The following is a 57,671-nucleotide window of genomic DNA, read 5'->3' on the forward strand; positions in this document are numbered from 1 at the left end:
GCGATCCGGCGGACCTCGGCCATGCGGTGGGTGATGTAGACGACCGCGCACCCTCGGGCTGTCGCCTGCCTGACCTGCTCGAACAGCATCTCCGTCTGGTCCGCGCCCAGCGGCGCCGTCGGTTCGTCCAGTATCAGCACCTTCGGCTCCAGCGCGACCGCCTTGGCCACCTCCAGCAGCTGCTTCTGGGCCACCCCGAGCGCGTCCACCCGGTCGTGCAGCCGCACGGTCGAGCCGACGGTGCGCAGGAGATCGGCCATCCACGCCCGGGTGCTCCCACCCGCGGACATCCGTCCCGCCGGCACCGCCACCCGGATGTTCTCGGCCACCGTCATGTCCGGCAGGACGGCCGGGTGCTGGTGCACGATCGCGATGCCCATCCGGGTGGCGGCATCGGCGGTCAGGGCGGGCACCTGCTCGCCGCGCACGGTTATGCCGCCGTGGTCGGGCTGCACCGAACCCGAGGCCACCCCCATCAGCGTGGACTTGCCCGCGCCGTTCTCGCCCAGCAGCGCGTGCACGCGCCCGGGGAGCGCATCGAGCGAGACGTCGGTGAGCGCGCGTACCGCTCCGTAGCTCTTGGAGACCCCGGTCAGGCTCAGGGCCGGGGTGGTGGTCCGGGTCGTCGCCGGCATGTCCGCTCCTCGCTGTCGGTCAGCAACCAGCTGTCGGATTACTTGAGTGCGGCGATCTGGTCGGCCGCGCTGAGGCTGCTGGACACGAAGGCGTCCATGGGCAGCGCTGCGTCGCAGGTGACCGGATGCGGCATCCCGGAGATCGAGTCCTCGAACGCGCTCTGCGGGTACACGGTCGACTGCGGGATCACGCCGCCACTGGCCCGCGCCACCGCGACGTCGACGGCCAGGCGGGGCATCGCGTTCTGCGAGGAGACCGTGAACAGCGGGAACTCGTGCCCGGCGTCCTTCTGCTGCTGCCAGTCGCAGGCCAGCTGGTTGGCGTCCTCGGTGGCGATCGCCGGGATCTGCCTGCCGGCCTGCGCGAAGGCCGGGAACGAGCTCGCGAGCGCCGAGCCGAAGTCGGTGGTGATCGCGTCGATCTCCGGGTACTTCGACAGCGCCGCCGTGATCACCTGCTGGGTCTGCGCGGCGTCCCAGTTCGTCACCTCGTAGGGGGTGCTGCCCACGAAGTGGATGTCCGGGTACTTCGTCAACACGCTCTGCATTCCCTGGTACTCCGCGAGGCTCTGCGAGTTCGCGGACGGGCCGCCCAGGTTGAGCACGTTCCCCTTGCCGTGCAGGGCCTTCACCAGCCACTGCGCCCACAGCACCCCGACCTGCTGGAAGTCGGTGCCGACGAAGGCGTCGTAGTCGGTGCCGGCCTGGCCGCCCGGGCTGACCCGGTACGGCACGGTGATCACTCCCGCGCGGTACGCGCTGCGCAGCGCGGGCAGCATCGCCTGCCCCGCGTCCGGGAAGACCGCCAACGCCTGGGCGCCCTTCGCCACCAGCCCCTGGATGTCGGAGACCGCCTTCTGGGTGTTGCTCTGGCCGTCGGTGTAGGAGAAGGACGTCACGCTCGGGCACTTCGCGATCTCGGCCTTGGCCTCGCCGAGGGCCACCTTGCGCCAGTTGTTGCCGCCGAAGCCGTCGGCGAGCGCGAAGGAGATCGGGTTCGGACCGCACCACGACGGCACGCTGGAGTTGAGCGGCCGCCCGGGCACGGCCGGGGCCGGATGGTGGCCGGTCGTGTTGATCGAGCACGCGGCCAGGGTCAGGGCCAGCACGCCCAGGCAGGCCACCGTCGTTCGCCGCACGATCTGGGTGGACATGGGGATCTTCCTCGATCTCGGGAGGCCGTGGTCAGGCCACGGCGCTGCTGGGGCGGCCGCGACGCAGCCGGGCACGGACGGCGGGCCAGTTGATCGTGTAGATCGCCACCCCGGCGGCCAGCGCCAGCGCCTGCACGATGTTGCCGGTGGCGGGGTTGACGTCGAGGGTGAGCACGAGCTGGTTGAGCTGGGAGAGGAACAGCGCGGCGATCGCGCCCGCGACGGCGCTGCCCTTGCCGCCGAGCAGCGACGTACCGCCGAGGACCACCGCGGCCACCGACGGCAGCAGCTGGGAGTCGCCCTGGAAGGCGCTGGGCGTGGACACGATCCCGGCGAGCAGGATGCCGGCGACCGTGTAGAGCAGGGACGCCCAGACGTAGGCCGCGAGCTGGTGGCGTCGGACGCGCAGGCCGGCGAGGCCGGCTGCCACCGGGTTGTCGCCGACCGCCTCGAAACGGCGGCCCGCCACCGACCGCTTGACCAGGAAGCCGGTCACGGCGGTGAGCACGATCGCGAACCAGACCGCATGCGGCAGCCCGAGCAGGGTCCCGGTCGCGATCGTGCGCATCGCGTCGGTGGTGCTGGTCGGCGACCCCCCGGACACCCCCAGCACCACCGCGTAGAGCAGCGCGTTCGTACCGAGGGAGGTCACGATCGCGGGCATGCCCCACCGGCTGACCACCAGCCCGTTGAGCAGGCCGGCCAGCAGTCCGGCCAGGAGAGCCAGCAGCACCGCCGGCAGCAGCTTCCCGCTGTCGCCGGCGGGGACGTGCGTCACCAGGATCACCGCCAGCGAGACCGTGCCCGGCACCGAGAGATCGATGCCGGCCTGCTGCACCACCAGGGTCTGGCCCAGCGCGATGACAGCCAGCACCGCCGCGAAGGGCAGCATCCCCTGCACCGAGCTGCGGCTGAGGCTGTCCGGCTGGGCGACGAGGCTGGCCAGGAACAGCACGACCGTCGCGCCCAGGATCGTGACCAGGCCGCGGGAGGCGCGGCCCGACCGCAGCAGGCCGCCGATGCCGCCGGTCACCGCCGGCGACCCGGCGGCGGGCGAGGGATCGACGGCGGTGGCCGGCATGGAGCGCTTTGCCGTATCGCTCATAGGTGACTCCTCGCCACAATCAAGGAAACCGGCTCGAGCGAGCGCGGGAGGAATGGCACGACTGCACGTTCCGGACGGCAGGCACCGTGGATCGGCCGCGACGACGAGGCGCGGCAGAACTAGCAGAACTACCTGTGGCCGATCAGTGGTGCCGGGCCGGATCCGGCCCGGCGGGAACTCCGATCCTCAGCGCCACGGGTCCACCAGGATCTTGCCGGTGGCCCGGCGTTCGACCAGTGCGTCCAGCCCGTCCGGCACCAGCGCGTCCAGGCCGATCACGCGCTCCAACAGGTGGTCGGCGATGCCGTCGGCCGTCAGCAGGCGCAGTGCGGCCGGGATGTCCTCACCGCACACGTGCGCGACGGTGCTGCGCAGGTCGACCTCCCGCAGGATCACGTCGGCGAGGTCGAGGTCCTGCGCGCCGTGGGCGAGCCCGACCAGCAGCACCCGGCCACCCCGGGCGGCCATCCGCACGGCCCGCTGCGCCGCGCCGGACACTCCGCTGGCTTCGATCACGAGCGGAGCACCCTCGCCGCCGGTCACATCGCGCACGAGATCCACCGGGTCGCGCGAGGAGACGTCGTAGGTCTCGGTCGCGCCGAGCGCGCGGGCCGTGGTCAGCCGGGCGTCGTCCACGTCGAGCGCGATGATCCGTCCCGGCCGGCTCTCGGCCAGCCCGCAGAGGATGAACGACCCGATCGCACCCGCACCGACCAGCACCACCGTCTGCCCCGGTGCCACATCCGCACGGCGGGCGGCGTGCAGGCCGACCGCGAGCGGCTGCGCGAGCCCTGCGGCGTCGTCGGGGCACGCGTCCGGAATCGGCACGCAGGTCGACGCAGGCACCGCGGCGTACCCGGCGAGACCGCCGTCGGCGTTGAGGCCGAGCGTCCAGTAGCGGGCACAGAGGTTGGTCCGGCCGGCGAGGCACCAGGCGCAGTCACCGCAGGACACGCCGGCACCGGTCGCGACGCGGCGCCCGGCGAGGAACTCGGCGCCTTCCCCGTGCTCGACCACGTCGCCGATGAACTCGTGGCCGAGCACCATCGGTCCGAGGTGCCCGCTGGCCGGGTGCCGGCGGTGCACGGGGAACATGCCCGGGCCGTGCTGGTACTCGCCGGCATCGGTGCCGCAGATGCCCGAGCGCGTGACCCGGACCAGCACCTGGTGCGGGCCGGCGACCGGCACCTCGCGTTCCTCGATCCGCACGTCCTCGGCGCCGTGGTAGACGGCGGCGCGCATGGTCGCGGCGGCCATCACGCCTGCTCCATCGTGATGTGCACCTTCACCTGGTCACGATCGGTGCGGGCCAGCTCCACGGCCTTGTCCGCCTCGGCGAGCGCCACGCTGGTGGTGACGAGCGGAGAGAGGTCGATGCTGGTCCTGGCCAGGAACCGCAGTGTCTGCGGCCAGACCCCCGGCGAGCCGATGGTGCCGCGCACCTGCAGTTCCTTCGACTGGATCAGCCCGAGCCGCGCCGGAGCCGACCCGCCGACGTCGATGCCGACGTTCACCAGCCGGGCCCGGAACGCGGCGATCTCCAGGGCGGCCGCCATGGCGCTCGGCTTCCCGCTGGCCTCGATCACCACGTCCGCGCCGCGGCCGTCGGTGTGCTCCAGGACGTCGTCCACGAACCCGTCCGCCGTCGGGTCCAGGCACACCTCGGCCCCGAGCCCCCGGGCCAGGTCGGCCCGGTCCGCATTCGGCTCGGCCACGATCACCCGCGCGCGACGGCCCACGGCCGCGGCCACCACACCGAGGCCGATCGGTCCCGCGCCCAGCACCGCGACCGTGTCGCTCGCGTCGAGATCACCCGCCCGGCGCGTGGCGTAGTACCCGCAGCTGAACGGCTCCACGAGCGCGCCCTGCGTCCAGCTCATGGAGTCGGGCAGGCGGTGCAGCCACTCCGGGCGTGCCACGAAGTACTCCGCGGCGGCGCCGCTGATGCTGAACCCGAAGTGGTCGGCACCGATCACGCACTCGCCGACCACCCGGTCGTGCTCCCGGAAACCGCTGACGGCCGAGCCGGCCGCCACGATCTCGCCCGCCCATTCGTGCCCCGGAATCAACGGGTACTCGAAGGGGATGATGTAGCGACCCTCGAGCAACTCGATGTCCGAGTGGCAGACGCCCACGGTTCTCGCCGCCACCAGCACCTCGTCCGGGCCGATCTCCGGCACCGGGATCTCCTCGACGCGAGCGGCGGAGTCGCCGACGAATCGCAAGGCCTTCATGTGTTCTCCAGTCCGTGCCCCGGTGCCCGCGGCAGAAGGTGTTTCACGAGTCGACCCGGACCAGCAGCTTCTGGGCGTCCCCGTCCGGGTCCAGCAGGCGGTCGAATCCCCGGGCGACGATGTCGCCCACGCTGATCACCTCGGTCAGCACCTTCTCCACCGGCAACCTGCCGGTCGCGATCAGCGCGGTGATCCGGGGGAAGTCGTGCACGGGATAGCACCAGGTGCCGATCAGCGAGAGGTCCCGGTTGGACAGTGCCATCGGGTCGATCGTCGCCGGTCGAACGTGCAGCCCGACCTGCGTGGCCGTGCCGTGCGCGCGCAGGCTCGCCAGCGCGACACTCAGCCCGCCCTGCGAGCCGGAGCACTCGGCGGCGACGTCCACCCCGACACCGCCGGTGAGCTCACGCACCGCATCCGGAACGTCGTCGGCGAGCGGGTCGAGCACGACCGCCACCCCGAGGGCCTCGATCAGTGCCCGGCGCCTCGCGTTCGGCTCGCTGACGATGACGGTGGAGGCGCCGCCGGCGTGGGCGTACAGCGTGGCCAGTGCGCCGATCGGTCCGGCGCCGGTGACGAGCAGCGTGTCACCGGCGCCGAACCCGGTGCGGTCCACGCCGTAGGCGGCCACCGCGGTCGGTTCCACCAGCGCACCCTGGATGTCACCGACCGAGTCGGGGAGCGGGCAGACCTGGTGGCCGGGAACCACCACCTGCTCACTGAGGCCGCCGCCCTGCCAGCTGAGCCCCGTGCAGCCCATCGTGCTGCAGAGGTGGTTCAGCCCCCGCAGGCAGTAGTAGCACCGTCCACAGTAGATGAGCGGCATCACGGCAACGCGGTCTCCGGCGCGCACCCCGGTCACGTCACTGCCGACCTCCAGCACCTCACCGGAGAACTCGTGGCCGAGCACCTGCGGAGCGGCCGCGCCCGTCAGCGGATGCGGAGCGGTCGGGATGACGATCGGACCGGACGCGTACTCGTGCAGGTCCGTGCCGCAGATGCCGGAGAGGTAGGGCCGCAGGCGTACCTGTCCCGGGCCGAGCGGTCCGGGTTCGGCGACCTCCTCGACCCGGACGTCGTTCTTGCCGTAGTAGACGGCGGCTCGCATCGTCAACTCCTGTGTTGGCGGGTCCGTCAAGGTGTTCAACACGATGTGCGTCAGCAGTGAACATCTCTCCCTCGGCTGCGTCAAGCATGCTCCGGACTCCTGTGCCGGAAGCGCCATATGAGCAGTTCGGGACGGTGCGCTCTTGACGATGACCACACGACAGCTGTTCACTGACATCGAACGAAGCTGGCAAGCACGCCCCCGAGGGCCGACCCGATTGCTGCAAAGCCACTTTCATGCAACGTCGTTGCGTGAAAGTGGCTTTGCTGCAACACCCGCAGGCCGGGCGCCCGGGGCGTCAGGCCAGCGGCGGGATGATCCGCTCCGCGCGCAGGCGCTCGAACAGGTCGAGGAAGGACCGGCGGGTGTCCTGGACGGCGGTGAAACCGAAGGACCTGCTCTTGGTCATGTCCGCGAAGGTCTCGGCCTCCCGGCCGAGGTCGCCGTCGGTGTGCCACCAGGATGCGAGCTCCTCCAGCTTGGTGGACACCAGGCCGTGCTTCTCCACGATGCGGTCCCACACCGGGGCCGCGCCGGCGAGCCGCTCGGCCAGCGGCTGGGCGTGGCCGGGGTACTGCGCAGCCGGCACGCCCAGGCCGTCGGCCAGCACGGGCCACAGCTGCCGCCAGCGGAACACGTCACCGTTCACGGCATTGAACGCCTGGTTCCAGGCCCCGGGAGTGCTCGCGGCCCACACCAGCTGCTTGGCGAGCAGCCGCGCGTCGGTGACGTCCGTGACCCCGTTGAACTGCTCGGGCGAGCCGGGGAAGACGAAGGGCTCCCCGGTCTCCCGGCTCAACGCCCCGTAGACGGCCAGGGTCACGCCCATGTTCATCGCGTTGCCCAGCGCCCACCCGATCAAGGTGTGGGGACGGTGGACGGACCAGGCGAAGCCGCTGCGCTCGGCGGCCTCGAACAGGACGTCCTCCTGTGCGTAGTAGAAGTTCTGGTTGGGCAGCCGCGGCTGTTCCTCGCGGAACGGGGTCTCCATCGGCGTCCGCGCGTACGCCTCGAACGGGCCGAGGTAGTGCTTGAGACCGGTCACCAGCGCGACGTGCGCGAGCCCGCCCGTCGCGCCGAGCGGCTCGAGCAGGTTGGTCATCATGGCCGCGTTGACCTCGCAGTTCTCCGCTTCGGTCGCCCGCCGCTGCCAGGTGCAGTAGAAGACGTGCGACGGCCGCAGATCGGCCACCGCCCGCCGCGTGGCGGCGGCGTCCAGCAGGTCGGCGGCCACCGGCCGGATCCCCGGTTCCGGCACGGTTCCGCTGCGGGAGAGTCCGTGCACCTCCCAGCCCTCGGCGAGCAACTGCCGGGCGGTGTTGTTGCCCGAGATCCCCGTGACTCCGGCCACGAGCGCGCGCTTGCTGTCCACCACGTTGCGAATCCGCCTTCCGGTGAGTGTGACAAGGGTCCGACGCGGAACAGTCAGCCGTCCGACCACGTCTGTCCAGTATTACTGAACATAAGCACCACGCGCGTCGCAGTGACGGTTTTCATCTGGCTGGGTGTTCCAATATGCTGAACGTTCGGTTGGTCCCCGACCTGCCGCTTCCCCGATCCGAGGTGCGTCCGTGACAGCGACCAGCGATTCCCCGGCAGCCTCCGCCGCGCCGCGCCGGCAGCGGTCGGGCGTCGAGGGCACCTCCGGTGCAGCACAGCAGGCCGACCGGCACGACATCGCCGGGGTGGGCGCGCAGCTGCGGGCCAGGCGGCTCTCCGCCGGTCTGTCGTTGCGGCAGTTCGCCCGCGATCTCGGGGTCTCCGCCTCGCTCGTGTCGCAGATCGAGAACGGCAAGTCCCGCCCGTCGGTCGCCACGCTGTACGCGATCTGCAACGCGCTGGACCTCTCGCTCGACGAGCTGTTCACCAGCGCAGGCGCGGGCGAACCGCCCCCGCCCGAGGTTCCGTCCGATCCCGCCGACGACCACGCCACGCACAGCTATCACGGGGCATTCGCCAAGCTGAACGAACCGGGCCCGCACGTCTCGAGCCCGGTGGTACGGCCGACCGACCGCCGCAGGCTCGTACTGGACTCCGGGGTCACCTGGGACCAGCTGTCGGCCGCCCGGGACTTCGGCGTTGACTTCCTGCGCGTGCGCTACGAGGTGGGCGGCAGCTCGGTTCCCGGCGAGCAGCTCACCCGGCACTCCGGCGCCGAGTACGGGTACATCATCAGCGGCACGCTGGACGTCTCGCTCGGGTTCGACACCTACCGGGTCGGACCGGGCGACGCGATCTCGTTCGACTCCTCCACACCCCACCGGCTCACCAACAACGGTGACGTCCCGGTCGAGGCCGTCTGGTTCGTCCACGGCCGCAACCAGACGGGGTACTGAGGTACCGCCTGCGCGAGGCTGTTGACACGCCGCCGAAGGCGCGTTCATTATCAGTGAACACCACTGTTAACGAGCGAGCTCGCGAAGGGAATCCCTGTGCTGATCGGTTTCGCCGGTCTCGGAAGAATGGGCAGGCCGATGGCGCGCAACCTCGCGCGCGCCGGCCACGAGGTCGTCGCCTACGACCCGGTGCTCGCCGCGAGTGCCGGCGACCAGGACCTCGCGGCCGACGGCGTGCGTCTCGTCCGGTCCGTGGCGGATCTCGCCGCCGCCCCGATGACGATCAGCATGCTCCCGGACGGCCGCACCACGCGCGAGTTCGTGACCGGGCGCAACGGGCTCTGCGCCGCAAACGTCGGGGACGGACACGTCCACGTGATCATGGGGACGGTCGGTCCGACGCTGGTCCGGGAGGTCGCCGCCGTCGCGGCCGAGCACGGCGTCCAGGTCGTCGACGCCCCCGTCTCCGGAAGTGTGAGCCTCGCCGACGCCGCGCAGATCACGACGATGGTCGGGGGCACCGAGGAGCAGTTCGCCCGTGTCGGCCCCGTGCTGGCGGCGATGACGAAGATGCAGTACCACACGGGCCCCGTCGGCTCCGGCTCCACCGCGAAGCTCGCCGTCAACGCCGTGCTCGCCGCCCTCAACCAGGGGGTTGCCGAGGGCATGCTGCTCGCCGAGGCCGGCGGCCTCGACACCGCGGTGTTCTACGAGGTGCTGAGCACGAGCGCGGCGGGAGCGCCGTACGTCGGGTACAAGTCCGATGCCTTCCTCGCTCCCGCCGAGACCGCGGTGTCGGCACCCGTCTCCCTCATCCACAAGGACGTCAGCCTCGCCCTCGACCTGGCCGCCGAGCAGCGCCTGACGCTCCCGGGGGCGGAGGCCGTGGTCGGCGTGCTCGACCGGGCCACCGCCGCGGGGCTGGGTGAGGAGGACATGGCCCAGGTGCTCGCCGCGCTCCGGCTGCTCAACGCATCCGCACACCCGGAAGGAACGAACGGCATGAACGACGACGCCGCGCAGATCCGCGAACTGGAGGACCGGCGCTACGACGCGATGGTCGCCGGTGACTTCGACGGTTTCGCGAAGCTCGCCCACCCCGAACTGGCCTACTCGCACTCCACCGGCGACACCGACACGCTGGAGTCCTACCTGGACAAGTGCCGGGCGGGCTTCTATGTCTACCACCGCATCGACCACCCGGTCGACCGGATCACCGTCGTCGGCGACACGGCCATCGTCGTAGGCGAGATGAACGCCGACCTCACCGCCGGCGGCGTGCAGAAGACGCTGACCAACCGCTGCCTCGCCGTGTGGGTCCGCTCCGGCGGCGACTGGAAGCTCCTCGGCTACCAGCCCACGGTCACCGCCGGGCGCTGAGCGGATGCGCGAGCAGTTCACCTACGACGCCCTCCCGGGCCGGGTCGTGTTCGGCGCGGGCGCAGCCCACACCGCGCTCGCCGACGAGGTGGCCCGCCTCGGGGCCGCGCGGGTCCTGCTGATCGCCACGGAGCAGGAGGAACCGCTCGCCCGCAGGCTCACCGCGCCGTTCTCGGAGCGGATCGCCGCCACCTTCACGGCGGTGCGCCCCCACGTGCCCACCGAGGTGGCCGCGGCCGCGCGGGAACTGGCCACCGCGGCAGGCGCCGACCTGCTGCTGAGTGTCGGTGGCGGGTCCACCACGGGCACGGCGAAGGCGGTCGCGCTGACCACCGGCCTGCCGATCGTGGCCGTTCCCACCACCTATGCGGGTTCAGAGGTCACGCCGGTCTGGGGAATGACGGAAGCGGCGCGCAAGACCACGGGCGCGGACCAGCGGGTGCTGCCCCGCTGTGTCGTCTACGACCCCGATCTCACGCTGACGCTGCCGGTCGACCTGTCGATGGCGAGCGGGCTGAACGCCATGGCGCACTGCGTCGAGGCGTTCTGGGCGCCGCGCCGCAACCCCATCTCGACGCTCGTGGCCGAGGAGGGCGTCCGCGCGCTCGGCCGGGGCCTGCCCGCAGTCCTCGGGGATCCCGGCGGTGCGGACGGGCGGGCGGACCTCCTGTACGGCGCCTACCTGGCGGGCTCCGCCTTCGCGGTGGCCGGCTCCGGCCTGCACCACAAGATCTGTCACGCCCTGGGTGGGGCGTTCGACCTCCCGCACGCCCAGACGCACGCGATCGTGCTGCCCCACGTCCTCGCGTTCAACGCCCCCGCCGCCCCGGACGCGGCCGGCCGGATCGCTCGGGCCCTCGGCCGGGCCGACGCCGTGACCGGTCTGGCCGAGCTCGCCCGGCGGCTCGGCATCCCGGCCGGGCTGCGTGAGCTCGGCATGCTCGAGAGCCAGGTGGACGAGGCAACCGACCTCGTCGCCCCCACCGTGCCTGCGGACAACCCGCGCCGCGTTGACCGGCCCGCACTCCGGGCACTCATCCACGCGGCCTGGGCCGGCTCACCGCCCGGCCCCGACGCCACCGCGACCCACCAGGGACAGACATGAGCATCTCCACGGAGTCCGACCAGGCCACCCGGCAGGAACGGGCCGTCACCGACAAGGTCGTCGCGAGCTTCGACACCACCTCTTCTCCGCGGCTGCGCGAGGTCATGCAGAGCCTCGTCCGGCATCTGCACGCCTTCGCCCGCGACGTCCGGCTCACGCAGGCGGAGTGGGAGGCGGGCATCGAGTTCCTCACCCGGACCGGCCACATCACCGACCACCGTCGCCAGGAGTTCATCCTGCTCTCCGACGTGCTGGGCCTGTCCATGCTGACGGTCGCGATCAACGCCCCGGCCACCGCAGGTGCCACGGAGTCCACCGTCTACGGCCCGTTCTTCGTCGACGCCGCCCCGGAGATCCCGTTCGGCGGCGACATCGCGGGCGGCGCGAGCGGCACGCCGTGCCTGGTGGAGGGCACCGTCCGCAGCACGGACGGCACCCCGGTGCGCGGGGCCCGGATCGACGTGTGGGAGGCCGACGACGACGGTTTCTACGACGTCCAGTACGACGGCGACCGCATTGCCGGCCGCGGTTGGCTGCGGTCGGACGACGAGGGCAGTTACCGCTTCTGGTCGGTGGTGCCCGCCCCGTACCCGATCCCGGCCGACGGCCCGGTCGGCGACCTGCTCACCGCGGCGGGCCGGTCTCCCATGCGCCCCGCGCACCTGCACTTCAAGGTCGCCGCGGCCGGGCACCGGACGCTGATCACCCACATCTTCGTGGCCGGGGACGAGCACCTCGACCACGACGCGGTGTTCGGCGTGAAGGACTCCCTCGTCGTCGACGTCGTGCGGGAAGACCCGGGCGACGCCCCCGACGGGACCACCCGCGACGAGCCGTGGGCGCGGATCCGGTTCGACATCGTGCTCGCCCCCGGCCACGAGGGATGACGCGAGCCGGGCGCCGGACAACGGCAACCCCGCCACTCCGCCCGCATCGGTCGCTCCGTCTGAGTGGTCAGAACGCCGCACTACTCTGATTCGCGATGAACGTCCCAGACATCGAAGGCTGGCCGCATGACGTTGCCGGCGCCGTCGAGATGCAGCGGAAGCTCGCCGAGCAAGTGGACATTCCGAGGCACACCGTGCCCACCCCAACCACCGTCGCGGGCCTCGACATCTCCTACGACACCGACTCGGACCGCATCATCGCTGCCGCCGTCGTGGCAGAACTGGCGACGGGCGCCATCGTCGAGCAGACCGTAGTAGCCGGCGTTGCCCAGTTCCCCTACGTGCCCGGACTGCTGGCCTTCCGGGAGATCCCGATGCTCCTCCAAGCCCTACGGCCGCTACGCACCGTCCCGGACCTGCTGATCTGCGACGGACAGGGCATCGCACACCCTCGGCGCTGCGGCCTCGCCTGCCATCTCGGCGTACTCACCGGACGCCCTGCGCTGGGCTGCGCCAAGGGCCGCTTCATCGGAACACACGACGAGCCCGGTCCTCAGCGTGGCGACCACGCACCGCTGTACGACGGCGCCGATCTCATCGGCACCGCACTTCGCACCCAGCGTGATGTCAAGCCCGTCTACGTGTCGCCAGGTCACGGGATCGGAATCGCGCAGTCCTGCGAGATCGTCCTCGCGCTGTGTTCGGCATACCGCCTACCCGACCCCATCCGGTACGCGGACCATGTCTCCCGTCAGGCACTGGTTCACCATCCGACGGAAGCTGGGGCCGCGCCTTCGTCCACCAGGACCGCTTCGCCACAGTGGCGCGGTGGCGCGAGTGAGGACGCCGGAGCCGAAATCTGACGGCAGGTCCCGATCGGCGGGCTAAGCGGGCGGGGCGACGATCGAGTCCGGCTGGTTCGCGCGGCGGAGCGCCTCGGCGACGAACCCGCTCGCTTTCAGCTCCTCGACGACGTCCCGGAGGAACTGGACCGTCTCCGGGCCGCGGGTCCTGGTCGTGCCGAGCGCCTGCCGGATCTCCATGAACCGACCCTCGATCAGGCGGAACCCGGGGTGGTCGCTGACGAACTCGACCATCGGCTGCCTGATCCCGGCGGCTACCTCCAGATCCCGGTCCCGGAACACGTCGATCCCGTCCTCTCCGGGCACCACACTCGCGTGCTGGAGGGTGCGGGACAGAAACAGGTCGTAGGCAGACCCTTCGTTGACACCGATACGCACCCCGTCGCGGTCGACGTCGGCCCTCGTGGAGATGACGGAGTCCCGGGGCACGACGAACACCCCTTCGATCACGACGTACGGCGCGGTGAAGGCGACCTCCGCCTCACGAACGGGCTCGATGGCCAGGAAGCAGATGTCCGCCTGCGCCGCTGCCATCGCCTCGAACGACTTCCGCGCCGCATCGAAGCAGACCAGCTCCACCGGAAGTCCCAGCCGCGAGCCGACCTCACGCGCGATGTCGACCGTCACGCCGGACGGCGCCGCCGGCGTGCCCTGTGCCAGCACCGGATTGCCCAGATTGATCGACGCCCGCAGGGTACCGGTCGGCGCGAGATCCTCGGCGATGGCAGCAGGCACGATGCTCATGAAGACGATCCTAGGTTCGACCGCCGGGGGGCGAGGAGCGCAGGCGTGGACTGCGCTGCGCACTAGCGTGCCCCCGGTGCGTCTCACCGAACGCGGCCTCAACCGCGCCACGCTGCACCGGCAGCACCTGCTCGCCCGGGTGGCGCGGCCCGTCCGCGACGTCGTGCGTGACCTCGTGGCCGTGCAGGCCCAGCACCCCGCCTCGCCGTACGTGGCCCTCTGGAACCGGGTCGCGGACTTCGACCCCGACGCGCTGGACGCCGCGTACGCCGACCGGACGCTGGTGCGAGCGACGTTGCTGCGGATCACCCTGCACGTCGTGCACGGCGAGGACTGGGCAGCGTGGCACCGGGCGATGGAGGCGATCCTGCGCGCTTCCCGCTTCGGCGACCGCCGCTTCGCCGACAGCGGCCTGGCCGTGGCCGACGTCGACGGGCTGCTCCCGGTGCTCGCCGAGTTCACGCGCGAGCCGCGGCACCGCGCCGCGATCGAGGAGATGCTGGGAGAGCGCCTCGACGCGACCCGTGGACGCGCCGCGTGGTGGGCACTGCGGACGTTCGCGCCGCTGCACCACGTCGCGGTGGGTGGGCCGTGGGCGTACCGCAGCCCGTCGACCTTCCGTGCCGCGGCGGCGCCCACCGGCGGGCCGGCCGGCGAGGCGAGGCAGCGGCTGGTGCTGCGCTGTCTCGAGGCGTTCGGCCCCGCCACGACGCCCGACATCACCCGGTTCACGTCCCTGCGCCGCCCGGAGGTGCTGGCGGCGCTCGCGGGGCTGGGCGCGGCGGTGGAGAAGCTGGACGGTCCGGCCACCGGCCCCTACTTCGACGCCGTGGGCGCGCCGCGGCCGGACGGGGACACGCCCGCACCGCCGCGCCTGCTGCCCATGTGGGACAACGTCCTGCTCGCCTACGCCGACCGCACCCGGCTCGTCCCCGACGCCTACCGGTCCCTGGTCTACCGCCGGAACGGCGACCTGCTGCCCTCCCTGCTCGTCGACGGCCGGGTCGTCGGGGTGTGGCGGCCACACGCCGGCGGGATCGAGGCGCACGCGTTCGAGGCCCTGGATCCGGGCACGTGGCGAGCGCTCGGCGCCGAGGCCGCGGCGTTGGCGGCCGTGCTGGCCGCTCGCGATCCCCAGCCCTACAACCGCTACGCCCACTGGTGGGCCAAGGGCATCCCGGCCGTCGAGGTTCGACGGCTACCGGGCTGACCGGTCATCGCGAACCGAACCTGCCGTGCGACGCCAGCACGGCCGTGACCGTCAATGCGGCGATGCCGACCGACTCCATGAGGAGCGCCGCCGACACCAGCGGCGACCTGACGGCGTCGATGAGCTCGACCATCCAGAGCACGAGCACGCCGACGGTGCCCCCGGTGAAGAAGGTCCCGGACAACGCCACCGGCGTGAGCCAGTACCGCGGGACCAGCAGCGTCGACGTCGCGAGCACGAGACCGCCCAAGGCGCTGAGCAGGAACGCCGACCCGACCACGGGAATGTCGAACCCTTCCCTGATCAGGAACACCACGTGGATCGTGCTCATCGCGACGAGCAGAGCCGCGCTGAGCACGCGACCTGCGGCGAGAGCGGCGCGGACCCCGGCGCCCACTAGATGGCGTGGGCGGCCTGGATCATCTCCGCAGCTCTTTCACCGATGACGACGCACGGCGCCATCGTGTTTCCGCTGGTGATGTCCGGCATGATCGACGAGTCGGCGATACGCAGGTTGTCGATGCCGTACACCTGCAACGCACCGTCGACCACCGACATCGGATCGCGCCCCATCTTGGCGGTGGAGGACTGGTGCCAGTACGTGACGGCGGCGTTGCGCACATACGTTTCCAGAGCACGAGCGTCGAGCTCTCCCGGCAAGGCCTCACCCTTCACCAGGGTGCCGAAGGTGGAGCTGTTACCGAGTTCTCGACACAGAGCGATACTGGCGTAGGCCGCGGTCAGGTCATCGGGATGCGACAACGTGTTCGCCTCGATCAGGACGGGATCACCCGCATCGGGGCCGGAGAGGTGCACCTCACCCCGGCTCTTCGGGTGACTCAGGCCGGCAAACATCGTCCATCCGTGCGCGGGTACGCCCAGGGCCGCGGTTTCGGCGCTGGGCACCGGAAACTCGACCTGACAATGCAACATGTCGGGCAGGTCCAGGCTTTCATCGCTCTTCCAGTACAGCGTGGCCTCGGAGCCCCCGTTGCCCACCCGCTGAGGCTCGCGGTACTCGAAGATGCAGCCGAACGACACGTGGTCCTGGTGGTTCCGGCCGACGCCCGGGAGATGCTGCACGACCGGGATGCCGTGACGCCGGAGTTCGTGTTCGGGTCCGATACCGGACTGCATGAGGACCTTCGGCGTGTTGATCGCGCCCATCGAGAGAATGACCTCTTGCCCGGCCGCATACCGCCGCCGCTGCGAACCCTGGACCACCTCCACCCCGACAACCGAGGTGCCACGGAAGATCAGCCTGCTGACCAGAGCCTCGGTCAGGACCGTGAGGTTGCGCTGTCCCAGCAGCGGGTGCACATACGAGCGGAAGATCGAGGAACGCCGCCCGTCACGGACGATCAGGTCGTTGATCGCGGCACCCCCTGAGCCTTCCATCATCGCCCCGTTGGGGCTGTCGAACACCGGGAGCCCCAACGATCCGGCCGCCTCGACCATGGTCTGGGCAACGGGCGACGGGTCGGTAGCCGGTTCGACGTGGACGGGGCCGCCCTGCCCGCGCCGCACCGGATCGCAGGCGCCCTGCCAGTTCTCGATGCGGCGGTAGATCTCGAGGACCGACTCGTAGCCCCAGGCCGGGTCTCCCGATTCGGCGGCGTAGTGCTCCCAGTCATTCTTGTGACCGCGAGCCCAGACCGTGACATTGATGCTGGAACCGCCTCCGAGCACCTTTCCCATGTTCAGAGGAATGGCCCGGCCGTTCAGATGGGGATTGGGCTGTGCGGCGAAGGCCCAGTCCCGCTCCGAACCCAGGTTCGCGGGCCACCGGGCCGGCTCCATGACCTCGGGAACGTCGTCGCTCCCGCCGGCCTCGATCAAGAGCACCCGCACCTGCGGGTTCTGCGCGAGGCGCGCTGCCACCACGGATCCGGAGGAGCCGGCACCACAGATGATGAAGTCGTAATGATCAGTCGCAACCCCGTTGTCCGCATTCGACTTGAGGTCGGTGTTCCCCATGTTGCCATTCTCCAACCGTGATGTATGACGACCAGGAAAGGGCGTCGACAAGACGCCCGGTGCACGAATTCCGGAAGAACCCCTCGATCGTCCGAGCAAACGCGCACCGTTCTGGCAATGGCATCAGCCGCGTGACGCCCGGGGGCGCGCCCCCACGCGCCCCCGGGAGATGGTGAATCCCTCGGTGAACCTGTCGGCAGCGGAACCAGCCGCGCCGGAATCGGTCAGCCCTGACGACATCCGCATCGATGTCGAAATCGGGTGTGAGGAGTATCGACCGCTGGAGGCCCGTCACGCCAGCAAGTGTGACGTATATTTCCTACCGTCCGGTCGGAAACCGATCCAGCGGGGGTCGTGGCGTGGTCAAGCGCTCCGCACGAGACGCAGGGAGAGGCCGCCGAGCGCCCGGTGGGCGGAGTCCTCGAGCTCTGCGCGTGACGCGCCGCCGCACGCAAGCACGGCAAGACCGTGTCGTACGACGCTGATGAAGCGGGCCAGTGCCGCCGGGTCCTCGTCCGGAGCGAGGTCACCCTCGCCCTGCGCCCGTTCGTACCGCTGGCGGAGGGCGCTTTCGGCCGCGAGGCGCAGTCCCACCATGTGCTCGGCGATGTCGCGGTTCTCCGGCCCGCACACGAAGGCGCCCTGGAGGACGAAGCAGCCCATCGGACGCTTCGGGTTGGTCAGCTGCTCCACGCTGCGCAGCAGGTACTGCCGCGTGACCTCCAGCGCGGTCGGCGCCTCCAGCGCCTGGAAGGTGTGGACCGCGTCGACGGCGTAGTAGCGGTCCAGTGCGCGGTAGAAGAGGTCCTTCTTGCTCGCGAACGCGGCATAGAGAGCCGGGCGGTTGATACCCATGGCGGTGGTCAGGTCGGTGAGGCTCGCGCCCTCGTAGCCGTACTGCCAGAACACCTCCAGCGCGGCGTCCAGCGCGCGCTCGAGATCGAACTGTCGAGGCCTGCCCACTGCAGCCATGACCAACTCTCTCATGCGCCCTGTCGAACTCCCCGTGACAAGTCGCGCCGAGAAGGCTGGTATTCCCCCGTGGCCGCCGGCGCAGTGCTGCATCCGCCTACTTCGCGACGAACCCGATGAGCGCGTCGTTGACCTCGGAGGCGTGGGTCCAGAGCAGCCCGTGGGGCGCGCCCTCGATCTCCAGATAGTCGGCCTCCGGGAACGCCGTGTGGAACGGGCGTCCGGTCACGTCGATCGGGAGGAGGTTGTCCTTCGTGCCGTGGACGATCAGCACCGGCTTCCCCGAGGCCCGCACCGCCTCGACGTCGGGCCGGAAGTCCTCGATCCAGGCGGGAATCACCGCCCACGCCGCGACCGGGGCCGAGCCGGCTGCGGTGTTCCAGTTCGCACGCACGACGTTCCTCGCTGACGAGCGTGCCCAGGGTCTCGTCCAGGTTGTAGAAGTCCTTGTAGAACTGGGTGAAGAAGGCGAACCGGTCGGCGCGCGCAGCCGCGATGGCTGCGTCGTAGTTCTCCCGGGGCAGGCCACCGGGGTTGTCGTCGGCCTGCAGCAGGAACGGTTCGATCGACGCGAGGAACGCGAGCTTCGCGATGCGGTCGTGGCCGTGGTTGCGGACGTAGCGCGCGAGCTCGCCGGTGCCCATCGAGAAGCCCACGAGGACGACGTCACGCAGGTCCAGCGCGCCGAGCACCGTGTTCAGGTCGGCCGCCAAGGTGTCGTAGTCGTAGCCGCTGCCGACCTTGCTGGAACGCCCGAACCCGCGGCGGTCGTAGGTGATGACCCGATAGCCGGCCTCCAGGAGCGCCCGCGCCTGTAGCTCCCAGCTGTGCCCGTCGAGGGGGTAGCCGTGGATCAGCACGACCGGCTGCCCGGAGCCGTGGTCCTCGTAGTAGATCTCGACGTCTGTGGTGTTCTCGGTTCCGACCGTGATGTGGCCCATGCAAGTTCCTCCTGGGTGTGAGAGAGCGCCCGCCGCCTGCCGTCCACGAGCGGGTGCGGTGCGGGCTGCACCCCGGCTCGATGTCGGCCGTCGGATGCAATATGCAATATATCGCCAGGCTGCGACGGAGGTCAAGGGTCACCCAAGTAGGCCGATCCGGCGCGAGCGTGCACTGGTTCAGGCGCGATCATGAACAGCTGCGCGTTCGACGGCGGGAGGGCGGCGCGCCGGACAGATGAGTTCCGGCGCCGGCGCCGGTCTACCCGTCGAACATCAACCGACGCGAAGGAACCACGATGACGAAGGTCGTCTCCACCCTGTTCACCTCCGCCGACGGCGTCGCCGAGATCGACCCCGACTGGCACTTCCCGTACTTCGACGACAACATGGGCCGCGCTGTCAGCGAGGACTACGACACCGCCGACGTGCTGCTCATCGGCCGCGAGACCTACGACAGCTTCGCCGGAGCATGGCCCGACCGCGAGAACGCCGGCGGGGAGGACGCACCGTTCGCCAAGCAACTCGGCGACACGCGCAAGGTCGTCGTCTCGCGCCAGCCCCTCGAGTTCTCCTGGCGCAACTCCGAACTGATCGACGGCACCCTCGTCGAGGCCGTCACCGCCCTCAAGGCCGCCGCCGACGTCCGGGGCATCCTCATCCCCGGCTCGATCTCCGTCGTGCAGCAACTGCTCGCCGCCGGACTGGTCGACGAGATCCGCCTGCTGGTGCATCCGGTAGCGGCGCGCAAGGGCCGCAGGCTCTTCGACGACGGCGAGGCGCCCTACCACCTGACGGTGACCGCGACGGAGACGTTCCCGTCGGGCGTGATCCGGGTGATCTACTCCCCCACCCAGCCACCCACCACGGCCGGCTACGACGAGATCAAGAACAACGTGCCCGACGGGCAGTAGTGGTCGGCCTGTTGATCTCGCGGTAGCCGTTGCTTACCCCGGTCACGTAACGGGCCGCGTCACCGCCCGAGCGCGGTCGGCGACAACGGTCACCCGGTGCGCGGCTCGCCGGTGAACGGGCAGTCCGTCACCTGCGCGGCCCGGCGATGGAACTCCCTCATCGCTGCGGGCAGCTCCGCCGGGCCGCGCAGGGCCGCCGGAAAGTTCAGTCGGGTGAGCTGGGAACCAGCCATGGTCTCGACGCGGAAAGTGAGCCCGAACCGGTCGACGCGGATCGGCGCCACCGCCTGCGCGCCCCGTACGAGGTCGGGCTCGAGCAGGTGGGCGAGCTGCAGCACCTGCTCCGGGTGGGCACACACCAGGTGCGCGACCACCTCGTCGCTACCGGCGGCCAGCGGGTCGGCAATGGCGCGGGCGTAGGCGTCGGGATCGACCGGCTCGCCGTCCAGCCGCACCTGGGCCACCGTGACCCGGAGCAGCGTGGACGCATCGGGCCGGAGCACGGTCTCGGCCGACTCGTCCCGGTAGGCCGCGAGCAGCACCTCCAGCGCGACCCCGACGTCGTCGGCGGCCTCGACGATGCCGTGCACGGTCACCGAGTCGAGCCGCCGGTCCGGGCCGGACACCGGGCTCACCAGCGCACTGCGGACGGTGGCGGGCACGGTCCGCCCGGCCACCCGGGCCGCGAGCGGCCCGTCTTCCGTCACCAGCAGAACGAGGGAACCATCGGTGTCGACGGCGACGACATCGAGAACAGCAGTCAGGTCGCCTCCTACCTCCAGCACCGACGTAGGGGCGTTCGACAGCACGGTGCGGGCACGCTCGGCAGGATCGGGGCCCGGTGGGACGGCGAGATCACACAAATCCTCCGTGACTTAGGTTCGACTAACCTTATCCACCTGCGATCGGAGCGCAAGCGTCACCGGCAGGCTCGTGTCGCCGTCGCGTCACACGGTTTCGACGCGCGCCAGATCGCCTATCACGGCAAGACCTTCTCGTTGCAGCTCCACCAGGTCGGCGGTCTGATCGGGGGCTACCCACCGGACGAAGGCCGTGCTGAACACGGAGGCGACGAGGTCGCCCGCCAGGCGAGCGGGCACATCCGCGCACCCGCGTGCGACGAGCGCGGCGGTCACGGCGCGGGAGAGCTTCGCCAGCTTGAGCAGCTCGCGTTCCTGCAACTGCTCGTTCGCGGTGATGATCTCGTTGCGCACGCGGGCGAGGTCCCGGCCGCGCGCGTCCTGCAGGGCCCCTCCCCCGGCGTCGAGCGCCGCGATGAGCAGGCCGGTGAGGGACGCGTCTGCCGGCGCAGCGGCGATCGCACCCACGAAGACCGCTGTGAGCTGCTCCTCGCCCGCGAACAGCACCTCGCGCTTGTCCGCGAAATGCCGGAAGAACGTCCGCTCGGTCACCCCGGCCCGCTCGGCGATCCCGGCCACCGTGGTCGCCTCGAAGCCACGCTCGGCGATCAGCTCCATCGCCGCCATCCGCAGACGCTCCGACGCCCCGGGGGCCCACCGTGCCACGTCCGCATCGTATCGGGACGACCACGTGATGACAGCCACCGACATCAGCGCTACGCTCAACGATGTCAGCATCTGACATCAGCAATGTGAGCGAGCGCATCGTGCACGTCTTCGTCACCGGAGCATCCGGATTCATCGGCCGCGCCGTCGTCGCCGAGCTCACCGCCGCAGGTCACGAGGTGACCGGGCTGGCCCGCTCCGAGGCATCGGCATCCGTCATCACGCAGCTCGGAGCGGCCGTCCATCGCGGTGACCTCGACGACCTCGACCAGATCCGCCAGGCCGCGGAGGCGGCCGACGGCGTGGTCCATCTCGCGAACAAGCACGACTGGGCCCAGCCCGAGGTCTCCAACCGCGCCGAACGGGCCGCGGTCCAGACCATCGGCGACACGCTCGTGGGGTCCGACCGGCCCTTCGTTCTCGCTGCCGGGCTCGCTCTGCCCGGCCTGGGACGCCCGCTGACAGAGCGGGATCTCAGTCCCGCCGTCGGCCCGGACTCACCGCGCGGCGGCGCCGAGAATCTCGCGCTGACCTTCGCCGCCCGAGGCGTACGCGTCATCTCCGCCCGCTTCGCACCGACCGTCCACGGCGAAGGTGACCACGGCTTCATCTCCATCGTCGCCCGAGCCGCCCGACGACGCGGAGCCGCTGTCTACCCCGGCGAGGGCGGCAACCGCTGGCCCGCCGTCCACCGGTCCGACGCCGCACGCCTGGTCCGGCTCGGTCTCGAGAAGGCTCCCGCCGGCACGATCCTGCACGCCTGCGCCGAGGAGGGCGTGCCCATCCGGACGATCATCGAAGCACTGGCCGGCCGCCTCGACGTGCCGGCGAAGTCCGCCCCAGCAGAACAGATCGCCGACGAGATCCCGTTCGTCGGCCGGTTCCTGGCCGCCGACGCTCCCGCCACGAGCACCATCACGCGTGACCTGCTCGGCTGGCAGCGCACCGGCCCCACCCTCCTGGACGACATCGCCGCTGGCCACTACGACCAACCATGAACCGCGGATCGGGCAGGTTGCGTGTTAGGACCGCTATCTCTCGAAGACGAGCCGGCCGCCGACGACGGTCCGGACCACCTCGATGTCCTTGATCTGTTCCGCGTCGACCGACAGGTAGTCGAGGGAGAGCACGGCGAGGTCGGCAAGCTTGCCGGGCGAGATCGTGCCCTTGAGCGCTTCGTCGCGCGTGGCGAATGCCTCGATGCCGCGGGAGACCGCCGACACACTCCAAGCCCCAACTCGTGTGACCACCCGGCCGGTGCCGTCCGCGGGGAGCGTCCGCGCCGGTCGACACGGCCGGTTCTCCCCGGCGCCACACGTCACCCCGGCGACGTCCGCCGAGCCCTCCCCGCTTGCCCCGCAGGCGATGCCGATACGGTCAAGATGATCAATTCGGCCAATTCATACGGAACGTGACCACTGGCGGCGCGACCGGCGAACGACGACCGGCGACCCACGAACGGCGAACAAGACGCGATGACGAAGTCGACCCGGATCATGCTCGCAGCGCTGACCGTGGGGCTCTGCCTCCTCGTGCCGGCGCCCGGCGCCCTCGCGCAGGAGCGTCCCGACCAGGCCGAACTCGCGCCGACGATGCTCGTGCTCGACGCGTCGGGCTCGATGACGGGCGCGGACCCGTCCGGCGGCACCAAGATGGAGGCCGCCAAGCGGGCCGTCCACACACTCGTGGACGCCACCCCGGCCGGCGCATCGGTCGGGCTCGCCGCCTACGGCACCTCAACCGGCAACTCCGACGCCGAACGCGAACAGGGCTGCCGGGACGTGACGGTCCTGCGCGAGGCCGGCCCGATCGACAAGGCGGCTCTCGGGGCAGCCGTCGACGGCCTCACCCCGCGCGGCTTCACTCCCATCGGACGGGCATTGGAGGTGGCGGCGGAGTCCCTGCCCCAGGAAGGCCCCCGCTCGATCGTGCTCGTCTCCGACGGCGAGGACACGTGCGCACCCCCGCAGCCGTGCGACGTCGTGCGAACACTCGCCGGGCAGGGCGTGGACCTCGTCGTGCACACCGTCGGGTTCGGCGTCGACAGCGTCGCCCGCGCCCAGCTCAGCTGCGTCGCCCAGGCGACCGGCGGCACCTACAGCGACGCACCGGACGCCGAGACGCTGCAACGGGTGCTGCCCCGGGTCACCGCCACCGCGTTGCGCAACTACCAACCGGCGGGCAGCCCCATCACCGGAACCCCTGGTCACGACACCGCTCCGGTTGCGCTGCCGGGGCAGTACCTCGACACCATCGGCCAGAAGGAGAAGCGCTTCTACGCCGTCGACGTGCCGCAGGGGGCCACCGCCTACTTCAGCGCCACGGTCTCCTACCCGCCGCTGCGCAACGTTCCGCGGACCGACGACAACAACGCGCTGCACCTGGACGTCCACGGCATCGACGGTTCCGACTGCCTCAACTCCGAGGTGTCGCAGTCCCTCAGTTCCAGTGACGGCGAGGCGCTGACGGTCGCCTCGACGTGGGACGGGGCGACCGAGAGCCGCAACGAGTCCGGCGATGACCGGTGCCAGGGCGGCGGACGCTACTACTTCGCCGTCGAATGGCACACGGTGTCCTTCGGCGTCCCGGAGCGGATGCCGATCGAGCTTCTCGTCGGCGTCGAGCCCGCAGCCGTCGACACGGGGCCCGTCGCCGTCCTGCCGCCCGCAGAGCTCGTTCCGGCCACCGGCCCGAGCACGCCGGTGGTCGGCGGCGGATCCTTCAACGTGGCAGGCACCCTGGACGCCTCCGGCACCTACACGGACGCGCTCCAACGCAGCGAGTTCGTCTTCTACCGCGTGAAGCTGCAGTGGGGCCAAGGCCTCGCCTACCGCGTGCACTTCGGCGAGACACCCGGCTCCGGCCTCGCCAACATCTCACCGCTGTCGACGACGCTCTACACACCGTTCCGGGAGGAGATCTCCTCGGAACGCATGGTCTACACGGGCAAGGACTTCACGCTGCCGACGATCTCCACGGCCCCGGTCCGTTACAACAACCGTGCCGCCGACGCGAACACGGTACGCACCCAGAGTGTCGCGGGCTGGTACTACATCGCCGTCCAGGTGGGCCCCGTCGCAGAGGACACCCGCTCCGCCGTTCCGGTACCGGTGCGGTTGGACATCTCCGTCACCGGAACCGTCGAACCGGGTCCCCGCTACGACCCCGCCTCCGGCGACGCAGCGGCGGGACCATTCGGTGAGAACCGGTCGCCCGCTCCTGCTGCGCCGCAGGAACCGGTTGCCGCGCCCGTCGACACCGCGACCCACCTCGCGATCTCGCCCGCGGGCTGGATCGCCGCCGGTGCCGTGCTCGTCGCGGCGCTGGTGGGCGGCGCATTCGCCCTTCGTCGGATCCGGAGAGCGAACTCCGACACCTCCGGCCACCAGCCACCAGGCGGTCACTGACGGCACCGGCGGTGCGTCGCCCGCATGACGGGTACCGCTCACCGTGTGGCGCTCAGGGCTTGCGCCCCCAGGCCGAGATCATGGGTGAGGTGCCGAGATCGGGTCACCCGCCTCGCCCGGGTCGACGAGGCACGTCGTGTGGCGTTCGGAGTCGTCCACCTCGAACACCAGGGCAGACGCGACCCGGCGCTGCTCGGCGAGCCGCGCACGGCCATCGAACGCCGGCACGACGCACCGGCCGACACCGCCGGACTCAACGCCGACGTCTTCGACGCCCTCCACACACACATCTTCATGTGAACCAACGAGCCATCCGCCGGGTCCTCAGCGCATGCGACCGACCGCTTCATCGGTGGACAGCACCTCGTGGGCGAAGAATCGGTAGTTGACGATCGCGGCCTCATAGCCGTCGCCCCAGAGCGGATGCCGGGGCCCAGCGGTCGCATCCTTGAGCATGGCAACCTCGAAGCCCCGCTCGATGAATTCGCGCATATGGGATTCGACGCACATGTTGGCCAGCATGCCGCCGAGGAGGATCTTGCCGATCCCCCGCTTGCGCAGTTGCAGGACCACGTCGTTGGTCTGCGGCCCGAACACCTTGTGCGGACTGGCCACAATTGTCTTGCCATCGTCGATATAGCGCTTGAAACGGTCCAGCCGGTCCGCGCCGGAGTTCACGAACCCGCTCAGGTCGAGCTGTCCACTCCGCGCGAATGTACGAGATTCGAACTCAGCGGTCTCGAGTGGTCCGTTCATCATCCAGCCACTGTCGGTCGGATAGAAGTAGTGCGGCGAGATGAACACCTCGTACCCACGAGACTTGGCGGCCTCGAAGGGCCGCTCCATGTTCTCGACCGTCTTGTTCTCCGTAACGCTCGCGCCGACCGCTCCCGGCGGCGATCGGGTTGCTCTGGCCGCCCCGTTCACTATCCGCACAGCTCGGCAAAGCGCCGGGCGTCGATGTTGCCGCCCGAGATGACGACGCCGATGCGCCCGGGTAGGTGCTCGATTCGCCCGGCCAGCAAGGCCGACAGGCCACTGGCGCCGCTCGGCTCGACGACGATCTTCAGCCGTTCGAAGGCGAAGCGCATCGCCTGGCGGATCTCGTCATCGGTGACCAGCGCGATGGCCTCGACCAGACGCTGGTTGACGGAGAAGGTCAGCGCACCCGGCGTGGGCACGGCCAGGCCGTCGGCGATGGTGCGTGGCGCGTCGATTCTCACGAGGCGGCCCGCCTCCAAGGAGCGCCTGGTGTCGTCCCCCGCCTCCGGTTCGACACCGATCATGCGCAGGCCCGGGTACAGGCCCGCGGCGACGTTGGCACTGCCGGCCAGCAGCCCGCCACCGCCGACCGGCACCACCAGCATGTCCAGCCGCCCGGTCTCCTGCAGGAGTTCGAGGGCTGCGGTGCCCTGCCCGGCGATCACGTGGGGATCGTCGTACGGCGGGACGAGGGTCATACCCCGCTCTGCGGCCAGCGCTGCGCCCCGCGCGGTGAAGCGGTCGTAGGTGACGATCTCGGCGCCGTAACCGGCCGTCGCTTCCATCTTGGACGGCAGGGCGTCCTCGGGCATGAGGATCACGGCAGTGGTGCCCAGTTCTCGCGCCGCCAGGGCCACGGCCTGAGCGTGGTTGCCCGAGGAGTAGGTCACGACGCCTGTGGCCAACTGCTCGCGCGGCAGCCGAGAGACGGCGTTGTAGGCGCCACGGAACTTGAACGTGCCGACGCGCTGAACGTTCTCGCACTTCAGGAACACCTCAGCGCCCACAAGCTCGTCCAAAGTGCGCGAGCGCAGCACGGGCGTGCAGTGCGCGACACCCTCGAGCCGGGCGGCGGCGCCGAGGACGTCGTCCAGGGTGACCGGTGGGACGTCCGTCATCGCCTCACGCGTCGGCCGACGGCGAGGGCGGGATCGACACCGTCGTGGACTCGCCGGCCTCGAGCACGAGCAAGCGGTCGCTCAGCCCCCGCTGCGCGAAGGCCGACAGGATCGCGTCCGGCTCCTGCGTGAGGTGCTGCCAGCTGTCCAGGTGGATCGGGATCACGGTCGGAGAGCCGAGGATCTCGGCCGCCTGGGCGGCCTGGTCACCACTGAAGGTGAGATAGGCATCCATCAGCGGACTGCGTGCGCGGCCGGCGAAGATGATCGCGACGTCGATCGGGCCCGCATGATCGGCGACGTCACGGACGACCGCGAGTGAGGCGTTGTCACCGCTCACGTAGACGGTGGGCAGCCCGGCCCCGGACAGGACGAAGCCACGGACCTCTCCGGTCAGGTGTTCGGTGCCCGCGGGACCGTGCTGCGCCGGTACCCCGGTGATCCGTAGTTCCCCGCCGTCCGGCCGCGACATGACGTGGCTGCGCCACAGAGGCAGTTCACGGGTGACACCGCCGAGTCGCTCGGCCGCGGCCGCGGTGCTGAGCACCAGCGGCACGTCGCCGATGAACCGGCGCCCGGCGTCGTCGAGGTTGTCCGGATGCTGATCGTGTGACAACAGCACCGCGTCCACCCGGCCCACCGAATCCGCCGGCACCGCCGGCCCGGTCGTCTTGAGCAGGTTCCGCTGCCCGACCGGATGGTCACCGGGAGGATCGAATGTGGGATCGGTGACCAGCCGCACTCCGCCGATCTCTATCACAGCCGTGGGGCCACCGATCAGCTGAACTGTGATCGATGCGTTCGCGTCCGCGATGGCGGCCGGAGCAGATGAGGAAGATGCAGTCATGCATTCATACTGCCCTGTCGGCGACAGGGGTGTGAGTGGCGTGGAAGCTAACCATCGATCGATTCAAGCCACCGCGAGCGGCCGGGCCCACCGACCCGTTCCCACCAAGTCCCGATTTCGTGGATCATCGACCCAAAGCGCACGTCTACAGCACCGGCGCCCAGCGCGACAGAACCTGGCCACGACTGGCCGGAATCAATCGATACTCAGCTTGGATGTCCCTCACGGTGAACCGGAGGCTCGGCGCACTGTCGAGATATGACGCGGTCATGGTCGCCCGCTGCAGGAATACGACAGTCAACGATGCGGGCCGATATGAGTATCAGGCCCCCGGATCATGAGGTGCAGCGTGAGTGACATGGTGAATACCGATCTGAACGATGCAGGCCGGCTACCGGCCACAGTGGCGATCGTCGGCGGGGGTGCGAGTGGGACCCTCACCGCAGTTCATCTGCTTCGCGCCAACAGTGACCCCGGCCTGCGGATCCTGCTGTTCGAGGCCGACCCGAGCCATCGGCATCTCGGCGTCGCCCACGGCACGACCGACTCGCGGCATCTGCTCAACCTCCGCGCGCAGACCATGAGCGCATTTCCGGATGAGCCTGACCACTTCGCCAACTGGGCCCGGCGGGCCGGCCGCGGGTGGAAGCCCACCGACTTCCTGCCACGGATGGTCTACGGCGAATATCTGAGAGATCTGGTCGCCCAGTTCGGTGACGACCGCCTGACCATCGTCGACGCCCGGGTCGAGGACGTGGTGGCCCGCGATGGTGGCTTCGAGATCATCACGGACAGCACGACCGCCCGGGCGGACTCCGTCGTGCTCGCTTATGGCGTCGCCGCCCCCCGCCGGCTGGCATCCGCAGCGGGACCGGTTCCCGACGCCTCGTGGCATGTGCAGAGTCCCTGGGATCTCGAGGCGCTCGCACGCGTGCCCGACGACGCGACAGTCGTCCTCGTCGGCACCGGACTCACCGCGGTCGACGCTGCCATCACGCTCCTGGACGACTCCCCGCGTCGCCGGGTGGTGATGGTCAGCCGCCGCGGCGAGCTTCCGCGCGCCCACGTGGAGCAGGCAATGCCCGAGTGGTCGACCCGGATTCCGTCCGGCCCGCTGGCTGCGGACGAGGTCGCCGCGCTGGTCCATGAGCAGATCGCCGAAGCCGAGCGGCAGGGTGTCGACTGGCGCGCAGTCGTCGACGGCCTGCGCCCGCAGTCCCAGTCGATCTGGCGTCGCTTCGACGAGAGCCAGCGCCGGCGTTTCCTCTCCGCATACGTCCACACCTGGCACCTGCACCGCAACCGGATGGCCCCCCAGGTCGCTGCTCGGATCGCGGAGTACCGCGATGCCGGGCGGCTCACCCTCCACGGCGGCGGCCTCCAGTCCGTCGAGGACCACGGCACCCGCTGCCGCGTGCACCTCACCAACACCACGGTCGACGCCGAGGCCCTCGTGAACTGCACGGGGCCGCTCAGCGACATCACGATGACCACCAACCCGCTCCTGCGAGCCCTGCTCGACCGCGACACCATCGCCCCGGATCCGCTCGCCCTCGGCCTGGCGTGCACCGAGCACGGCGAGCTTCTCGACAGCCGCGGCGACGTCGTGCCGGGCATGTACAGCGTGGGTCCGCCCACCAAGAGTTCCAACTGGGAAGCCATAGCCGTCCCCGAGATCCGGAACGAGGCCGCCGGCCTCGCCAAGCACCTCACCAGCACCGTTACCGTGAGCAGTGCCGCAGCGCCCGTGACCGGACAGTGAACACGCGGACCCGCTCGACACCGTTGGACCGAGCTCGTGAGGAGAACGAGTCCGGGCTGGGGCGGCGTCGCAAGCTGGTGATTCTGGCCATCTCCTGCACGGGGTTGTTCATCGTGGGGTTGGACAACACCATCGTCAACCTGGCCCTGCCATCGATCGGTCATGAACTGCAGGCCTCGGTGTCGAATCTGCAGTGGGTGATCGACGCTTACAGTGTCGTGCTGGCAAGCCTCCTGCTGCTCGCCGGCTCCATCGGGGACCGGATCGGCAGGAAGCGCGTGTTCCAGATCGGACTGGTCCTGTTCGGCCTGGGGTCGCTGCTCTGCAGCATCGCCCCCAGCGTCCAGCTACTGGTCGCGTTCCGGATGCTGCAGGCCGTGGGCGGGTCGATGTTGAACCCCTCCTCGGTGTCGATCATCACGAACACGTTCACCGAACGCCGGGAGCGCGCCAGGGCCATCGGTATCTGGGGCTCCGTGGCCGGGCTGAGCTGGGCGCTCGGGCCGATTCTCGGCGGCGTTCTGGTGGACGTCGACGGCTGGCGGTCGGTGTTCTGGATCAACGTGCCGATCGCGCTCGCCGCCGTGGTTCTCGTGGCACGGTTCGTGCCGGAGTCCCGCGCGGCACGGGCACGGCAGCTCGATCCGATCGGGCAGCTGCTGGTGATCGCACTGCTCGCCACGCTGACCTACGCGATCATCGAAGCGCCGCAGCTCGGTATCCGCTCGCCGTGGATCATCGGCTGCGTCGTCGTTGCGGTCGTATCGGCGATCACGTTCGTCCGCCACGAGCTCCGCACGGACCACCCGCTGCTGGACGTTCGGTTCTTCAGGAGCGTTCCCTTCAGCGGGGCCACGCTCATCGCCGTGGGCTCGTACGGCACCGTGGCGGGGTTCCTCTTCCTCAATGCGCTCTACCTGCAGGAGGCGCGGGGACTGTCCCCGCTGTCCGCAGGCCTGCTCACCCTTCCGGCGGCGATCATGATCGCGCTGCTGGCCCCCGTGTCAGGACGCATCGGCGGGAACCACCCCCGTATCCCGGTCACGGTCGGAGCCCTGGCGATGGCGGTGAGCTCGTTCATGCTCGCGCAGCTGACCGGGCATTCGCCGCTCTGGCAGCTGGCGGGCGCCTACGCCGTGTTCGGGCTCGGGTTCGGGTTAATCAACCCCGCGATCACCACTGCAGCCGTCTCGGGAATGCCTCCGTCGCAGGCCGGGGTCGCGGCAGCGGTGGCGTCCGCGGGACGGCAGGTGGGCGCGACGCTGGGCGTGGCGGTGCTCGGCTCGGTGGTGACCGCACGCATCGTCGGGCCGGTGTCGACCGGCTTCGTCACAGCGGCACATCTCGGCTGGCTGATCATGGCTGCGACCGGCCTGGTGCTGTTCGTGGTCGGGATGGCGACCACGGGCCGCTGGGCACTCCGCACCGTTCAGGTATTCGACGAGCGATGACTCGTGACCGAGCCACCGTTGCAGTGTTGATGTTCGACGGGGCACCCATGTTCGAGATGTCGGTGCCGGTCAGTGTGTTCGGAGTCGATCGCACGCTCAACGGCGCGCCGCGGTTCACCCTCATTCCGGTACGCGGGGAGCCGGGCGTGCTCACCACCACCAGCGGCATCGAGTTCCGGGTTCCCCATGATCTGGAGGCACTGCAGAACGCCGGGATCGTGATCGTCCCGGCATGGAGGAACTCCCAGGAACGCCCGCCCGAACCAGCGCTGCGGGCACTACGTGAGGCGCACGAGGGCGGGGCACTGATCGTGGGCCTGTGCATGGGCACCTTCGTCCTGGCGGCCGCCGGACTGCTCGACGGTCGACGGGTGGCGACCCACTGGTACCACGCCCCGGTCCTCGCGGCCGTGTGTCCCCAGGTCACCGTCGACCCGACCGTCTTGTACGAGGACGGTGGCGACATCGTCACCAGTGCAGGCACAGCGGCCGGACTCGATGCCTGCATCCACATCGTGCGCCGGTACTGGGGAGCGGAAGCGGCCACGGCCATCGCCCGCCGGATGGTCGTGCCACCTCACCGAAGCGGCGGCCAGGCCCAGTACATCCGCCACCCGGTTCCCGACATCCCTTCCGATGACCTCGGCAAGGTGATGACCTACGCCCTGGAACACCTCAGCGAGGCCCTCGACGTCGAGACCCTGGCTGCCCGGGCGCACCTCAGCCGGCGCACCTTCGACCGGCAGTTCCGGGCCGCGACGGGCATCTCGCCGCTGCAATGGCTTCTGCACCAACGCATCCTGCGTGCCCAGGAACTACTGGAACACACCGGCCTGTCGGTCGACGCCATCGCCCGACAAGTCGGGTTCTCCGCCGCCGTCTCGCTCCGCCCCGCCTTTCGCCGGACCGTCGGAGTGAGCCCGCAGGACTACCGCACCACCTTCCGGGCACGAGAAACAGGCCGAAGCTGGCCGGAACCGATCGTGGATCATCCGGAAGGCCGTTTCCAGAGCAGCTGCTGCGCCATCTGACGCGCAGGAGATCACGCAACGGTCGCCGTATCGCAATTCCGCGGAAGCCGTCACGGCCGGCCACCTTCCGACAACGAGGAATGACATGACAGAGTTCGATGTCAGGCCCATAGACGAAATCCTGAGCACCACCCGAGCTGTGCGCAAACGCCTCGATCTCGACCGTGACGTCCCTGACGACACCCTGTTGAACATGATCGATCTGGCTGAGCAGGCACCGTCCGGGTCGAATCAGGCGAGCCGCCGCTGGATGATCGTGCGCGACCAGGGCCTGAAGACGAAGATCGCCGAGTTGTACCGGGCAGCGGGAATGACGCAGCTCACGGAGTTGGCGGCCACGGCGGCGGAGGCTGACGAGCGTGGTGAACGTGTCGCCCGGTCGGCGATCCACTTGGCGGAGAACCTGGAACGAGTGCCGGTACTGGTCATAGCCACCATCTACGGCGTGCACGACGGCAGCGGGAGACCGAGCTTGTTCGACTCGGTCATCCAGGCCGCGTGGAGCTTCTGTCTCGCGGCCAGGTCACGCGGTATCGGAACGGCATGGACGACCCTCCATCTGCACCGCGCAGCCGAGGTCGCCGAGTTGCTCGGTATCCCTGACGGCGTCACCCAGGTGGTTCTGTTCCCGGTCGCATACAGCACGGGTGGCAGTTTCCGTCGGGCACCGCGCCGGCCGGCCGCCGACGTCACGTACGTCGACCACTGGGGCTTCACCGACCGCCGGATCTCCCCGGCGGAGCGGGCCCACCCGGGTGAAGGGCGCGGGGTGAGCCTGGATCTCGACATCGACGCCACGCCTGAACAGCTGTGGCCGTTGGTCACCGATATCACCCTCCCCGGAAGATTCAGCGGGGAAGCTGTCACCGCGACCTGGGACGAGGAACGGCCCCCGGGGTTGGGCAGCACATTCCACGGATCCAACATGACCCGGGACGCCGGGCATCCCAGCATCAACCTCCTGTTCGGCGCATCCACCGGCGAGATGGCATGGACGACTCCGTGTCATGTCGTCCGCTGGGAGCCCGGCCGCGCCTTCGTCTACAACGTGGGCCTTACCGCGGAGAAGCCATGGGCGCAATGGCGGTTCACGCTCTCGCCGTTGGCCGGGACGCGCACCAGTGTCAGTCATTCGATGGTGATGTGCACCGAGGGGTCGGGCACCTCCGCCGCCACGACGCAATATCCCGATCAGGCAGCGGAGATCATCGTCGGACGTTTCCTCACCATCCGCGACAATCTCCGCCGCACCCTCGAGGGGATCAAGCAACTCGCCGAAGCCGACCGCTGATCAGGCCTGCAGGAGGTGGGCAGCGCGTTCGGCGATGCCGTAGACCGTGGCGTTGGTGTTGGCGTTGACCGGCGACGGCATGACCGAGGCATCGATGACACGCAGCCCGTGGACCCCGCGCACCCGCAGTTCGGTGTCGACGACGGCATCCTCGTCCGTGCCCATCCGGCAGGTGCCCGCGTAGTGGAAGTAGGTGCGGGCGCTGCGGCGCACGTAGGCGCGCAGAGCGCTGTCGTCGCGCACATCGGCGCCGGGCTGGGCCTCCTGGCCTCGCCAGGGCGCGAAGGCAGGCGCGTTGCCCAACTCGCGCGCGGCGCGCAGCCCGGCGACCGCGGCGTCGAGGTCGCGGGGGTCTCGGTAGTAGGCCAGGTCGATCAGCGGGGCGGCGTCGGGAGCGGCGCGGGTCAGCCGCACCGAACCGCGGCTGAACGGGGCCACGACGGAGGCCACGAGCGTGTAGCCCGCGCCGCGCGACGGGCCGTGGACCGTGTCGCCCAGCATCGGCGCGATCGCGCAGAACAGCTGCACGTCCGGCCATGGCGCGTCCGGGCTGGTGCGGATCGTGCCCTTGGCCTCGCCCCCGCCGTTGCCCACCGTGGCGACGACGGGCGCCAGTGCGTGGTGGACCACGCCGGTGACGGGGTGGTCGTGCAGGTTCGCGCCCACCCCCGGACGATCGGCGAGCACCGGGATCCCGAACTCGCGCAGATGGGCCTGCGGGCCGATGCCCGAGCGCAGCAGCAGCTGGGGCGAGCCGATCGCACCCGCGGCCAGCAGCACCTCCCGGCTGCCCTGGACGGTGACGACCTCCGACCCGGTCGAGTACTCGACGCCGGTGCAACGCCCGCCGCTGACGACGAGCCGGTGCGCCAGGGCGTCGGTGACCACATCGAGGTTGGGCCGCTCCAGCACCGGCAGCAGGTAGGCGTCTGCGGCGCTCAGCCGCTTGCCGTCGACGATCGTGAACTCCGCCCAGCCGAACCCCTCCTCCGCCCCGCTGTTGATGTCGTCCACCACGGGATGCCCGACCTGCCGGGCCGCCTCCAGCGCGACCTGCGACAACGGGTGTGGCGGAGAGGTGGGCGACAGCCGCACCGGGCCGCCCCGGCCACGCAGGGCGGGATCGCGGCCTTCCACGTGCTCGCTGCGCTTGAAGAACGGCAGCAGGTCGTCGAAACCCCAGCCCTCCGCCCCTGCCGTGACCCACGCGTCGTAGCTCGCCCGGTGCCCGCGGATGAACGACAGCGCATTGATCGCCGAGGACCCGCCGAGAGCGCGGCCACGCCGCAAAGACACCCGTGGACCGTCCGGAATCTCCACCGACACGCCTCCCCAGTCCATCGAGGAACCGGCCAGCGTGGGCCAGGCCCGAGGGTCAGCGGCGGCGGGCAGCGGGTCCCGGCTCCCGGCCTCCAGGAGCAGCACCCGCGTGCCGGCGTGCTCACTTAGCCGCGACGCGAGCACACAACCGGCCGTTCCGGCGCCCACGATCACGAAGTCGTACGAACCCGAATGAGTACTCATCAACCGACCTTCCCTTGTAGATCCGTTCTTCAGAGGTCGAGCGCCGCGAGGTGGGCACGCACGCGATCGGGATCGGACGGGTTGACCCGCATGCGCCGGTACCTCTCCCGGTCCCCGCCGGAGGCAGTGGGCACGGTGGCGTCGATCCCGAGCTTGGCGGTCACCGGACCGTGGGCGGAGGGGTCGAGGCTGGAACCCTTCGCGCGGGGGACGACGAGCAGGTCGTGGTCGGCTTGCACGCGCGTGGCGACGGCCCAGGCGATCTGCTCGTCGTCGAGGACGTCGATGTCGGCGTCGACGACGGTGACCTGCTTGATCGTCTCCGCCGCGAGGAACAGCGTCAGGATCGCCGTGGTGACGGCGCCCGGTGCGGGGTCGCGGAGTGCGACGACCGCCGAGAGCCGGCAGGAGCCGGACTCCGGGAGCCGCAGGCCCGCGACGTCCAGGCCGGCCCGGCGCAGCGCGCGGGTGCAGTGCGCCTCCCGAGGTACGCCGCCGGCATACATGTGCTCGCGGCCACCGGACAGGATCGTCTGGAACAGCGCGTCGTCGCGATGCCAACCCCCCAGCAACTTCATGACGGGCGCGGGAGCCGCGGGCCCGTACGTCTGGGGATACTCACCGAACGGCCCCTCCTCCGCGCGTTGCCCGGCCGTGAAGCGACCCTCCAGCACGACCTCGGCGTGTGCCGGGACCAGCGCGTCCACCGTCGGAGCCGCCACCAGGTCGATCGGCGTCGGGGCGAGCGCCCCGGCCACCGCGTAGTCGTCGAGATCACGTTCGGCCGGGGACTGACTGGCCAGCACCAGCACCGGATGGACCCCGATGACGAGCGCGACGTCGAGGTCCTCGCCGGCGGCTTCGGCCTCGGCGAGGATCCGCCGCAGCCGGCCGGGCAGCACCAGCACCCGCAACTCACGCTCGCCCGTGGCCAGCATCCGATTGATCGACAGGTTCATCCGGCCCGTCGTACGGTCGCGGACCGCCACCAGCGCCGAGGTCAGATACCGGCCGGCGTCGTACTCGTGCTGCCGCACCAGCGGCAGCACCGACAGCAACGCCTCTCCGTCGAACCGGTTCTTCAGCACCGGCGCATCAGCAGCGTCGACCTCCGGGCAGGCACCGGGCCGGTCCAGTGCCTCGGCAAAGCGTTCAGCCACATCGCCCGATGCGCAGTCGAGCGCGAGCCCCAGGTGATCGTGAGTGGGAATCGTGTTTCCGACCAGCGGGAATCGAGCACCGACCACGTCCTCGAACAGAACTGCCCGGCGCCGTCGGCCCGCTCCAACACCGCAGCGACCTCCTGATCCGGCTCGATCGGAGCCGCGAGTCGCGCGATGTCGCCACGGGCGCCGAGCAGATCGAGCCACGAGCGCAGATCGCTCATCACCACACCGTCCTCAGTTGACATTCGTACGGACGTCAGACACGACCACCGGTCGGGCTCAGCTCCTGGAGGGTTGCGGATCTGGAGATACCCGGTCGTCGAGGGCTGATCAGGTTCGCGCCCACGAAGACGACGACCACGGCCAGCAGGAAGCAGATGAGCCTGCCCGGCACATCCGCCGGGGTGGGGCTGGCCAGGCTGAGGAAGGTGGGCATGAGTCCACCGACCATGAACCCGGTGTTCCAGCAGACCGACGTCGCGCGGGCGCGCAGCGCGGTCGGGTAGCGCTCGTTGAGGTAGGCGATCACCGGGGCGATGGCGGTGTTGGCGAAGAGGACGAGCGCCGAGGCGTACAGGATGACCAGACCGATGTGTCCCGGATCGGTCCGCGACAGCATCCACACCAGCAGCGGCAACAACACCAGGTTGGCCGCTCCGAACAGCAGCATCGTGCGCCGCCGTCCCAGCCACTGGCTCAGTTCCCCCGCCGCGATCGCCGTGATCAGCACGACGACGTTGGCGACCAGCAGTACGACGCCCTGAGCGGACCGGGCCACCCCGAGCACCGTGTCCAGCAGCGTCGGCAGATAACCCGAGGTGAGGTAGTACTGGGCACCGGCGCCGGCGACCAGTACGACGTCGAGCACGAACCCACGGCCGCGACCCGCGCCTACGAGGTCCGGCAGCCCGGTTCTGGCTACCTCCTCCCGGGAACGCGAGTTCCACACCGGGGACTCGTGGGCACCGCGCAGCACGCCATAGCTCAACAGCGAGGCCACCAGACCGGCGAAGAACATCACCCGCCAGCCCCACACGGTGAACGCCTCACCGGGGAAGACGTGCGACACCAGCAGGAACAGCCCGCTGGCCGCCACACCACCGACGCAGGCCCCACCGCCGCTGATCAACCCGGACATCAGCCCCCGCCAGCGCGGTGTCACGCTTTCGGTGCCCAAGGTGTGCGTCGCTGCGACCATCCCGCCGACGAACAGACCCTGAATCAGACGCAACAGCAGGAACAGCGCCGGCGCCAGCAGTCCGATCGCCGGGTAGGCCGGCACTGCGCCCATCGCTGCGGTGACCAGTCCCAGCCCGGTCAGCACCAGCGCCATGTTCTTCTTCCGGCCGTGCCGGTCGGCGATCCCACCGAAAACCGCCGCGCCGGCCGGACGCAGCACCACACTCACCGCGAACGAGGCGTACACCGCGGCCAGGCTCAGCGTGGGCCGGTCGGCCGGAAAGATCGCCTGGCCGACCGGGCCGGCCACGTACAGAAGGATGAACAGATCGAACAGATCGAACGACCACCCGGCGACGGAAACGACACAGGCCTGCACGGTGGCCCGCCCCGACGCATCCTTTTCGACCACACTTACCTCCCGACAGCCGCAGGATCAGACCTTCAACTTCGGCTTGTAGATGTCGAGCCAGATGGCCAGGTCGATCGCGCGTTCCAGACTGCGCCGGGTTCCCGGTGTGGTCGGTGCGTCGTCGGCAACGGCATCGGTCAACCATTTCCGGTCGACCAGCTCGAAAACCGGATGCGCCGAGGCGGCGAGATAATCGCGGCAGACGTTCCTCAGCTTGGTGACGTACTTCGGGTCCTGCGTGGACGGAAAGTTGGCCTTCCGGCGTCGCAGCACCGAGCTGGGCAGAAGGTCACCGGCGGCGCCCCGCAGCAAGGACTTCTCTCGCCCGTCATGAGTTTTGAGAGCCCACGGGGCGTTGTAGACGTACTCGACCAGCCGGTGGTCACAGAACGGCACTCGCACCTCGAGCCCGACCGCCATGGACAACCGGTCCTTGCGGTCCAGCAGCATGCGAAGGAACCGGGTCAGGTACAGGTGGCTGATCTGGCGCATTCGATACTCGAGGTCGTCGTCGCCGGCCGGCCGGGGCACGGCGGCGACGGCGCTGTCGTACGTGTCCTGGACGTAGTCGTCCAGATCCAGCTCGGCCCACAGCCCGGGCTCGAAGCTCTCGGTGTCGAGGCCCCTCATGGGCGTCACGCTCGTCAGCCAGGGAAAGGTGCGGGCGCGCAGCGCGTCCTCGCTGAAGAACTCCCGGTAGCCGCCGAAGACCTCGTCGGCCGACTCACCGGACAGCGCAACCGTGGAGTGGGCCCGGATCTGCCGGAACAGCAGGTACATCGACGTGTCCATGTCGCCCAGACCCTGGGGAATGTCCCGGGAGCGCACGACGGCGGCCCGGACATCGAGGTCGGTCAGGTCGTCGGGATCGAGCAGGATGTCCTGATGGTCGGTGCCGGCGTGGACGGACACCTCGTGAGCGAAGGGGGTGTCCGGAGCGTCGCGGGCGGCGTCGGCGACGAAGCGCTCGGTCTGGCCGAGGTAGTCGACGGAGAAGCTGCGGAGGGTCTCCCCGGTCTGTGCCAGCTGTGCGGCCGCGATCGTGGTGATGACGGAGGAGTCCAGGCCACCGGACAGCAGCGTGCAGCGCGGCACGTCAGATATCACCTGCCGGGCCACGATGTCCTCGAGCAGTTCCCGGACTCGGCCGACCGTGGTGTCCAGGGCGTCGGCGTGCTCGTGCGTGGGCAGACTCCAGTAGCGCGAGGTCCGGACACCGGATCGGTCCACGGTGGTCACGCTGCCGGGCTCGACCTCGCGCATGCCCTCCCACACGACCACACCCGACTTCACCTGGCCGAACATGTCGCGAAGCTCGTCGAGGCCCACGACGTGCTCGGCGAGCGGGTTGGCCAGAATCGCTTTCGGCTCCGAGCCGAATAGCACACCGTCAGCGGTTTCGTAGTAGTAGAGCGGTTTGACCCCCAGCCGGTCGCGGATCATGACGAGCTGCTGCAGCCGGGAGTCCCACACCGCAAACGCGTACATTCCGTTCAGGCGCTCGGCTGCGGCCGCGCCCCATTCCAGATAGGCCCGCAGTACGACCTCGGTGTCGGACCGGGTCTCGAAACGGTGGCCTCGGCCGACGAGTTCGTACCGCAGTTCCTCGTAGTTGTAGGTCTCGCCGGAGTACACGAGCACCACCGAGCCGTCGGCGGTGTCCACCCGCATCGGTTGCCGCCCGCCCGACAGGTCGATGACGGACAGCCGCCGGTGCCCCACTGCGGCATGCTCGCTCGTCCAGACCCCGCCCTCGTCAGGGCCCCGGCAAGCCAGCGTTTCGGTCATCGTGTCGACGATGCGCCAATCCGCACGCAGATCATGGTCGAACGCCACCCAACCCGTGATTCCACACATGGCCACCCTCCCCCGTTGTTCCCCCAGGTCGACGAATTCGGCGTTACGTAAGCCAATCGCGGGTTCACGTGACATCGTGGACGCATTCGTCGCATTGCGGCAGCTACCTGGACCGACGTTACAACATCGGGTGGCCGGTTTTCGCAATCAACAAGTGGATCCCGTCACACGCCGTTGAAGCCATGGCGCCAACAGCATTCAGAGTCGTCGAACAAGCCGGTTATCGATCGATTTCAGCCACGCGATCCCGCATTTCACCACAACGCGATCGAGAAGTACGAGACCCACGCTCCCGCCCTCGCCAGGGCGAACAGGCGCATCTCGTGCCACTCACGATCCGGCCCGCGCCATGATCGTTGCGAGACTCACGCTTAGGCCCTCGCCGGGGCAAACAAGCGGATCTCGTGGCGGTCAGACCGAGACGCGGGCGTTCGCCCCCGCGAGGGCGGATCCGTGGATCTCGCGGCGGCGAGCCCGGGCGGCGGGCGCTGCTCCCCTAGCGATCTGCTCGGGTCGGCTCCGCCGCTCTCGCCCGCGGACGGAAGGTGTTGCGGTACTCCTGCGGTGCGACGCCGGCGAAGCGGTGGAACGGCGGTCGCAGGGAGACCGCCGATGCGAGGCCGACCTGCCGCGCGATGGTGTCGATCGGCAGGTCGGTGTGCTCGAGAAGTTGCTGCGCGCGCAGTACGCGTTGGTGCAGCAGCCACTGCAGGGGCGAGATGCCGACCTCGGAGCGGAACCTGCGGTCGAACGTCCGGCGGCTCAGGTGGGCGTGCGAGGACATGTCCTCGATGTCGAGCACCTCGTCGAGGTGCTCGACGGCGTAGGCCATCGCCCGGGTCAGTTCGTCGGCCTCGGACTGCGCGGGAACGGGCTGGTCGATGTACTGGGCGTGCCCTCCGCTGCGTTGCGGCGGCGCGATCATCCTGCGGGCGATCGCGGACGCCGCGGCCGGACCCCAGAGCCGGCGGACGACGTGCAGGCAGGCGTCGATGCCGGCGGCGGTGCCGGCGCTGGTGATCACGTCGCCGTCGTCCTCGTAGAGGACCCCCGGGTCGACCCGGACCTCCGGGTAGGACGCCGCGAGTGAGGGGGCGTGGAACCAGTGGATGGCCGCCCGCCTGCCGTCGAGCAGTCCCGCGGCGGCCAGCACGAATGCGCCCTTGCCCAGCCCGACGATCAGCGCCCCGTCGTCGTGCGCCTCGCGGAGCGTGCGCAGCGCGGGCTCGGGGGCTTCTTCCATCGCGCCGCGCCAGGCCGGGACGATCACGATGCCCGCCGTCGCCACGTCCTCGAGACCGTGGGGAGCGTGCATCCTGACCCCGCCCGTGCTGGTGAGCGTGCCGGGCTCGCCTGCCACCGGCAGCACGGTGAACCGAGGGGCTCCGGTGACGCTGCGGTCGACACCGAAGACGCTGATCGGGACCGACATCTCGAACAACGGCGCCTGATCGAACATCAGGACGGCGACGACCGCCTTGTCACGAGCCATCCGGTCCTCCCGGTGTCGACCGTTCATGATGTCCCCGGTCCCGCGGTCGTACATGTCGTTCAGGCGGCGCGGCCGGCCGAGGCCATGGTTCGGCCGAGGAATCCTCGAATGTATCCGACGGCGGTGTCGAGCGCGCTCTCGAGCAGGAAGTGGCCGCCGGCGATGAGGTGGATCTCCGCGTCCGGGAGGTCGCGGGCGAACGCTGTGGCTCCCGCCGGGCCGAAGATCTCGTCGCCGTTGCCCCAGATCGCCAGCAATGGCACCTGGCTGGTGCGGAAGTAGTTGTGCACGGCGGGATAGAGCGGCGGGTTGGTGGCGTAGTCGCGGAACAGGGACAGCTGGATCTCGTCGTTGCCCGGACGGCTCACCTCGGCGTGGTCGAGGGTCCAGGTGTCGGGGTCGACGAGGTCGGGCTCGCGCACGCCGGTGAGGTACTGCCAGCGGATGGCCTCGAGGTCGAGCGCCCCGCGGACCCCACCTTCGGTGTCGGGGCCGGGTGCCTGGGTGTATGCCCACACCCCGGCCCAGAAGGACGGGACGAAGCCGTCGTCGTAGGCGTTGCCGTTCTGGCTGATGATCGCCTGCACGGCGGCGGGGCGCCGCAGCGCCAGACGCCAGCCGATGGGCGCGCCGTAGTCCTGCACGTACATCGCGAACCGGTCGATCCCCAGCTGGTCGAGCAGGCCCTGGGTGATGTCGGTGAGGGCATCGAAGGTGTAGCCGAACTCGGCGGGCGACGGGGTGGCGGACTGCCCGAACCCGATGTGGTCCGGGGCGATGACGTGGTAGCGGTCGGCCAGTGCCGGAATCAGGTGGCGGAACATGCGTGAGCTGGTCGGGAAGCCGTGCAGGAGCAGCACGACCGGCGCGCCGGCCGGGCCGGCCTCCCGATAGAAGACCCGCTGCCCGTCCACGGTGGCAGTGCGGTGGTGAACCTCGACCATGACTAACTCCGTTCGCTGGTCTTACCGGTTAGAGCGACGAGGTGATGACACACCGTCGTGTCTAACTTGTCAACTTGAGCAGCGTGGTTAGAATCGCATCATGTCGGACGTAACGGCGCACGAGGACGAGGCACTGCTCCTGGACCTGCTCAACAGCACTCCGGTCGTCGATGGCGGCCAGCTCGACCTGCTGACCACCGACGGAGAGGAATGGTCGCGCGCGCACGGCGGGGTCGGGTCGACCGAGGAGGTGGCCCACCTGCGGCAGGTCCGCGACGGCCTGCAGGCCGTTGTCCGGGGCACGGAGCCGGCGGATGCGCTCACGCCGCTGCTGGCCGGCGTGCGCCTGCGCCCGGAGGCCGCGCCGAACGGGCTCGCCTGGTCCCTCGACGTCGAGGAGGTGCGGCGCCCGTCCGCGCGGGCCCTCCTGGCGTGGGGCCGGGTCCAGGAGGAGATGCCCGGCCGCCTGCGGGCGTGTGCCAACGACGAGTGCCGGCTGTTCCTCCTCGATCGCAGCAGGCCGAACACCGCCCGCTGGTGCTCGATGAAGGTCTGCGGGAACCGCCTCAAGGCACGCCGCCACTACCAGCGCACCCGCCCCATGGACTGAGGCATGTGTCAGTGCAGCGTCACCTCGCCGTGCTGAAGGAGTGCTGGCCTTCGTCACCGCGGGCTTGACCGCCTGAGGAACGGCTACGTCGCGGCCGCGGCGGCGGTGGGAAGGTCCCGGTCGCGGCGGATCGGGCCGGCAAGCAGGAACCCGATGCCGGCCGCCATGCCGACGGACGAGACCCAGACGGTCGTGCGGGTTCCCAGCGCGGCGCCGAGCGCGCCGCCTGCCAGCGCGCCGACCGGGATGGCGCCGTAGTTGAGCAGTTGCATCGCCGAGACCGCCCGCCCGAGCAGGTGCCGTGGGCAGTAGGCCTGGCGCCACGCCGACTTGATGACATTGACCGCGACGACCCCGGCGCCGTTGACGAAGCTCCCGACGACGAACAGCGCGAGCAGCGGGCCGCGCTGGGCCAGCGGGATCATCAGTCCGGCCAGAGCGCCGACGACCTCGATGACCAGCATGCCGCGCGCGGTCCCGAAGCGTCGCGCGATCATCCCGGCGACCAGTGCACCCGCCACCCCGCCCACACCGGAGACCGCGACGAGCACCCCGACGATCGCCGGGCCGACGCGGACCTCGTCGAGCAGGAACACCACCTGGATGGCCGCATAGACCATGTACGTCATGTTCACGGACGCCCCGAACAACGTGAGCGCGCGCAGATACGGGTCGCCGAACACGAACCGCAGACCCTCGCCGATATCCGCTGTCAGCCCCGCGACTCCCCCGGCGCGAGGTCGCTGCTCGACCGGGGGTTCCCGGTAGCGGATCAGCAGCAGGCAGACCGCCGAGACCACGAACGTCGCCGCGTCGACCAGCAGGCCGACGACCGCGCCGACAGCCGCAGCGAGGAGACCGGCGATGGACGGGCCGACCACCAGCGAGGACGCGCTGCTGGTCTGCAGCGCCGCGTTGCCCTCGGACAGGTCGGCCGGGTCGAGCAACGAGGGCAGGTAGGCCTCATAGGCCGTCTCGAACCCGACACGAGCAGCCCCCGAGACCAGCGCGACGACCACCATCTGCACCAGGCTGAGCACCCCGAGCCAGGCCGCGATCGGGACGCTGGCGAAGGCCAGCATCGACACGACGTCGGCGCCGAGCATCACCGGGCGCCGGATCACCCGGTCGACCCACACCCCGGCAGGTAGCCCGACCAGCAACCACGGCAACCACACCGCCGCGGTGATGACCCCGACGGCGAACGGACCAGCACCGAGCTGCTCGACCGCGACCAGGGGCAGCGCGACCGTCGATATCGCGCTTCCGACGAGGCTGGTGGTCTCCCCCACCCAGAGCAGCCGGAAGTCGCGATGCCGTCCCAGTAGCCTCCCGCGCACCCGCGGATGATCTCAGTCGGAGCCGGTCCCAGGATCTGGAGGTGGCGCCACGGCGGCCAGAGCAGCGATCATCCTCGAACCGGTAGCCGGTCACTCCTGAGCGAGCTTGCTGACCGCCTCCCACTGCGACCACTCAGCCAGGCGCCGTTCGTAGATGCCTCGGGCGATGTCAAGCGCGTCTGCACCGAAGATCACCCGTAGCGGGGGGCGCGGGCTGTCCACGACCTCCAGCAGCGCCGCAGCCGCCCGCTCTGGCGAGCCCGACACCTGACCTCCACGCCGTGCGGCCGCTGCGGCGCGGACGGGCTCGTACTCGGGAAGCTGAGATGAGTGGCGGGAGGATGCTCCCGCCCAGTCGGTCCCGAATCCGCCCGGTTCGACGATGGTCACCGCAATCCCGAAAGGCGCGACCTCCAGGGCGAGCGACTCCGAGATCGCCTCCAGCGCCCACTTCGACGCATGGTAGGCGCCGAGGTTCGCGAAAGCGCCGATTCCGCCGAGACTGGAGATCTGGATGATGCGCCCACCACCCTGCTCCCGCATGATCGGGACAGCGGCCTGGCTCGTCCACAGCGCTCCGAAGAAGTTGGTCTCCAGCTGCGCCCTGACGTCGGACTCCGACAGCTCCTCGACCGCACCGAACTGCCCGTAGCCTGCGTTGTTGACCAGCACGTCGATGCCCCCGAGCCAGGCCGCGGCCCTGGCGACCACGGCACCGGCGTGGTCACGATCGGTGACGTCCAGAGCGTGGACGGACAGGCGGTCCCCGTGGGCTTCGCGCAAGTCGTCGAGGGCGGACTTGTCCCGAACGGTCGCGGCGACGGCGTCGCCGCGACCGAGCGCTGCGGCTGTGAAGGCACGTCCCAGGCCGCGTCCCGCGCCGGTGATGAGCCATCTGGTGGTCATGCCGTGCTTCCCTTCGAGTCGGCGTGGTGGTCGAGAACCGTCACGGCGGGACCTGGGGACGCGTGGACGTGCCAGAGCTCGTCGGCGACGCTGTCGGGTTCGTGCTCCTGCCCGGCACCCACCGGACCGACGATGACGACCTGCGCGACCCGGATGCCGACCGGCGTCAGCGCCTGATGCAGGAGTTCGACGTAGGCGGTCTCTGCCGCGATGGCGACGGCGCTCGCAGCGCGGTCGGGTGACGGTCTGACCGCCCCGCTGCCTGTCGTGAACAGGAGGCTCCCCCGCCGCCGCCCGACCATGGCAGGCAGCACTTCGCCGACCGCCGTCGCCGCTCCGCCGACGTTCAGCGCCAGCGCGGCCATGAGCTCCTCGGCGCTCGTACCCAGAACCGGCCGGATCAGGTGGACGTCGGGAAGCGGGCAGAAGCACAGCACGTCGATCGGGCCGAGGCGCTCCACGAGCCGTTTCATCGCCGGTCGGAGGGATGCGGGGTCCGTGGCGTCCGCAGCTTCCCAGTCCACACCCACGCCATCGGCGTCCAATGCGACGGCCAGCCGGCGCAGCCGGTCCGCCGACCGTGCAACCAGCCCTACCCTGCCTCCCGCGGTGGAGAACCGCCGCGCCACCGACAAGCCGATGCCCGGCCCTGCACCGACGACGATCGTCGCCGTGGGTCGTTCCCGTGTGACCGTCATGTGGTCCACGGTCCTGGAGCAGACCGCTCAGTGGGACGCCGCCGTTCTCCTAGGTGTGCGGCACCCACCCAGGGGTAGAACGGGACCATGTCATCGCCTCTGGGCGGATTCCTGACCCTACGACGCTCTCGCGTGCAACCGCACGACGTCGGGCTGAGGAGCAACGATCGCCGTCGCGTCCCTGGGCTCCGACGGGAAGAGGTCGCATCGCTGGCGGGCGTCAGCGTCGACTACTACGTGCGACTGGAGCAAGGACGTGAGCAGTCGCCGTCACCGCAGGTCGCGCAGGCAATCGGTCGCGCGCTGCGTCTCGATGAACACGGCCTCGCGCACCTCTACCGCCTCGCCGGGCTCACACCCCTGCGCACCGCGAGCACCGCCTCGACCGTCGACCCGCAGCTGGCCGCCCTGATCGACGAATGGCCCGAACACCCCGCGATCGTTCTCGGCCACGCCTTCGACGTGATCGCAACGAACTCCCTCGGAGAAGCGCTGTTTCTCGGGTTCCCCACCACCCGCAACCTTCTCGAGTCGACGTTCCTCGAGCCGGCGGCCCGCGCGCTCTACGCCGACTGGGAGATCGTGGCCACGAGCACTGTCGCCGGATTCCGCCTCCTGGAGGCGGCCCAACCCGACGACCCTCGCATCAGGCAGGTGCGCGACGGGCTCCTCGCCTCGGACACCGAGTTCGCCGCGATGTGGACGGACCACGAGGTGCGCGGGCAGCGGATGACCACGAAGCGCTTCCGCCACCCGGTCGCAGGCGACCTCGAACTCCACATCCAGACTTTCGACGTCCGCTCCGCCCCGGGACAGGAACTCGTGATCTATCGGGCAGAGCCGGGCTCGCCCTCTGCGTCCACTCTGGGGAAGCTGCGAGACTGAGCTGCCTTCGCGACCGGCATAGAAGCGGCGGTCGCCGGACTCGTCCACCTGCCCAGGGCCAACCAGTGAGGCCGGCGCGCGTCATCGAACCGGCGGGCGGCGGGCGAACGCCGGAGCTCGCTCCGGACGGAACCCGACGCCGACGAGGTAGGCCCCCACCGCCTGGACGACGGGCAACCGCCGGGCTGCGGTGAGGATCCGGCCCGACGGGCCGGCCTGTGCCCCACTCCGGACCGGGCCGGCCAGGTCGGCGTGCATGACCCGTTGCAGGGCTTGGACCAGCAGCAGCGGCAGCAACCGGCGGCGGTGCACCCGGGCGAGGTCCGTGCTGCGCACTGCGCCGCGGCGCAGTGGCCCGGCCAGCAGGGTCGCGGTCGCGACGGCGTCCTGGACCGCCAGGTTGATCCCCATCCCGCCGACCGGCGACATCGCGTGTGCGGCGTCGCCGATGCACAACAACCCGTCGACGTGCCAGCGCCGCAGCCGATTGAACTGCACATCGAGGTGTTTGACGTCGTCCATCGAGGCCAGCTCGCCGACCCGGTCGGCGTACTCGGGCAGGAGCTCGGCCACGTCGGCCCGGAACGCGGCGATGCCGCGGGTGCGTAGCTGCGCGTCGGTTCCCTTGCGGGCGACGTAGCCGATCTGGAAGTAGCCCTCCCTCGGGATGACGATGGCGAAGCGTCCCCGTCCTGGCCTGCGGGTCAGCGCGCCGACCTGCTCGCCCGTCCGGCGGGAGAGGCGGAACCACCAGGTGTCGAACGGGACGTCGAACGCGGTCACGGGCAGGCGGGCGGCGGCGCGCAGGACGGAGTCGCGACCGTCGCAGGCCACCGTGAGGTCGGCCCGGATCTCGCCGTCGACGTGCTCGCCGGTGGCAGTCGTCGTGCGGTGGCGGACGCCGACGACGCGGCCGTGCTCCCGGACGAGCGAGGTCGCGCACACCCCACCGGCGGAGCGCGGCGAAGTCGCCGATCCGCTGCGTCCCGCCGCGCCCGTCGGGCAGCACGACGTCGGTGACCCGCGACTGCGGCAGCCGCGCGAACCGCTCGCCCAGTCCCAGGTCGTCGAGCAGGTCGAGGGTCGCGGGGTGGACGGTGTCGCCGCGGAAGTCCTGCAGGAAGTCCCCGTGCTTCTCCAGCACCGTGACCTCCACCCCGGCCCTGGCCAGCAGCAGCCCCAGCACCATCCCGGCCGGACCGCCGCCGACGACGCAACACGTCGTCCGCTCCGCCGGACCGGCCCCGTGCCGGCTAGGGCCGTGCCTTCACATCGATCACTGCTGGTACTGCTCCTGCACTCTTCAGGTGGCCCGGAGATCGTCGGGTGATCGCACGGCGTCCGGCCACCGCGGTCGTCCGATGAGGACCAGCCTCGCCCCGGGCCGCGCCGCGACACATCGTGCTCAGGTGCCCAATCCCGGTTGCGCCTTTTGGTGGAGGACCTCTGCGTTGGTGCCGGCAGAGCCGGAGAACACTCGCGCGACACACCGATATGTAGGGGTCCATCACCATCGCCACCACGACATGTAGGGTCAGCGCCGCTGATGGTTCCTCTCCAGCCGCCAGGGTGGAGAGGGGGCAAGAGGGAATCCGGTGGGAGTCCGGGACTGCCCCGCAGCGGTGAGCGGGAACGACCGCCGTCATCGAGCACTGGGTGCGCCACACCTGGGAAGCGACGGCCAGTAGGAGCACCGGCAGGTGCACGCCCGTGAGTCCGAAGACCTGCCATCGGCGCGCGCACCACCGGTGCGCGCTGTCCGGGGTCCGCGCGGGACGGACCCGGGGCGGACGTCGCCGTGCCCGGTCCGGGCGCGCCTCCGTCCGCACCGGGATGCGTCTTCCTCGTGGCCCCGGGCTCGGTCGTCGAGCTCACGAGGAGAGAGCTGTGACCCCACCGGCCACCACCACGACAACCACCGCCCCACCCACCGCAGACGTGCGGGTCGTCCGCCGCGACGGCACCGTGTCGACCTTCGACGCAACCAAGATCTCGGTGGCGATGTCCAAGGCCTTCCTCGCCGTCGAGGGCAGCGACACCGCGAGCTCGTCGCGGCTGCACCACCTTGTCGAGGAGCTCACCGCGCAGGTGCGGCACGCACTGCTGCGTCACACCGAACCGGGCAGCGCGGTGACGCTCCACATCGAACAGATCCAGGACCAGGTCGAGCTGGCGCTCATGCGCGGCGGGCACCACAAGGTGGCCCGCGACTACGTGCTCTACCGCGAGGAGCACGCCCGTTCCCGGACGACCGTCACGCCGCCGACGCCGCCCGTACTGCAGGTCACTGACCTCGACGGCAACCTCCGCCCGCTGGACCGGGCACGCCTGGAGCACCTGGTCGCCGAGGCCGTCGCCGGAATCGCCGACGTCGACGCCGAGCCGCTGCTCACCGAGACCCGGCGCAACCTCTACGACGGCATCACCGCAGGCGAGCTCGCACTCGCGCCGATCATGGCGGCGCGCAGCCTCGTCGAGTCGGAGCCGAACTACTCCGCCGTGGCGGCCCGGCTGCTGCTCGACACCCTGCGCACCGAAGCGCTGTCGCACCTGTCCGGAGATCGCGAGCACGCGAGCCAGGACGAGATGGCCGCCCGCTACCCCGAGTACTTCCGGCGCTATCTCGAGCGAGCCGTCGTGCTGGAGCTCGCCGACCCGGCATTGCAGACCTTCGACCTCGGCCGGATCACCGGTGCGATCCGGCCCGAGCGCGACCTCGACTTCACCTTCCTCGGACTCCAGACCCTCTACGACCGCTACGTCCTCCACGAGCACGGGGTGCGCTTCGAGCTGCCGCAGGCGTTCTTCATGCGCGTGGCGATGGGGCTCGCCCTGAACGAACAGGACCGAGAAGCCCGGGCGATCGAGTTCTACGAGCTGCTGTCCTCGTTCGACTTCATGACGTCCACGCCGACGCTGTTCAACTCCGGTACGACCCGCCCGCAGCTGTCGTCGTGCTTTCTCACGACCGTCGACGACGACCTCGACTCGATCTTCCAGGCCTACCGGAACAACGCCCTGCTGGCGAAGTACTCCGGAGGCCTGGGCAACGACTGGACGCCGGTACGCGGGCTCGGCGCCCACATCAAGGGCACCAACGGGCAGTCCCAGGGCGTGGTGCCGTTCCTCAAGATCGCCGGCGACACCGCCATCGCGGTGAACCAGGGTGGCAAGCGAAAGGGTGCCGCCTGCGCCTACCTGGAGACCTGGCACATCGACATCGAGGAGTTCCTCGACCTGCGCAAGAACACCGGCGACGACCGGCGGCGCACCCACGACATGAACACCGCGAACTGGGTGCCCGACGAGTTCCTCCGCCGGGTCGAGGCCGACGGCGAGTGGACCCTGTTCTCCCCCGACGAGACCCCCGACCTGCACGACCTGTACGGCACCGCGTTCGCCGTCCGCTATCGGGAGTACGAGGCCGCAGCCGACCGCGGCGAGATCCGGGTGTTCCGCAGGCTTCGCGCGGTCGAGCTGTGGCGGCGGATGCTCACCATGCTGTTCGAGACCGGGCACCCCTGGATCACCTTCAAGGACCCGTGCAACCTGCGCTCCCCGCAGCAGCACGTCGGCGTGGTGCACTCGTCCAACCTGTGCACCGAGATCACCCTGAACACGCGCGCCGGCACCGACAACGGCGAGGTCGCCGTGTGCAACCTCGGCTCGGTCAACCTGGCCGCCCACGTCGGCCCCGACGGACTCGACACCGCGAAACTCCAACGGACCGTCCGCACCGCGGTGCGAATGCTCGACAACGTGATCGACATCAACTTCTACACGATCCCGCAGGCGCGCCGGTCCAACCTGCGGCACCGTCCGGTCGGGCTGGGGCTCATGGGCTTCCAGGACGCTCTGTTCGCCCAGGGCATCCCGGTCGCGAGCGAGGCCGCCGTCGTCTTCGCCGACCGCAGCATGGAGCACCTGAGCTACCACGCCATCGCCGCGTCGAGCGACCTGGCCGCTGAGCGGGGCCGCTACCCCACCTACGACGGCTCGCTGTGGAGCCAGGGCATTCTCCCGATCGACTCGGTCGCCCTGCTGGCCGACGCTCGTCAGGACGACAGCCTCGACGTCGACACCTCGACCACCCTGGAATGGGACGCCCTGCGGGAGCGGGTTCGCGTGAACGGGATGCGCAACTCCAACGTCATGGCCATCGCGCCCACCGCGACGATCTCCAACATCTGCGGGGTCGGACAGTCCATCGAGCCGCAGTTCCGCAACATGTTCGTGAAGTCGAACATGTCCGGCGAGTTCACCGTGCTCAACCCGTTCCTGGTGCGCGATCTCAAGGAACGCCGGTTGTGGGACCGGGTGATGGTGGCCGACCTGAAGTACTTCGACGGCAGCCTCGGCCAGATCGACCGTGTCCCCGCCGACCTCAGAGCGCTCTACGCCACTGCCTTCGAGATCGAGCCCCGCTGGCTGGTGGAGGCCGCCTCGCGCCGGCAGAAGTGGATCGACCAGGCCCAGTCGCTCAACCTCTACCTCGCCGCCCCCAGCGGCCGGGCACTCGACGAGCTCTACCGCCTGGCCTGGCACAAGGGCCTCAAGACCACCTACTACCTGCGCACACAGGGGGCCAGCCACGTGGAGAAGTCCACCCTGCGCGGCACCGACGGCAAGCTCAACGCCGTACCCGCCGCTCCCTCTCCCGCTGCCCCACTGCCGGTGGACCCCCCGCTCACCGACGGCGCCGCCTGCCGTATCGACGACCCCGAGTGCGAGGCCTGCCAGTGACCAGCACCCAGCTCCCCACGACCGGGCCCGTCACCACCGGACTCGGTGCGATCGACCGCGGCGCCGGCCGGGTCGCCGCCGACGCCAAACGGATGATCAACGCCCGCGCCGACGTCAACCAGCTCCTCCCCCTCAAGTACGGGTGGGCGTGGGAGAAGTACCTGGCGGCGTGCAGCAACCACTGGATGCCCACCGAGGTCTCCATGCAGGCCGACATCGCGCTCTGGCGTTCCCGCGACGGGCTCACCAGCGACGAACGGCTGCTGCTCACGCGCAACCTCGGGTTCTTCGCCACCGCCGAGTCGCTGGTGGCCAACAACGTCGTGCTCGCCGTCTACCGCCACCTCACCAACCCCGAGTGCCGCCAGTACCTGCTGCGCCAGGCGTTCGAGGAGGCCGTGCACACCCACACGTTCCAGTACGTGTGCGAGAGCCTCGGCCTCGACGAGGGCGAGCTCTTCAACATGTACCGCGAGGTGCCCTCGATCACCGACAAGGACGCCTGGGCCCTCGAACACACCCGCAATCTCGCCGACCCCGCCTTCACCACCGGCACCCCCGATGCGGACCGCGCGTTCCTGCGCGACCTCGTCGCGTTCTACGTCGTGTTCGAGGGGATGTGGTTCTACACGGGATTCGCCCAGATCCTGTCCCTCGGCCGCCGCAACAAGATGGTGGGCATCGCCGAGCAGTACCAGTACATCCTGCGCGACGAGTCGATCCACCTGAACTTCGGCATCGACTGCATCAACCAGATCAAGACCGAGAACCCCCACCTCTGGACACCCGGGTTCGCCGACGAGATCCGCGGCATGCTCGGCGAGGCCTGCGAGCTGGAGATCACCTACGCCCGCGACACCCTCCCGCGCGGGGTGCTGGGCCTCACCGCTGACGCCTGCGCGCGGTACATGCGGTTCATCACCGACCGCCGCGCCCACCAGATCGGGCTCGCTCCCCTCTTCGGGGAGACCGAGAACCCCTTCCCGTGGATGTCCGAGGTCATCGACCTGAAGAAGGAGAAGAACTTCTTCGAGACCCGCGTCATCGACTACCGGACCGGAGGCGCGCTCGACTGGGACTGAGCGAGGCGTAGGGGTCCGCCGGGCGGGTGGGCGCTGGTCTTCTGCCCACCCGCCCGGCGACCCCAGCTCAGCTCGGGGTGGCCGCAGCGCGCCGGCGGCCGATCGCCGCCCAGGCGGTGTCCCCGAGGAGGAACAGGACCAGGCTGCCGCCCAGCACCGGCATCAACCAGCCCGCCAGCACCGCGACCAGCACCACGGCGAACAGCACCGGCTGCGGCGTCGCGCGCAGCACGCCACGCCGCTCCAGCGGTCGCGGTGCGCCCCCGCGGGTGGGCCTGCGCTGCCACCACATCCGGTAGCCCCAGAACAGCATCGCGAGCACCCCCAGTGCCATCGCCGTCATGGCCAGCTGGTTGACCAGCCCGAACAGCGTTCCGGTATGGGCGAGGATGCCGATCGCCGTCAGCTTCGCGAGGAACGGGTAGTCGGCGAACGCCAGTGTCTCGACGACCTCGCCCGTGTAGGGGTCCAGCGCGATCTTGTCGCGGTGCAGGGGCACGGTGGACGACGCCTCCACCACGAGGAACGGCTCGCCCGGCTCGGCGGGCGGGGTGATGGTCAGCGGACCTTCGAACCCGGCGGCCCGCCCGATGGTCTCCGCCTCGCCCGCTCCGATGACCGACGCTCCTGACGCCGGCACGGGCAGGGAGTCCGTCGACATCGTCGGCGTGCGCGCGCCGAGTCCGGTCAGGACGGTCTGGAACCGCTCGCCCGCGAAGGTCGACCACGTCAAGCCGGTCAGCGAGATGAACACGAGCGCGGCGGTCACCCAGATCCCGACGCTGCCGTGCCAGTTCATGACCCGAACCCGGCCCGGCTTCGTCGAGGCGGGTACGACCAGGTCACGGCGTCGCGCGCGGCGCTTTCCGAACCACAGCACCAGCCCTCCGACGAACAGCACCGGGAGCCAGCTCGCGGCGAACTCCGAGTAGACGCCGCCGACGACGCCGAGGTGCAGGTCGCCGTGCAGCGTGCGCAGCCAGTGCTGGACGGGGGGTTCCCCGTCCTGCAACGGCAGCGCACCGGTGACCTGCGCCGTGTACGGGTCGACATAGACGGCCAGCGTCTCCCCCTCCGCGGCGCCGGGCGGGGTGAACCCGACCGCGGTGGTCCGGTCCGGCGCCGCGGCCGGCTGCACCGAGGTCAACGGAACACCCGGGTACGCGCCCCGAGCCGCCGCCACCTGCTCGTCGAGGGGAGCCACGGGACCGGTCTGCGGAGTGACCCGCAGCTCCTGGGCATGGATCAGATCGTTGATCTGGGGAGTGAAGACGTAGGCGATACCGGACAGGCAGAGGAACGCCAGGAAAGGCGCCACCAGGATGCCGGCGTAGAAGTGCACGCGCCGCACCAGGCGTCGCAGCGCGTCGGCACCCTGGGGTTGACGGGTCGCGGGGACGGGCGCGCGAGGTGGGGCGGGGGCCGTCGACGGGCGGCCGGGGTCGCCGGCCGCGGGCGGCGGCCGGTCGGAGGTGGTGGTCACAGGGCTCTCCAGAGAAGGCAGCGGGGCGGCAGCGGGGGGACGCTGGGCACGCCGGAACGGTCGGACCGCGATGCGGTCACGACAGGGGAGGGCACGCTGATCGAAGGATCGGCGCGGTGAAGGTCAGACCGTGCCGGTCGGAGGGCCGCGCAGGACCAGAGCATGGCGCAGGAACCGCTGCTGGGCGCCCATCCGCAGCGCCGGTGCGGGCACCACTGCGCGCACCGCGGTGCGTGGTCGCCCGGTGAGGACGACCCGGCGGCACCAGCCCACGACACGGGCCGCGACCCGGCGCGCAGCCGCCCAGATCCGCCGCTCACCGGCACGCAGCACCAGCGCGGTGAGCAGCCCGGCGGCGACGTGGACGTGCAGGACCAGGTCGTGCGGGAGGATCCCGTCGAGGGTCGGGACGCCACTGGTGGCGAGGACTATGTGGACCAACTGCTGGAGTCCGACCTGCAGCGCGGCGATCACCGACGTGCCGCGCTCCCGACCCGCGGCCGACCACGCCACGCCCGTGGCCACCACCACCGCCGCGATGACCATGCCGGTACGGACCGATCCCCCGGCCAACATGTGCCCGCCCGTACCCAGCACGGTGGCGGTGCCGCCGGCGACTGCGGAGCGCAGCAGCCGGCGGGGCGGACGGGGTGACGGCATCGGTCGGTCAGGCCATGCCCAGCAACATGACGACCATCGCGCCGCTCATCACCACATGCGCCACGACGGACGCGGTGATCGGGGCCGCGGGCGCCGCGGTCACCGTGGTCCCGGCGGGGGCGGGCGCGCCGGGGACGGGCACCGCGGTGCGGGCGAACACGGTGCGCGCGATGTCGGCGACGAACCAGGCCGCGAAGATCAGCGCGAGCACCGTGACCAGCAGGCCCGGGACTCCCCCGCTCCCGCCGGCGTGGTGGGCGTGCGCCGGGTCGACGGGTCCGGCTGCTGCCGTCGGCGCACCGTGGTGATGGCCGCCGAGCAGCATGAACAGCATCGCGGCCGCCCCCACCACGTGATGGCCCGCCTCGTCCAGGAGTGACCCTTCGCGAAGTGCCGCCGCGCCGAACCAGGCGCCGGGCAGGAGGAAGATCGCGACCCAGAACGGCTGCGGGAGCGGGTCGGCCGACGGGACGAACATCGCGGCCATCCCCAGTCCCATCGCGGCGTGGGCACCGGAGGCGACCGGGGCGCGCCGCCTCCCGAGCAGGACCAGATGGAGGGCCGCTACGGCAAGACAGGCCAGGCCGAGGACGGGATCCAGCCACGACGCGACACCCGGACCCATGCGCAACTCCTCGTCGTTCCTGTCGGGGGCCCCCGAACCGACGGAGAGGTTAACCACGTGCAACCGTCCGGATCTATACGGTCACGGGGTAGGCGCGTGTCTGGAGGCGCTCCTGGTGCGACGAGGGGCTGAGCCGACCCCGTCCGCGGCGAACCTGAGGACGGAACCCTGCGCGCGGCCGTTCGCATTACCCCTAACGGCCTAGTGCGAAACCGTTCATCGCCGCCGTAACGGCGTACACCGCCGAGAAGACTCAGATTGGCAACCTTGTCGCAACCCGGCCTCCAAGGTTGCCCCGTGGACGTATCCCCCACCGAGAAGGACCGGCCTGCGGTCTCCCGCGCCAGTGCCGGACGCGTCGTCGCCTTCCTTGCGGTGCTCGCCCTCACCGCAGCGGGCGGCTGGCAGGCCGGCCGCATCTTCGCTCCCGCCCCACCCCCGCAGGCCTCGCTTCCCGCGTCGACGTTCACGCACGGCCACCAGTGACGGCCGAGCCGGCACCGCTCGAGGAGTTCCCCATGAACGACACCACCACCTCTCCCCGCCCCGTCCGCCGATGACGGCGACCCTCCCGACCACCGCTCCCGATGCGGTGGAGACGGAACTGCTCGTCGAGGGCATGACCTGCGGAGCCTGTGCGGCGCGCATCGAGCGCAAGCTGCGCAAGCTCGACGGTGTGCAGGCGAACGTCAACTACGCGACCGGCCGAGCGGCCGTCGTGCACGGCGGCACGGTGACCGTCGACGACCTCGTGGCCGCGGTCGAGGGCGCCGGCTACCGGGCCTGGCAGCCGGACCCGGCCACCCGTGACGACGAGGCCGAGGCCGCTCACGAGCGTGACCTCGCCGCCCTGGGACAGCAGCTCATCGCGTGCGCGGCGCTCGCGACGCCGGTGATCCTGCTGTCGATGGTTCCCGCGCTCCAGTTCCCGCTCTGGCAGTGGACGGCGCTCGGCCTGACCACGCCGGTCGTGGTGTGGGGCGCGCTGCCGATCCATCGCGCGGCACTGGCGAACCTGCGCCACGCAGCCGCGTCCATGGACACCCTGGTGTCGCTCGGGACTCTCGCGGCGTTCCTCTGGTCGGTCTACGCCATGGTGTTCGGCACGGCGGGCCTGCCCGGACTCACCCACTCCTTCGAGCTCACGCTCGCCCCGGCCGACGCGGCAGGGCAGATCTATCTCGAGGTCGCCGCGGGGGTGACGACGTTCGTGCTCGCCGGGCGCTACCTGGAGGCGCGGGCCCGCCGACGCTCCGGCAGCGCCCTGCGCGGCCTGCTCGCGCTCGCCGCCACGGACGCCAGGGTGCTGCGCGACGGGCGGGAGCTTCTCGTGCCGGCCGACCGGCTCGCCGTCGGCGACACCTTCGTGGTGCGGCCGGGTGAGAAGGTCGCCACCGACGGAGTGGTGGTCGACGGCTCCTGCGCGCTGGACACGTCGGCGATCACCGGGGAACCGGCACCGGCCGATGTCGCACCGGGCGATGACGTGATCGGCGGGTGCGTCGCACTCGGAGGGCGCCTCGTCGTGCGGGCGACCCGCGTCGGGGCCGACACCCAGCTCGCGCAGACGGCCGCCCTCGTCGAGCGGGCACAGAACGGGAAGGCCGCCGTCCAACGCCTCGCCGACCGGGTGTGCGGCGAGTTCGTGCCCGTCGTGCTCATGCTCGCCGCCGCCACCTGGGGGTTCTGGACCGGCGCCGGCGCGGGTGCGGCCACGGCCTTGGCTGCCGCGACGGCCGTCCTGATCGTCGCCTGCCCGTGTGCGCTCGGGCTCGCCACGCCCACCGCGCTGCTGGTCGGCACCGGCCGTGCGGCGCAGTTGGGGGTGCTCGTCACCGGGCCGACGGTGCTCGAGTCCACCCGCCGGGTCGACACCGTCGTGCTCGACAAGACCGGCACGGTGACGACCGGCGAGATGACCGTGACCGACGTCGTGCCGGCCGACGGTACGAACGTCGACGAGGTGCTCGTCGTGGCCGGCGCGCTGGCCGATACGTCGACGCATCCCGTGGCGCAGGCGGTCGCCCGCCACGCGGCAGGCGGCGACGGGCGGACCGGCCCCGAGGTACGCGACGTCGTCTCCCTCGACGGGCTCGGTATGCAGGGCGTGATCGGCGACGACGAGGTCCTGCTCGGCAGGCTCTCCCTGCTCCAGCAGCGCGGCATCCCGATCCCCGACACCTTCGAGGAGCCGCTCGCCGAGGCCGCGGCGAAGGGGCGCACCACCGTGGCGCTGGCCTGGGCCGGCCGCGCCCGCGCGGTGCTCGTGCTGTCCGACACCATCAGACCGACCAGCACCGACGCGATCGCGGAGCTGCGCCGGCTCGGACTCGAACCGGTGCTCCTCACCGGCGACGGCATGGGCGCCGCTCGCGCGGTCGCCGACACGGTCGGGATCACCACCGTCGTGGCGGACGCACTACCCACGGACAAGGTCGACCACATCGCGCGGCTGCAGGCGGAGGGCCGGGTGGTCGCGATGGTCGGCGACGGCATCAACGACGCCGCCGCGCTGGCCCAGGCCGACCTCGGTATCGCCATGGGCACCGGCACCGACATCGCGATCTCCGCCGCCGACATCACGCTCGTCCGCGCCGACCTCACCGCGGCCGTCGACGCCGTCCGGATCTCGCGCCGAACCCTCACCGTCATCAAGGCCAACCTCGCCTGGGCCTTCGGCTACAACATCCTCGCCCTCCCGGTCGCGGCCGCGGGGATGCTGCACCCGATGCTCGCGGGAGCGGCCATGGCCGCCAGCTCCGTCCTCGTTGTCACCAACAGCCTCCGGCTCGGCGGCCGGACGGGAACGCGTGGGAGAGGGGCGGCGGACCGTCCGGCGCCCCTCCCCCACGCGGCAGGGGAGTCAGTTCCTGCGGGCAGCGGCGGCGGCTGACACGAGGTTGCGCAGCGCCGCCACCGTCTCCTCCTCACCGCGGGTCTTCAGTCCGCAGTCCGGGTTGACCCACAGTCGCTCGGGCCCGACCCAGTGCTGTGCCGCGTGCAGGAGCGCCTCGATCTCGGCGACGTCGGGCACCTGCGGGGAGTGCACGTCGTAGACGCCGGGGCCGAGGCCGCGCGGCACCCCGGGACCGATCTGGGCGAGCACTTCCATCTTCGACCGGGCCGCCTCGACCGTGGTGACGTCGGCGTCGAGTCCGTCGATCGCGCCGACGACCTCGGCGAACTCCGAGTAGCACAGGTGCGTGTGCACCTGGGTGGAGTCGGCCACTCCCCCGGTGACCAGCCGGAACGCATCGACCGCCCAGTCCACGTAGGCGGACCGCTCGGCCGCGCGCAGCGGCAGCAGC

General features: G+C 70.5%; 51 protein-coding genes, 1 pseudogene and 1 riboswitch (2 of these 53 only partly in view). Of the genes and pseudogenes, 20 read left to right on the forward strand and 32 right to left on the reverse strand.

Going from position 1 to position 57,671, the window contains the following annotated elements; genetic code table 11:
* The 7 genes from AC5L35_RS06540 to AC5L35_RS06570 all read right to left on the reverse strand — a co-directional run.
* On the reverse strand, positions 1-635 hold the start of the coding sequence (locus AC5L35_RS06540) for an ATP-binding cassette domain-containing protein (protein ID WP_495058636.1). Its footprint begins 1,870 nt before the window's first position; only the first 635 of its 2,505 coding nucleotides appear in the window; the start codon lies at positions 633-635; its stop codon lies beyond the left edge, outside the window.
* A 38-nt stretch (positions 636-673) separates the two neighbouring features.
* Positions 674-1,789, reverse strand: a complete 1,116-nt coding sequence (locus AC5L35_RS06545; protein WP_495058637.1) for a substrate-binding domain-containing protein — start codon at positions 1,787-1,789, stop codon at positions 674-676.
* A gap of 31 nt (positions 1,790-1,820) precedes the next feature.
* Complete coding sequence (locus AC5L35_RS06550) at positions 1,821-2,894, reverse strand: ABC transporter permease (protein WP_495058638.1); 1,074 nt, start codon at positions 2,892-2,894, stop codon at positions 1,821-1,823.
* A 186-nt stretch (positions 2,895-3,080) separates the two neighbouring features.
* Entirely contained in the window at positions 3,081-4,151 is a 1,071-nt protein-coding gene (locus tag AC5L35_RS06555; protein WP_495058639.1) for a zinc-dependent alcohol dehydrogenase, read from the reverse strand.
* Positions 4,151-5,128, reverse strand: a complete 978-nt coding sequence (locus AC5L35_RS06560; protein WP_495058640.1) for a zinc-dependent alcohol dehydrogenase — start codon at positions 5,126-5,128, stop codon at positions 4,151-4,153. The genes AC5L35_RS06555 and AC5L35_RS06560 overlap by 1 nt, the downstream gene beginning before the upstream one ends.
* Before the next feature lie 43 nt (positions 5,129-5,171).
* Complete coding sequence (locus AC5L35_RS06565; protein WP_495058641.1) at positions 5,172-6,236, reverse strand: 2,3-butanediol dehydrogenase; 1,065 nt, start codon at positions 6,234-6,236, stop codon at positions 5,172-5,174.
* Positions 6,237-6,534: 298 nt separating this feature from the next.
* A complete protein-coding gene (locus AC5L35_RS06570) occupies positions 6,535-7,611 on the reverse strand; it encodes an SDR family oxidoreductase (RefSeq protein ID WP_495058642.1) in 1,077 nt (358 codons plus the stop codon).
* 196 nt (positions 7,612-7,807) lie between these two features.
* Here AC5L35_RS06570 and AC5L35_RS06575 point away from each other — a divergent pair, with 196 nt between their 5' ends.
* From AC5L35_RS06575 to AC5L35_RS06595, 5 genes are all read left to right on the forward strand, one after another.
* Positions 7,808-8,572 (forward strand): helix-turn-helix domain-containing protein, encoded by a 765-nt coding sequence (locus tag AC5L35_RS06575; RefSeq protein ID WP_495058643.1) that lies wholly within the window; start codon positions 7,808-7,810, stop codon positions 8,570-8,572.
* A 96-nt stretch (positions 8,573-8,668) separates the two neighbouring features.
* A complete protein-coding gene (locus AC5L35_RS06580) occupies positions 8,669-9,952 on the forward strand; it encodes an NAD(P)-binding domain-containing protein (protein WP_495058644.1) in 1,284 nt (427 codons plus the stop codon).
* A gap of 4 nt (positions 9,953-9,956) precedes the next feature.
* Positions 9,957-11,057, forward strand: coding sequence for a maleylacetate reductase (locus AC5L35_RS06585; RefSeq protein ID WP_495058645.1), 1,101 nt, complete (start codon positions 9,957-9,959; stop codon positions 11,055-11,057).
* Entirely contained in the window at positions 11,054-11,944 is an 891-nt protein-coding gene (locus AC5L35_RS06590) for an intradiol ring-cleavage dioxygenase (RefSeq protein WP_495058646.1), read from the forward strand. Before AC5L35_RS06585 ends, AC5L35_RS06590 begins: the two co-directional genes overlap by 4 nt.
* Before the next feature lie 95 nt (positions 11,945-12,039).
* Positions 12,040-12,807 carry an endonuclease V gene (locus AC5L35_RS06595; protein WP_495058647.1) on the forward strand — a complete coding sequence of 256 codons (768 nt, stop codon included), beginning with the start codon at positions 12,040-12,042 and terminating at the stop codon, positions 12,805-12,807.
* Between the two features lie 21 nt (positions 12,808-12,828).
* Here AC5L35_RS06595 and AC5L35_RS06600 read toward each other — a convergent pair whose 3' ends face one another.
* Positions 12,829-13,614 (reverse strand): transporter substrate-binding domain-containing protein, encoded by a 786-nt coding sequence (locus tag AC5L35_RS06600; protein ID WP_495058648.1) that lies wholly within the window; start codon positions 13,612-13,614, stop codon positions 12,829-12,831.
* Between the two features lie 13 nt (positions 13,615-13,627).
* Between AC5L35_RS06600 and AC5L35_RS06605 the strand changes: the two genes are divergently transcribed.
* Positions 13,628-14,761 carry a winged helix DNA-binding domain-containing protein gene (locus AC5L35_RS06605; protein ID WP_495058649.1) on the forward strand — a complete coding sequence of 378 codons (1,134 nt, stop codon included), beginning with the start codon at positions 13,628-13,630 and terminating at the stop codon, positions 14,759-14,761.
* Positions 14,762-14,765: 4 nt separating this feature from the next.
* Here the strand turns inward: AC5L35_RS06605 and AC5L35_RS06610 are convergent, their stop codons facing one another.
* From AC5L35_RS06610 to AC5L35_RS06625, 4 genes are all read right to left on the reverse strand, one after another.
* Positions 14,766-15,092: a hypothetical protein gene (locus AC5L35_RS06610; RefSeq protein ID WP_495058650.1), complete on the reverse strand. Its 327-nt coding sequence runs from the start codon at positions 15,090-15,092 to the stop codon at positions 14,766-14,768.
* Positions 15,093-15,157: 65 nt separating this feature from the next.
* Complete coding sequence (locus tag AC5L35_RS06615; protein WP_495058651.1) at positions 15,158-16,738, reverse strand: GMC family oxidoreductase; 1,581 nt, start codon at positions 16,736-16,738, stop codon at positions 15,158-15,160.
* Between the two features lie 363 nt (positions 16,739-17,101).
* The gene (locus tag AC5L35_RS06620; RefSeq protein ID WP_495058652.1) at positions 17,102-17,725 is read right to left on the reverse strand and encodes a TetR/AcrR family transcriptional regulator; all 624 of its coding nucleotides are present in this window, start codon (positions 17,723-17,725) and stop codon (positions 17,102-17,104) included.
* The gene (locus AC5L35_RS06625; RefSeq protein ID WP_495058653.1) at positions 17,722-18,651 is read right to left on the reverse strand and encodes an alpha/beta fold hydrolase; all 930 of its coding nucleotides are present in this window, start codon (positions 18,649-18,651) and stop codon (positions 17,722-17,724) included. Before AC5L35_RS06625 ends, AC5L35_RS06620 begins: the two co-directional genes overlap by 4 nt.
* 296 nt (positions 18,652-18,947) lie before the next feature.
* Here AC5L35_RS06625 and AC5L35_RS06630 point away from each other — a divergent pair, with 296 nt between their 5' ends.
* Positions 18,948-19,562: a dihydrofolate reductase family protein gene (locus tag AC5L35_RS06630; RefSeq protein ID WP_495058654.1), complete on the forward strand. Its 615-nt coding sequence runs from the start codon at positions 18,948-18,950 to the stop codon at positions 19,560-19,562.
* 89 nt (positions 19,563-19,651) lie between these two features.
* Here AC5L35_RS06630 and AC5L35_RS06635 read toward each other — a convergent pair whose 3' ends face one another.
* Together AC5L35_RS06635 and AC5L35_RS06640 are read right to left on the reverse strand one after the other, a co-directional pair.
* Complete coding sequence (locus tag AC5L35_RS06635) at positions 19,652-20,347, reverse strand: DUF2470 domain-containing protein (RefSeq protein WP_495058655.1); 696 nt, start codon at positions 20,345-20,347, stop codon at positions 19,652-19,654.
* Between the two features lie 162 nt (positions 20,348-20,509).
* Positions 20,510-21,040, reverse strand: coding sequence for a TetR family transcriptional regulator (locus AC5L35_RS06640; protein WP_495058656.1), 531 nt, complete (start codon positions 21,038-21,040; stop codon positions 20,510-20,512).
* Positions 21,041-21,189: 149 nt separating this feature from the next.
* Between AC5L35_RS06640 and AC5L35_RS06645 the strand changes: the two genes are divergently transcribed.
* A complete protein-coding gene (locus AC5L35_RS06645) occupies positions 21,190-22,086 on the forward strand; it encodes an SDR family oxidoreductase (protein WP_495058702.1) in 897 nt (298 codons plus the stop codon).
* 33 nt (positions 22,087-22,119) lie between these two features.
* Here AC5L35_RS06645 and AC5L35_RS06650 read toward each other — a convergent pair whose 3' ends face one another.
* Positions 22,120-22,311 carry an amidohydrolase family protein gene (locus tag AC5L35_RS06650; RefSeq protein WP_495058657.1) on the reverse strand — a complete coding sequence of 64 codons (192 nt, stop codon included), beginning with the start codon at positions 22,309-22,311 and terminating at the stop codon, positions 22,120-22,122.
* 252 nt (positions 22,312-22,563) lie between these two features.
* Here AC5L35_RS06650 and AC5L35_RS06655 point away from each other — a divergent pair, with 252 nt between their 5' ends.
* Together AC5L35_RS06655 and AC5L35_RS06660 are read left to right on the forward strand one after the other, a co-directional pair.
* Positions 22,564-24,495 carry a vWA domain-containing protein gene (locus AC5L35_RS06655; protein WP_495058658.1) on the forward strand — a complete coding sequence of 644 codons (1,932 nt, stop codon included), beginning with the start codon at positions 22,564-22,566 and terminating at the stop codon, positions 24,493-24,495.
* 138 nt (positions 24,496-24,633) lie between these two features.
* A complete protein-coding gene (locus tag AC5L35_RS06660; RefSeq protein WP_495058659.1) occupies positions 24,634-24,795 on the forward strand; it encodes a hypothetical protein in 162 nt (53 codons plus the stop codon).
* A gap of 24 nt (positions 24,796-24,819) precedes the next feature.
* Here the strand turns inward: AC5L35_RS06660 and AC5L35_RS06665 are convergent, their stop codons facing one another.
* The 3 genes from AC5L35_RS06665 to AC5L35_RS06675 are packed head-to-tail and all read right to left on the reverse strand — an operon-like array spanning position 24,820 to position 27,222.
* The gene (locus tag AC5L35_RS06665; RefSeq protein WP_495058660.1) at positions 24,820-25,431 is read right to left on the reverse strand and encodes an isochorismatase family protein; all 612 of its coding nucleotides are present in this window, start codon (positions 25,429-25,431) and stop codon (positions 24,820-24,822) included.
* Positions 25,422-26,375, reverse strand: a complete 954-nt coding sequence (locus AC5L35_RS06670; protein ID WP_495058661.1) for a pyridoxal-phosphate dependent enzyme — start codon at positions 26,373-26,375, stop codon at positions 25,422-25,424. Before AC5L35_RS06670 ends, AC5L35_RS06665 begins: the two co-directional genes overlap by 10 nt.
* Positions 26,376-26,379: 4 nt before the next feature.
* Positions 26,380-27,222 carry an MBL fold metallo-hydrolase gene (locus AC5L35_RS06675; RefSeq protein WP_495058662.1) on the reverse strand — a complete coding sequence of 281 codons (843 nt, stop codon included), beginning with the start codon at positions 27,220-27,222 and terminating at the stop codon, positions 26,380-26,382.
* A 358-nt stretch (positions 27,223-27,580) separates the two neighbouring features.
* On the opposite strand from AC5L35_RS06675, the gene AC5L35_RS06680 reads away from it, so the two are divergent.
* From AC5L35_RS06680 to AC5L35_RS06695, 4 genes are all read left to right on the forward strand, one after another.
* Positions 27,581-28,984, forward strand: a complete 1,404-nt coding sequence (locus AC5L35_RS06680; RefSeq protein WP_495058663.1) for an FAD/NAD(P)-binding protein — start codon at positions 27,581-27,583, stop codon at positions 28,982-28,984.
* Between the two features lie 23 nt (positions 28,985-29,007).
* Positions 29,008-30,435: an MFS transporter gene (locus AC5L35_RS06685; protein ID WP_495058664.1), complete on the forward strand. Its 1,428-nt coding sequence runs from the start codon at positions 29,008-29,010 to the stop codon at positions 30,433-30,435.
* Between the two features lie 23 nt (positions 30,436-30,458).
* The gene (locus AC5L35_RS06690) at positions 30,459-31,466 is read left to right on the forward strand and encodes a GlxA family transcriptional regulator (protein WP_495058703.1); all 1,008 of its coding nucleotides are present in this window, start codon (positions 30,459-30,461) and stop codon (positions 31,464-31,466) included.
* An 85-nt stretch (positions 31,467-31,551) separates the two neighbouring features.
* Positions 31,552-32,757: a nitroreductase family protein gene (locus tag AC5L35_RS06695; RefSeq protein WP_495058665.1), complete on the forward strand. Its 1,206-nt coding sequence runs from the start codon at positions 31,552-31,554 to the stop codon at positions 32,755-32,757.
* Here the strand turns inward: AC5L35_RS06695 and AC5L35_RS06700 are convergent, their stop codons facing one another.
* From AC5L35_RS06700 to AC5L35_RS06725, 6 genes are all read right to left on the reverse strand, one after another.
* Positions 32,758-34,281 (reverse strand): GMC family oxidoreductase, encoded by a 1,524-nt coding sequence (locus AC5L35_RS06700; protein ID WP_495058666.1) that lies wholly within the window; start codon positions 34,279-34,281, stop codon positions 32,758-32,760.
* Positions 34,282-34,310: 29 nt separating this feature from the next.
* Positions 34,311-35,651, reverse strand: a complete 1,341-nt coding sequence (locus tag AC5L35_RS06705) for a UbiD family decarboxylase (protein WP_495058667.1) — start codon at positions 35,649-35,651, stop codon at positions 34,311-34,313.
* Between the two features lie 52 nt (positions 35,652-35,703).
* Positions 35,704-37,038, reverse strand: a complete 1,335-nt coding sequence (locus AC5L35_RS06710) for an MFS transporter (RefSeq protein WP_495058668.1) — start codon at positions 37,036-37,038, stop codon at positions 35,704-35,706.
* 24 nt (positions 37,039-37,062) lie between these two features.
* Positions 37,063-38,895, reverse strand: coding sequence for an asparagine synthase (glutamine-hydrolyzing) (asnB, locus tag AC5L35_RS06715; protein WP_495058704.1), 1,833 nt, complete (start codon positions 38,893-38,895; stop codon positions 37,063-37,065).
* A 496-nt stretch (positions 38,896-39,391) separates the two neighbouring features.
* Positions 39,392-40,387, reverse strand: coding sequence for a GlxA family transcriptional regulator (locus AC5L35_RS06720; RefSeq protein WP_495058669.1), 996 nt, complete (start codon positions 40,385-40,387; stop codon positions 39,392-39,394).
* Between the two features lie 59 nt (positions 40,388-40,446).
* Positions 40,447-41,331 carry an alpha/beta fold hydrolase gene (locus AC5L35_RS06725; RefSeq protein ID WP_495058670.1) on the reverse strand — a complete coding sequence of 295 codons (885 nt, stop codon included), beginning with the start codon at positions 41,329-41,331 and terminating at the stop codon, positions 40,447-40,449.
* 100 nt (positions 41,332-41,431) lie between these two features.
* Between AC5L35_RS06725 and AC5L35_RS06730 the strand changes: the two genes are divergently transcribed.
* A complete protein-coding gene (locus AC5L35_RS06730; protein ID WP_495058671.1) occupies positions 41,432-41,941 on the forward strand; it encodes a CGNR zinc finger domain-containing protein in 510 nt (169 codons plus the stop codon).
* Between the two features lie 83 nt (positions 41,942-42,024).
* On the opposite strand, the gene AC5L35_RS06735 is transcribed toward AC5L35_RS06730, so the two are convergent.
* The 3 genes from AC5L35_RS06735 to AC5L35_RS06745 form a co-directional block, all read right to left on the reverse strand.
* On the reverse strand, positions 42,025-43,281 hold the full coding sequence (locus AC5L35_RS06735; protein ID WP_495058672.1) for an MFS transporter: 1,257 nt from the start codon (positions 43,279-43,281) through the stop codon (positions 42,025-42,027).
* 90 nt (positions 43,282-43,371) lie between these two features.
* Positions 43,372-44,187 (reverse strand): SDR family NAD(P)-dependent oxidoreductase, encoded by an 816-nt coding sequence (locus AC5L35_RS06740; protein ID WP_495058673.1) that lies wholly within the window; start codon positions 44,185-44,187, stop codon positions 43,372-43,374.
* On the reverse strand, positions 44,184-44,885 hold the full coding sequence (locus tag AC5L35_RS06745; RefSeq protein WP_495058674.1) for an SDR family NAD(P)-dependent oxidoreductase: 702 nt from the start codon (positions 44,883-44,885) through the stop codon (positions 44,184-44,186). Before AC5L35_RS06745 ends, AC5L35_RS06740 begins: the two co-directional genes overlap by 4 nt.
* An 87-nt stretch (positions 44,886-44,972) precedes the next feature.
* Here AC5L35_RS06745 and AC5L35_RS06750 point away from each other — a divergent pair, with 87 nt between their 5' ends.
* The gene (locus AC5L35_RS06750) at positions 44,973-45,770 is read left to right on the forward strand and encodes a helix-turn-helix transcriptional regulator (protein ID WP_495058675.1); all 798 of its coding nucleotides are present in this window, start codon (positions 44,973-44,975) and stop codon (positions 45,768-45,770) included.
* Positions 45,771-45,851: 81 nt separating this feature from the next.
* On the opposite strand, the pseudogene AC5L35_RS06755 reads toward AC5L35_RS06750, so the two are convergent.
* Positions 45,852-46,959 (reverse strand): annotated as a pseudogene (locus AC5L35_RS06755) (FAD-dependent oxidoreductase).
* 340 nt (positions 46,960-47,299) lie between these two features.
* A riboswitch (cobalamin riboswitch) is annotated at positions 47,300-47,516 on the forward strand.
* 141 nt (positions 47,517-47,657) lie between these two features.
* Here AC5L35_RS06755 and AC5L35_RS06760 point away from each other — a divergent pair.
* Positions 47,658-50,513: a ribonucleoside-diphosphate reductase subunit alpha gene (locus AC5L35_RS06760; RefSeq protein WP_495058676.1), complete on the forward strand. Its 2,856-nt coding sequence runs from the start codon at positions 47,658-47,660 to the stop codon at positions 50,511-50,513.
* On the forward strand, positions 50,510-51,595 hold the full coding sequence (locus AC5L35_RS06765) for a ribonucleotide-diphosphate reductase subunit beta (protein WP_495058677.1): 1,086 nt from the start codon (positions 50,510-50,512) through the stop codon (positions 51,593-51,595). The genes AC5L35_RS06760 and AC5L35_RS06765 overlap by 4 nt, the downstream gene beginning before the upstream one ends.
* A 67-nt stretch (positions 51,596-51,662) precedes the next feature.
* On the opposite strand, the gene AC5L35_RS06770 is transcribed toward AC5L35_RS06765, so the two are convergent.
* The 3 genes from AC5L35_RS06770 to AC5L35_RS06780 form a co-directional block, all read right to left on the reverse strand.
* Entirely contained in the window at positions 51,663-53,078 is a 1,416-nt protein-coding gene (locus AC5L35_RS06770; protein WP_495058678.1) for a PepSY-associated TM helix domain-containing protein, read from the reverse strand.
* 123 nt (positions 53,079-53,201) lie between these two features.
* On the reverse strand, positions 53,202-53,738 hold the full coding sequence (locus AC5L35_RS06775; RefSeq protein WP_495058679.1) for a hypothetical protein: 537 nt from the start codon (positions 53,736-53,738) through the stop codon (positions 53,202-53,204).
* Between the two features lie 7 nt (positions 53,739-53,745).
* Positions 53,746-54,363 carry a DUF5134 domain-containing protein gene (locus tag AC5L35_RS06780; RefSeq protein WP_495058680.1) on the reverse strand — a complete coding sequence of 206 codons (618 nt, stop codon included), beginning with the start codon at positions 54,361-54,363 and terminating at the stop codon, positions 53,746-53,748.
* Positions 54,364-54,660: 297 nt separating this feature from the next.
* Here AC5L35_RS06780 and AC5L35_RS06785 point away from each other — a divergent pair, with 297 nt between their 5' ends.
* Both AC5L35_RS06785 and AC5L35_RS06790 read left to right on the forward strand, forming a co-directional pair.
* Entirely contained in the window at positions 54,661-54,849 is a 189-nt protein-coding gene (locus tag AC5L35_RS06785; RefSeq protein ID WP_495058681.1) for a hypothetical protein, read from the forward strand.
* Between the two features lie 70 nt (positions 54,850-54,919).
* Entirely contained in the window at positions 54,920-57,256 is a 2,337-nt protein-coding gene (locus AC5L35_RS06790; protein ID WP_495058682.1) for a heavy metal translocating P-type ATPase, read from the forward strand.
* Here the strand turns inward: AC5L35_RS06790 and metE are convergent.
* Positions 57,227-57,671, reverse strand: partial view of a 5-methyltetrahydropteroyltriglutamate--homocysteine S-methyltransferase gene (gene metE / locus AC5L35_RS06795; RefSeq protein ID WP_495058683.1) — the 3' portion only. Its footprint extends 1,817 nt past the window's final position; only the last 445 of its 2,262 coding nucleotides appear in the window; its start codon lies off the right edge, out of view; its stop codon occupies positions 57,227-57,229. The genes AC5L35_RS06790 and metE overlap by 30 nt on opposite strands.

Source organism: Pseudonocardia sp. OZ21, from assembly GCF_059359135.1.

Bases quoted from the DNA above. Each gene is read 5' to 3' on its own strand.
- AC5L35_RS06545 (WP_495058637.1), bottom strand. From the start codon at position 1,789: ATGTCCACCCAGATCGTGCGGCGAACGACGGTGGCCTGCCTGGGCGTG.
- AC5L35_RS06550 (WP_495058638.1), bottom strand. From the start codon at position 2,894: ATGAGCGATACGGCAAAGCGCTCCATGCCGGCCACCGCCGTCGATCCC.
- AC5L35_RS06555 (WP_495058639.1), bottom strand. From the start codon at position 4,151: ATGGCCGCCGCGACCATGCGCGCCGCCGTCTACCACGGCGCCGAGGAC.
- AC5L35_RS06560 (WP_495058640.1), bottom strand. From the start codon at position 5,128: ATGAAGGCCTTGCGATTCGTCGGCGACTCCGCCGCTCGCGTCGAGGAG.
- AC5L35_RS06565 (WP_495058641.1), bottom strand. From the start codon at position 6,236: ATGCGAGCCGCCGTCTACTACGGCAAGAACGACGTCCGGGTCGAGGAG.
- AC5L35_RS06585 (WP_495058645.1), top strand. From the start codon at position 9,957: ATGCGCGAGCAGTTCACCTACGACGCCCTCCCGGGCCGGGTCGTGTTC.
- AC5L35_RS06590 (WP_495058646.1), top strand. From the start codon at position 11,054: ATGAGCATCTCCACGGAGTCCGACCAGGCCACCCGGCAGGAACGGGCC.
- AC5L35_RS06595 (WP_495058647.1), top strand. From the start codon at position 12,040: ATGAACGTCCCAGACATCGAAGGCTGGCCGCATGACGTTGCCGGCGCC.
- AC5L35_RS06610 (WP_495058650.1), bottom strand. From the start codon at position 15,092: ATGAGCACGATCCACGTGGTGTTCCTGATCAGGGAAGGGTTCGACATT.
- AC5L35_RS06615 (WP_495058651.1), bottom strand. From the start codon at position 16,738: ATGGGGAACACCGACCTCAAGTCGAATGCGGACAACGGGGTTGCGACT.
- AC5L35_RS06620 (WP_495058652.1), bottom strand. From the start codon at position 17,725: ATGAGAGAGTTGGTCATGGCTGCAGTGGGCAGGCCTCGACAGTTCGAT.
- AC5L35_RS06625 (WP_495058653.1), bottom strand. From the start codon at position 18,651: ATGGGCCACATCACGGTCGGAACCGAGAACACCACAGACGTCGAGATC.
- AC5L35_RS06630 (WP_495058654.1), top strand. From the start codon at position 18,948: ATGACGAAGGTCGTCTCCACCCTGTTCACCTCCGCCGACGGCGTCGCC.
- AC5L35_RS06640 (WP_495058656.1), bottom strand. From the start codon at position 21,040: ATGGAGCTGATCGCCGAGCGTGGCTTCGAGGCGACCACGGTGGCCGGG.
- AC5L35_RS06655 (WP_495058658.1), top strand. From the start codon at position 22,564: ATGACGAAGTCGACCCGGATCATGCTCGCAGCGCTGACCGTGGGGCTC.
- AC5L35_RS06670 (WP_495058661.1), bottom strand. From the start codon at position 26,375: ATGACGGACGTCCCACCGGTCACCCTGGACGACGTCCTCGGCGCCGCC.
- AC5L35_RS06675 (WP_495058662.1), bottom strand. From the start codon at position 27,222: ATGACTGCATCTTCCTCATCTGCTCCGGCCGCCATCGCGGACGCGAAC.
- AC5L35_RS06680 (WP_495058663.1), top strand. From the start codon at position 27,581: ATGGTGAATACCGATCTGAACGATGCAGGCCGGCTACCGGCCACAGTG.
- AC5L35_RS06695 (WP_495058665.1), top strand. From the start codon at position 31,552: ATGACAGAGTTCGATGTCAGGCCCATAGACGAAATCCTGAGCACCACC.
- AC5L35_RS06700 (WP_495058666.1), bottom strand. From the start codon at position 34,281: ATGAGTACTCATTCGGGTTCGTACGACTTCGTGATCGTGGGCGCCGGA.
- asnB (WP_495058704.1), bottom strand. From the start codon at position 38,895: ATGTGTGGAATCACGGGTTGGGTGGCGTTCGACCATGATCTGCGTGCG.
- AC5L35_RS06720 (WP_495058669.1), bottom strand. From the start codon at position 40,387: ATGGCTCGTGACAAGGCGGTCGTCGCCGTCCTGATGTTCGATCAGGCG.
- AC5L35_RS06725 (WP_495058670.1), bottom strand. From the start codon at position 41,331: ATGGTCGAGGTTCACCACCGCACTGCCACCGTGGACGGGCAGCGGGTC.
- AC5L35_RS06730 (WP_495058671.1), top strand. From the start codon at position 41,432: ATGTCGGACGTAACGGCGCACGAGGACGAGGCACTGCTCCTGGACCTG.
- AC5L35_RS06740 (WP_495058673.1), bottom strand. From the start codon at position 44,187: ATGACCACCAGATGGCTCATCACCGGCGCGGGACGCGGCCTGGGACGT.
- AC5L35_RS06745 (WP_495058674.1), bottom strand. From the start codon at position 44,885: ATGACGGTCACACGGGAACGACCCACGGCGACGATCGTCGTCGGTGCA.
- AC5L35_RS06750 (WP_495058675.1), top strand. From the start codon at position 44,973: ATGTCATCGCCTCTGGGCGGATTCCTGACCCTACGACGCTCTCGCGTG.
- AC5L35_RS06775 (WP_495058679.1), bottom strand. From the start codon at position 53,738: ATGCCGTCACCCCGTCCGCCCCGCCGGCTGCTGCGCTCCGCAGTCGCC.
- AC5L35_RS06780 (WP_495058680.1), bottom strand. From the start codon at position 54,363: ATGGGTCCGGGTGTCGCGTCGTGGCTGGATCCCGTCCTCGGCCTGGCC.
- AC5L35_RS06790 (WP_495058682.1), top strand. From the start codon at position 54,920: ATGACGGCGACCCTCCCGACCACCGCTCCCGATGCGGTGGAGACGGAA.